Source organism: Xenorhabdus siamensis (genome assembly GCF_037996745.1).
GTDB lineage: Bacteria > Pseudomonadota > Gammaproteobacteria > Enterobacterales > Enterobacteriaceae > Xenorhabdus > Xenorhabdus indica.
The window spans coordinates 57672-115342 of record NZ_JBBMXE010000003.1 but is presented as its reverse complement, the minus strand read 5'-3'; the positions used below and the strand labels follow the sequence as shown (position 1 = coordinate 115342).

Genomic DNA, 57671 nt, shown 5'->3' with positions numbered 1-57671 from the left:
TTGGCTATCCGTGAAGCTGTCAATGACCTTGTGTCTGGTATTGAAAGTGGCGCATGGAAGCCAATGAACTAATATTCTAATAACTAATAATAAATAGGGAAGACTTTTTAATGTTTTTGATAAAAAAGATGGGGATGCTACTGGGCATACTATTATTAGTCGGGTGTGTGCATGCACCTAAAACCATTTATGAATGGGGTGATTATCCGTCAACTGTTTACCAATATTACCAACAGGATAAGACCGGGCCACAAGAGCAGATCCAGGCATTGCAAAAAGTCATTGAACAAGCCAGAGCCAAAGACAAACCTGTTCCTCCTGGGCTGCACGCTCAAATGGGGTTGCTCTATAGTAAAATAGGCAATATTGAGGAAGCTTTTCAGCAGTTTGAAATAGAAAAGAAATTATTTCCTGAATCCACACAGTATATGGATTTTCTGCTGAATAAAAATAAGGGAGTGAAATGATGAACCGTCTTTGGGGGGCAGTCAGCGCTTTATTATTGCTGGTATTGACAGGATGTGCCAAGCAGGTACCTTATGATTATAGTGCGTTGAAGGAAAGTGATCCTAAATCGATACTGGTTCTGCCTGCTGTGAATAAGTCCGTGGATGTCAAGGCGGCTGGCAGTGTGGTTTCTCAGGTTACTTATCCGTTGGCGGAATCAGGATATTATGTTTTTCCTGTCGCGGTTGTCGAAGAGACATTCCGGCAGAATGGGGCAGCAGATGCGCAGGATATTCATGATATCAGCTATAAAAAGCTACATGATATTTTTGGCGCGGATGCAGCGCTTTATCTGGATGTCACAGAATATGGTACACAATATCAGATCATTAGCAGTGATACCCGCGTGACAGCAAAAGCTCGTCTGGTTGATCTGAGGACGGGTAAACAAGTGTGGAGTGGTGCTGCGACAGCTTCTACCGCAGAAAATCGTAACAATGGCGGTGGTGGAATTATTGGTATGTTAGTGTCTGCGGCTGTTGAGCAAATTGCAAATACTGTGATGGATAGAGGCCACGATATTGCAGGCATTACCAGTAATCGTCTGTTGAGTGCGGGAGGATATCATTATGGCCATCTGCTGTATGGGCCGCGTTCAGAACATTATCGGAAAGAAAAACTAGAATAATGTTAAAAATGCCGCAGTTATTGTCTGCGGCATTTTTTTACTGTCATTTTTATAACTAATTTTTAAACCATGTTTTACAGTTAAACACGATTAAACATCTAATCGTTTGGTTTGCCATTTCTTAGATTTCCAGCGCCAGGCGTTTACCATCCCTCGTATCCATTCATCGCAGAAAAAGCCAATCCAAATCCCCAGGATCCCCATCCCCATGGTAATTCCCAGAAAATAGCCAACAGGGATAGAAATACCCCACATGAAGAGCAGAGCAGTATAAAGCGGGAACCTGGCATCACCGGAAGCACGCAGAGCATTGACCATGACGATATTAAAAGTACGCCCCGGCTCCAGGAAGACAGACAGCAGGAATAAAGGCAGCAGAAGCTCAATGATATTTTGGTCTTCTGTCATCAGGCCAAGGAGCGGTTCCCGGAAAATCCAGAAAAACACTACGACGCCAATTGTGACAATAACGCCGATTTTCAGACTCTTTATCCCACGGATATAAGCATCTTCAAAACGTTTTGCTCCGACAAGATGGCCGACCATAATTTCATTACCAATACTGGTGGCGATACCAAACAACATAATGAACAGAGATAATTGAAAATACAGAGTCTGTGCAGCCAGAGAAGTTTCACCCATCAAACCGATAAAAGCCTGTGCGGTCATATATTGTAATATCCACACCAGGTTTTCACCGGCTGCCGGTAAACCGATATGCAGGATTTTGCCAAGCATATTCTTTGACCAGCATATCAGCAACTTCGGGATCAGTTTGATTCTTAAACCATAAAATAACAATCCGCAGAGAAGAATAACGGCAACCGTACGACCAAATACTGTAGACCATGCCACGCCTTCCAGCCCATATTTAGGTAGGCCAAAGAATCCGTACAGGACAATTATATTACCGATAATTGTCAACAGATTGGCAATCAGGGTGACATACATGGCAGATTTTGACTTGCCATAAACTCGCAAACAGGCAGCCAGAATAATTGAAATTGCTTCCGGTATCAGGCAGATACCTAAAATGTGCAGATAAGCAAACCCATCCTCCATCAGGTTTTCTGGCAGATTCATGATGCGCAGGATTTTATAGCCGAAGAAAATCGTCACCAAAGCACAACTAAAACCCAACACAAAATTAAAAGCGATGGAAATATGGATCGCCTGACTGGCTTTATCTCTTTTTCCTGATCCGAGATATTGTGCAATTACAACGCTGCAACCAACACTAATGAAATTAAAGATCGTAATGAACAGATCAAAAACATGATTACCAACTCCCATAGCAGCTAAGTAAGCCGAAGAAATATGGCTGACCATATATGTATTGATTAGCAACGTCGCCATATGAAGAAAAATATCGATGAAAATCGGCCAGCTCAGTGAAAAAAGCGAACGATCTGCAACATCAGATTGATGCATTATAAAACCTATTAATTGAATTGAATGGTCTTTTGTGGTGTGACATTCCCAGAAAGTATATATGATTTTACTTGGTTTACTGGTTGGTTGGTAGACAAAATGCGTTATTCCCCCATAAAGTGAAGCAAAAACTTTTATTATAAATATTCACTGATTTCCTGTTTCTCCTTAAGGCTGCCAATGGAGGGATTGGCAACAAAATTCATGATTATGACTTGATTCTCATCCCCGATTCACCGGATAATCTTCGGCCTCAAATTATCTCACCGTTTTTTTAACTCAAAAGCCAAACGATTGCGTGTAGGAAGGGCTGAACTAATAAGTGCAGCGTTTTTCAGATTATCAAATGACGTAATCGTTTTCGTCGGGTAAGAGGGGGAAAGAAATGGTGAGGAAAATCGGATAGATGTTTAACATACTGGCAGGGGATAAACATGTCTGGCACGCAGGCACCAACTCAATGCAAACTTGATAAGTATTTTAAGATAACTGAACGCGGAAGCTCGGTACGTCAGGAAATTCTCGCTGGGTTAACAACATTTTTGGCGATGGTTTATTCCGTTATTGTTGTGCCAGGTATGCTTGGACAGGCTGGATTTCCCCATACCGCCGTATTTATTGCTGTATGTCTGGTTACAGGGGTTGGCTCATTATTGATGGGATTATGGGTTAATTTACCGATGGCAATTGGCTGCGCAATCTCACTGACGACCTTTACTGCTTTCAGTCTAGTATTGGGGCAGCAGGTTAGTATTCCTGTCGCATTGGGTGCTGTTTTCCTGATGGGATGTTTGTTCACAGTTATTTCCGTTACTGGTATTCGCGCCTGGATATTACGCAATATGCCAATGGGGATAGCGCATGGAACAGGTATCGGTATCGGATTGTTTTTGCTACTTATTGCAGCAAATGGCGTTGGACTGGTGATTAAAAATTCCCAGCCGGGGTTGCCAGTTGCTTTTGGATCGTTGACAGCCTTCCCTGTAATAATGACTTTGTTAGGGTTAGCGGGAATTATTGGACTGGAAAGGAAAAAAGTCCCTGGTGGTATTTTGCTGGTTATTATCGCTATTTCAATTATTGGATTGATTTTTGATCCCGCAGTGAAATATCAAGGATTTTTTAAGTTACCAACGTTGGGGGAAGATGGGCTTTCTCTGATGTTTAGCATGGATATTATGGGAGCTTTACAGCCTGTTGTATTACCCAGTGTTCTTGCGCTGGTGATGACAGCGATATTTGATGCTACAGGTACTATCAGAGCTGTAGCAGGGCAGGCCAATCTGCTGGATAAAAGGGGACAGATTATTAATGGTGGTAAGGCGTTAACGGCTGATTCTGTCAGTAGTATTTTCGCTGGAGCAATAGGCTCTTCTCCTGCTGCTGTTTATATTGAATCCGCAGCAGGAACCGCAGCAGGAGGAAAAACAGGGTTAACCGCAGCGGTCGTTGGTATCTTATTTCTGCTGATATTATTCCTTTCTCCATTATCATATCTGGTTCCTTCATATGCGACAGCGCCTGCTTTGATGTATGTCGGGTTGCTGATGTTGAGTAACGTACGCAAGCTGAATTTTGATGATTTTGTCGATGCAATGTCAGGGTTACTGTGCGCTGTATTTATCGTTCTGACTTGTAATATTGTTACAGGTATTATGCTAGGGTTTGGTGCTTTGGTTGTTGGGCGTGTTTTCTCTGGTGAATGGCGTAAGCTGAATATCGGTATGGTAATTATTGCTATTGCATTGGTGGCATTTTATGCTGGCAACTGGGCTATTTAATTAAAAGGACGCTCAAAAAATTATGCGCAAATGATTAAAGTTTGCGCGTGTATTTCCAGATTGGATAATTTTTAAAACCTGCCAAATTTTCGACAAAATTCCGTAGATAAGTATAAAATAGACAAATGACTTGCTGTTCATTGATTCACAATGTGATTGTTTTTTGAATTTCCAGAATAACTTCAATTTTTGCAGTTATTAACGCTGTTATTACAAGAAAAAAACAGTCACAATCTCTTCACCGACGGATTTTTGGCAATTTGTAAGGGTAACATGGAAATATTCTTTACTATCTTGATCTTGATTTTGGTGGTGTCAGTTTCTGGTGTTCTTACTAAAGTGATCCCATTCCGTGTCCCTTTGCCGATAGTGCAAATAGCAATAGGGGCATTGTTGGCCTGGCCTCATTTTGGTTTACACGTTACTTTCGATCCTGAATTATTCCTCGTTTTACTTATCCCTCCTCTATTATTTGTTGATGGTTGGAAAACACCGACCAGAGAATTTTTTCAACATGGGCGTGAAATAGTTATTCTGGTTTTAGTATTGGTTCTGGTGACAGTTGTTGGTATTGGTTATTTGATTTACTGGTTATTGCCGAGTATTCCACTTATTGCTGCTTTTGCTCTGGCAGCCGTGTTGTCACCAACTGATGCAGTTGCATTATCTTCGATTGTTGGGAGAGGGGGAATTCCTAAAAATATGATGAGCGTATTGGAAGGTGAAGCATTGATGAATGATGCTTCCGGTCTGGTTGCTCTGAAATTTGCTGTGGCAATTGCTATGGGGACCATGGCATTTACTGTCACGGGCGCAACATTCGAATTTTTTAAAGTGGCTATTGGCGGCTTGGCATCAGGTATTGCTATCACCTGGTTGTACAGTAAATCACTGCGATTGATGAGTCGCTGGAGTGGTGATGATCCTGCCACTCAAATCATGTTTATGATGTTGTTACCATTTGCTTCTTACATGATTGCTGAACATATTGGTTTCTCCGGTATTCTGGCCGCAGTTGCTGCCGGTATGACTATCAGTACGGCGGGGGTGATCCGCAATGCGCCTTTGGATATGCGTTTGCGTGCTGATAACGTATGGGGAATGTTGGCGTTTGTGTTCAACGGCCTGGTATTTATCATGTTGGGCTTACAGTTGCCGGGGATTTGGGAGACGTCTGTTGCTCAGGCAGAACTTGATCCGCATGTTGAAACCTGGATGCTGTTCGCTGCAGTAGGTATCATTTATGCTGCGTTGGTACTGCTGCGATTCTGCTGGCTATGGTTAATGAAAAGTACCAGCAAGATATTGATGAAGAAAAAACCGCTGGAATTTTCAACTTATACTACCCGTGAATTGTGGCTGGCTTCGTTTGCGGGTGTCCGTGGGGCAATTACTCTGGCTGGTGCTTTATCCGTACCTCTTTTCCTGCCGGATGGCGACCCATTCCCTGCTCGTTATCAGTTGATCTTTATTGCCGCAGGTGTGATTCTGTTCTCTCTGTTTGTTGGCGTTATTGCTCTTCCATTATTGCTAAGAGGCATGAAAGTGGGAGACAAACAGTCTGATCTCAATGAAATCAGAATGGCGAAAGCAGCGATGGCTGAAGTTGCGATTGTCAGTATGAATAAAATGGAAGAACGTCTGTCTGCCAGCACTGAAGAAAAACTGGATGCTGAAGTGATTAGTGAAGTCGCTTCCAGAGTCACTGGTTATTTGCGACGCCGTACTACTGGGACTGATGAAGGTGAACACAGCTTGTTGGTTGAAGATTTGGAACGGCGTTTCCGCTTGACAGCGTTGCGGGCTGAGAGAGGGGAGCTATATCACTTGCGTGCAACTCGTAAGATTAGTAATGAAACGCTACAGTCGCTCCTGCATGACCTTGATTTGCTTGAAGCGCTGTTGGTAGGTAAATCTCAATAAAATATGTGGTTATTAACAATTACAACACTTTTGTGGGCCGCGTCATTCAGCCTGATTGGTGCTTATCTCGCTGGTCAGGTTGATAGCTGGTTTTCTGTTCTTGTCAGGGTCGTGTTAGCTGCTCTGGTATTTTTACCCTTTCTGCGTTGGCGTGGGTTATCACTGAAAGTCATTGCGCTGTATATGGCAGTGGGAGCTTGTCAGTTAGGTGTGATGTATTTGTTTGTATTTCATGCTTACCACTATCTGACAGTAGCGGAATTTTTGCTGTTCACGGTCATGACTCCGCTGTATGTCACATTGATATACGATTTGATGGGGCGTCAACGGCTGCGTTGGGGCTATGCGCTCAGTTCGTTACTGGCTGTGGCGGGAGCTGCGATTATTCGTTATGACCGGTTAAGTGAATCCTTCTGGATTGGTTTAATACTGGTGCAGTTGGCAAATATTTTCTTTGCTATTGGTCAGGTTGGTTATAAGCGTTTGATGGAAGTGCATCCGATACCACAGAGAATCGCATTTTCGTGGTTCTATTTAGGTGCTTGTGTCATTGCAATTATCGGTTGGTTAATGTTTGGTGATCCTCAGAAACTGCCGACAACCCAATTACAATGGGGAGTTCTGATCTGGTTAGGAGCGGGGGCTTCTGGTATTGGCTACTTTATGTGGAATTATGGTGCAACCCAAGTGGATGCCGGAACACTCGCGATTATGAATAATATGCTGGTTCCGGCAGGGTTATTGGTCAATTTTGTTATTTGGCAGCAGCATCCAAATTGGTTGGGCTTTACCATTGGAGGCAGCCTGATTGTTGCGTCACTTTGGGTGCATCACCGTTGGATACTGAGACCCGCTTCACAAACGGTAAATTATCCACCGCGTGCTGACGCGCAGAACGAATAAATGTATCAATAGCCGGTTGGCGTTGCTCCCCATTACGGCAGGCTGCGTACAATCGGCTCCATAGCCCTTCCCCTAACGTCTGAGTAATAACTAATCCTTGCCTTTCGAATGTTTCTACCGCCCAGTGAGGCAATGCTGCAATACCTAAACGGGCAGCCACCATTTGAATGAGTAATAGCGTGTTATCGACGGTTTTCAAGGTCGGGGTGACATCTGCGGGCTCAAGAAAACGTCTCCAGATATCAAAACGTTGCCGTTGAACTGGATAAATCAGCAAGGTTTCGGTGGAGAGATCCTGTGGCTGGATGTCCCGCTGATTAGCCAATGGATGATCTGGTGCAACCACCAGTTTCACTTCATAGTCAAACAACGGTGTATAGTGCAGTTTACTGTCTGGAATAATGTCAGATGTCAGTACAATATCCAGCTCTCTCTGTTGCAGCGCCGGCTGTGGATCAAAGGTTACCCCGGATTTAAAATCCACATTGACCTGCGGCCAGCTTTCTCTAAAACGCTTAAGTGCAGGAGTGAGCCACTGAATACAGCTATGACATTCAATAGCAATGCGCAAGTTAGTCTCTTGCGGCTCATTACACTCGTGCAGGGAGGCTGTGATCATAGGCAAAATTTGTTCTGCCAATCTTAATAGTACTTCACCTTGATGAGTCAGTTTCAGGGGCTGACTTTTACGAATGAAAAGCTTATATCCCAGACGATGCTCCAGTTCACTGAATTGGTGTGAAAGAGCCGATTGTGTTTGATGCAGATGATTTGCTGCTGCTGCCAACGAACCACAGTGATTTAATGCTTGCAGTGTTTTTAAGTGTTTTATCTCGATCATGAAAAACCTTCAAGTTGATTATGAATAATTTGCGCTTGTGGTTTATACATTACCTGTTGATTATAGATGTGTAAACATCTAGACGGCTAAAATTTGCGGGTGACGACATGACAGTTTTGAATCATACATTAGGTTTTCCACGTATCGGCTTGAAAAGAGAGCTAAAAAAAGCACAAGAGAACTATTGGGCAGGTAAAATTTCTCAACAAGAATTGCTGGAAACAGGAAGTGAATTACGTGCACGTCACTGGCAACAGCAAAAAGAGGCAGGGGTGGATTTAGTTCCTGTTGGTGATTTTGCTTGGTATGACCAAGTGTTGACGACCAGTTTGCTGCTAGGGAACGTACCTCCTCGCCATCAAAATAAAGATGGGAACATTGACTTAGATACACTATTCCGTATTGCTCGTGGTCGGGCTCCAACAGGTACTCCGGCTGCTGCATCAGAAATGACCAAATGGTTTAATACCAATTATCATTATATTGTGCCCGAATTTCAGCAGGGACAGGAGTTCAGGCTCGGATGGCCTCAATTACTGGATGAAGTTGATGAAGCCTTAGCGTTGGGGCATAAAGTGAAACCTGTTTTGTTAGGGCCGGTGACTTACTTATGGCTTGGAAAGGTGAAAGGAAAAGCTTTTGATCGCCTCTCTCTGCTGGAGGATATTCTGCCGGTATATCAGCAAATTCTGGCTGAACTCGCAAAACGTGGTATCGAATGGGTACAGATCGATGAACCTGCGTTGGTGCTAGAACTACCCGAAGATTGGCTGGCAGCCTTCCCGACAGCTTATCAAGCACTTCAGGGACAGGTTAAGTTATTGCTGACAACGTATTTCGATAGCATCAGCCATAATCTGGAAACCATTAAGGCACTGCCAGTACAAGGTTTGCACGTTGATTTGGTAGCAGGGCAGGACCCTCTCAATGAATTGGAGAAATCTTTGCCAGAATCATGGCTGCTTTCGTTAGGGGTTATTAATGGACGCAATGTCTGGCGAGCAGATCTGAGTGCGAAATATGAACTTATTGCACCGTTGGTGGGCAAACGAGATATTTGGGTCGGTACTTCTTGTTCATTGTTGCACAGTCCGATTGATCTGAATGATGAAACCGGATTGGATGAAGAAGTTAAGAGCTGGTTTGCTTTTGCACTACAGAAATGTACAGAGTTATCTCTGTTGTCTCAGGCACTGAATGCACCTGAAGCCAGTAAACAGGCTGAATTGAATAAATTGGATAGTTACAGTGCTCCAATTCGTGCCCGTCGCAGTTCCACAAGAGTGAACAACCCGGCTGTGGCTGAACGTCTTGCTAAGATCCAGCCACAAGACAGTGAGCGCAATCAGGTTTATTCGGAGCGTGCTAAACTTCAGCGCCAACGGTACAAATTACCTTTATGGCCGACAACAACCATCGGTTCTTTCCCACAAACAACAGAGATCCGTGGCTTACGTTTAGATTTCAAGAAAGGCCGTGTTGATGGTAATCATTATCGTATCAACATTAGTGAGCACATTAAACAGGCGATCAATGAACAGGAACGATTGGGACTAGATGTACTGGTGCATGGTGAAGCTGAACGTAATGACATGGTGGAATATTTCGGTGAGCATTTTGATGGTTATGTCTTTACTCAAAATGGTTGGGTACAAAGCTATGGCTCCCGTTGTGTAAAACCACCAGTAATTATCGGAGATATCAGCCGTCCAGAAGCGATTACGGTCGATTGGGCAACGTATGCACAATCTCTGACTGACAAACCAGTAAAAGGCATGTTAACAGGGCCGGTAACTATTCTTTGTTGGTCATTCCCAAGGGAAGATATCAGCCGGGAAGCTATTGCTAAACAGATTGCACTGGCCTTGCGTGATGAAGTGGATGATTTGCAGAAAGCAGGTATCGGCATTATTCAAATTGATGAACCTGCATTACGTGAAGGCTTACCGCTGCGTAGAGAAGAGTGGCAGGAATATCTGGATTGGGCGGTGGATGCCTTTAAACTGAGTGCAGCAGTGGCGAAAGATGATACACAGATCCATACGCATATGTGTTATTGCGAGTTTAATGACATTATGCCTTCCATTGCAGCGTTGGATGCAGATGTCATTACTATTGAAACCTCGCGCTCAGATATGGAATTGTTGGATTCATTTGAAGATTTCTCATATCCGAATGAGATTGGGCCTGGCGTGTATGATATTCACTCACCTAATGTGCCGAGTGTTGAATGGATTGAAGCTTTATTGCGCAAAGCTGCCGAGCGCATTCCTGTTGAACGTTTATGGGTTAACCCAGATTGTGGTTTAAAAACCAGGGGCTGGACAGAAACCCGCCAGTCACTGGCAAACATGGTTGAAGCGGCAAAACGTCTGCGTGATTCAGTAAGCAACTAAATTAATTTGAGCAATAAGTTGCCCACCACACTAAATAAGCGTGGTGGGCGAGTTGCTTTACTTACTTAGAAACTTATTTTTTAACAAATCCATTCTTACGGATTTTAGCTCCAAATTTTCTGGAACTTGTCCATTTGGGGTAACCTTATCAACCAGATTAGGCAAATGTTGTGAAATTAATGACGAAGCTTCATCGGGATCGATACCCATTTTTTCTGCCAATTTCTGACCCTCCCCGACTTTCAACCCAGTCCATCATATGCTGAATTTGTTGGTTTTTTCCCCGACTCAGCATCATTGCAATTTGATCAAAGAAGCTCATCATAATTTCCCTCCTTTGTTGGGGCTTTACTGGATTAAGCGAAATAAAACACTAAATTGGATGCTTTTACAGGAATTAATAATTATAAGTGTTATAAAAAAGGGTAATTTAATATTTAATTATTAAAGTAGTACATTATTTAAAATTCAATTTATTTGGGGTGGTTGGAGTATTAGGTGATTAAGAATTTTTGTTTATGTTAGTCACATGAATGTGTGAAGATTATTTTTCTATTGGTTTGAAATTAATTCAATTAATTCAACTAATTAATTGTTTTTTTCTTGTTTAGTGATAAACCTTGACTGTGATATCTGTCGTTTTTTTGTGAAGTTATCTATGTGAATATAAAAGAGCAACAAATAGCCATAACACCAGGGAACTCCATAAATAACTCAATAAAAAATAGAGATTATAGAACTAGAGCGATGGCAAGACGGATCGCACAGTCATTATAAATATACGAATATTTTGTTTTGATTTATATTTAAAATTTGTTTTCAACTCAAGGAAATAGAAATAAAAAGAAACATTGGAAGTGTACTAGGGAAAGGGAGATTAATAGTTAACTATAAAAAAATAGAGGTAGAGCCATGATGAACATATCCAAGGAAATAATTTTGTCAGAGAGAAACCATGACCATTAAATTGGGAGTGATTGCTGATGATTTCACTGGAGCGACTGATATTGCTGGCTTTATGGTGCAAAATGGCTGGCAAGTTAGTCAATTATTAAAAGTACCGGATGAGAATACTCTTATTCCTCATGGTGTAGATGCGATTGTGATTAGTTTGAAAAGCCGTTCTTGCCCTGTTGAGGAAGCAATTGAAAATTCTTTGAAATGCTGTCGATGGTTACGATATAGAGTAGGTTGCCAACAGTTGTTTTTCAAATATTGTTCAACTTTTGATTCTACACCAGAAGGAAACATTGGTCCGGTTATAGACGCTTTGATGAATGAACTTGAGATCGACTTAAGCTTGATTTGTCCGGCTCTCCCTATTAATGGGAGAACAGTAGTACATGGGCATTTATTCGTTAATGGGCAATTATTAAATGAAAGTGGTATGCAGTACCACCCTGTTACTCCGATGAAAGATGCGAATCTGTTGCGGTTGGTAGAGCAACAATCAAAAGGGCAGGCAGGATTAGTAGATCTTAATTGTGTACGTCAAGGAGGGGAATCTATTCGGAACCGCTTAGATACATTACGTTGTAATGGTATTCGATATGCTGTGGTGGATGCAATGATGATGGAGGATTTGATATCAATTGCACAAGCTGCGTCGGAGATGATCTTTGTAACTGGTGGCTCAGGGTTAGGTGCAGCTCTTGCCTGTTATCATACTGGGCTTAGCTTCCATGCTGAGTATGGTATATCAGTATCGTCAATAGGGAAAACTCCATCAATTAGAGGCAGGAAAGTCGTTGTCCTTTCAGGAAGTTGCTCTGCCATGACATATCAGCAAGTCATGGAATATAAAAAGTTTGCACCAGCCATTGCATTGGATGTAGGAGAATGTATTAACAACCCTGAATATTCTAGCTACTTAGTTGATTGGGTTATCCGGCAGCCGAGACAAGTTTTGGCCCCAATGTTATATGCTACACAATCACCTGAAGTCTACATGCTCAGGAGATATTTCATGGATGAGTGTGTTTTGTTTATATCTATCTTCATTGAAGATGCTTGATTTCTCATCCAAATCAGATGTATTAGCTCAAACTTGATCTGATGAGATGGGACGTCCCATATGGCGTCAATTGTACCAAAATGAAATAAGCATATTCATTTTAATAACAGTAGGCAAATGGCCGCTTGGCTAGGATTAGTTCCCCCGACAGGCAAGCAGTGGCGGGAAAACACAATTAAGCAAAATCACTAAAAATGGCAATCGGTACTTGCGCGGTATTTTAATCCATAGAACCAGAGTAGCCATACAACGCAGAGCATACGACAGATGCACTTGGTGATTGGATGCAGTCTTTGGTTAACTGGCGTGGATTTAATAAAGTCTGTGTCATCTATGCCAATAAGTGTGCCAGAAATATGTTAGTTAATCATGGTGAGTAAAGCTTTTGCCTGAATACTCCTGTTTCATTTTCAATAAAGTTGACTGTAGTTGATGATCTAAATGCTTATCAGGCCTTGCAATAATCTGAAATTATCGAGAATTTTTAATCCGTTGATCTGATGAGGTGGCAAGGTTCGGATTTTATTATGGTGCAGCCAATTTGAATGATTGTCAGACGCCGGATATATGACCGTGAATCGAAATTAGCAATGCACTGGGTCACTGAAAAAAGTTGAATATTATGGGACGTCCATATATGAAATCTACATCTTCAAGTTAGATCGCTATAGTATTAATTGTCTCATTCTTATTGTTTAAATATATAAGCCAGAATGCTTTCATTACATCCCCCCACACATATTCACTTTAGAGTCTAAGAGTCTTTTTGCCTATCTTTTTGTAATATATCATTTACATTTTATAATACATTATTTGTTTGAAATGTTTATCTATACTGGTAAACACTCTTCATTTGGAAATGATAGTTCTGGTTAGGAAATTGAGAGGTTATCCACAAAACGTAATATCATTTTGTTTGAAAATTATAATCCAGTTGTTGAAGATGAAATATTACGGCAATCTTATTTGCGATAAAAAAATAGAAGGATACCGGATAAATCTATCTGATGTTGTTGCAACACACCTTTATTATTTATTTCAGATAATTCTTAGTACGGTAGTTGGAAATACTTTACATCAGATAATAATAGGGATTAATGATGGCAAAATTTGCAGCAAACCTGAGCATGATGTTTAACGAGGTTCCTTTTACTGAGCGTTTTGCGCAAGCGGCAAATGTTGGTTTCAAAGGAGTGGAATATTTGTTTCCTTATCATGAACCAGCTGAAAAACTCTCTGAATTATTGAGTAAACATAAACTTGTACAGGTGTTATTTAATATGCCAGCGGGAGTTTGGGAAACTGGTGATAGGGGAATAGCTTGTTTGCCTGGGCGTGAAAAAGAGTTTGCTGATGGGGTGCATAAGGCGTTGAAGTATGCTTTGGCCTTGGATTGTAAACAGGTTCATGCAATGGCTGGTAAATTGGATAGGCGATTTACACTGAAACAACAGCGTGAGTGCTATATTACAAATATTCAGTATGCTGCGGACGTGATGGCTGAATATGATATCAATTTATTAATCGAACCGATAAATATTCGTGATATTCCAGGATATTTTTTGACAACACAGAGTCAAGCTGAAGATCTGATGAAATTTGTTGATCGTAAAAATGTTTTTATCCAGTTGGATCTCTATCATTGCCAAATTATGGAAGGTGATTTGTTAAAGACAATAGAGCGGTTATGGGGAAAATTCAAACATATTCAAGTTGCTTCAGTGCCAGAGCGTAATGAACCAGATAGGGGTGAAGTTAATTATTTCTGGTTATTTAAGAAGTTGGATGAGATGGGATATCAAGGTTGGTTTGGATGTGAATATCATCCGGCAGGTCATACGAAAAAAGGGCTTGGATGGTTGGTAAAAGCTCAATCATGATCATGAAATAAAGCAGGAGAGGTAATGAACCCCTCAGAACGTAGAGATTTTATTTACCGTAAATTACATGAATGTCGGACTATTTCCATTAGTACGTTAGTTGAATTGCTGAATGTTTCACACATGACTGTGAGGCGAGATATTCGTATTTTGGAGGAAGAAGGGAAAGTTATTAGTATTGTAGGAGGAGTCCAATTAAATGATGCTTTACGGCAAGAATTGCCATGGAGTGAGAAAGCTCTCATCCATCATCACCATAAACGAGCGATTGGAAAATATGCTGCTTCATTAGTAGAAGACGGACAGGTAGTTTATCTTGATGCAGGAACTACGACATTTGAAATTGCTCAAATATTGGCAGAGCGTTTCAATTTGACGATTGTTACAAACGATTTTTCGATTGCACAATATTTGATGAATAAACCCCAATTGAATTTATTTCATACTGGAGGGCAGGTAGATAAACGCAATTATTCCAGTGTTGGAAAGAGTGCAGCTATGGTATTGCGTACCTTGAATGTAGATATTTCATTTATTAGTACCAGCTCATGGGATTTTGAACATGGAATTTCCACTCCTCATGAAGAAAAGGTTTTGGTTAAACAGGCGCTTTTGGAAATTTCTCGTAGGAAAATATTAGTTTCCGATAGTAGCAAATATGGAAAATACGGTATGTTTCGTGTTTGTCCAATATCAAATATGAATGATATTGTATGTGATGGACAATTGCCAATATTAATACAGCAACAATTGCAGGAGTTAAGTTTGAAATTACATATTGTCAATATATAAGAAAATAGAGTCTTACTACAAAATAGTCCTAAGAGTCTATAAAGGAGAATTTTACATGAAAGTAATTATTACTGGTGGTGCAGGTTTTTTGGGCCAGCAGCTGGCTTCTGTTTTACTCAAAAACGATTACGGATTGAATTTTAAGCAATTAGTTTTGGTAGACATTAAGTATCCAATTTCTCCTATCAGAGATCCTCGGGTGCAATATATTGTATTAGATTTAGCCAAGGAAGGTGTGGCTGAAAGATTAATTGATACAAATAGTGATATATTGTTTCATTTGGCCGCTATTGTTAGTAGTCATGCTGAACAAGATTTTGATTTAGGTATGAAAATTAATTTTGATGTAACACGCTGTTTGTTGGAGGCTGCTCGTACACATAATCCATCACTAAAGTTTATTTTTACCAGTTCACTGGCTGTATTTGGGGGAAAATTACCGGAATTGGTAACGGATGATCATGCTGTTAATCCTTTATCTTCATATGGTACGCAAAAAGCTATGTGTGAATTGATGATTAATGATTATTCGCGTAAAGGATATGTTGATGGGCGAGTTCTTCGTTTGCCGACTGTTAGTGTCCGTTCAGGTAAACCTAATAAGGCTGCTTCATCATTTGCTAGTGGTATTATCCGTGAATCGTTGCATGGAGAAAGCAATATTTGTCCTGTTTCTCGCAATCTCGTATTGTGGCTTTCTAGCCCTGAAACCGTAATTAGAAACCTTATTTATGCAGCACAAATACCAGCAGAGAAGTTTACTATTTCACGAATAGTGAATTTACCAGGCATTAGTATCACAGTTGAAGAAATGATTGATGCATTGGAGAAAGTAGCTGGACGAGAGACGATAGATCTTATTCGTTTTGAGCCAGATGAAAATATTAATAGAATAGTAGCAAGTTGGCCGGGAAATTTTGATATTAGTCGTAGCATTGCATTAGGTTTTAGTGTCGACCATTCATTTAGTGATGCTATTCGTGCGTTTATCCGTAGCGAGATACATTAAAAAGGATTTTTATATGACATTATATATTCCAATCACTGGACTAGTAATAGCTGTATTTACTCTACTTTTTTTAGTCTTATACACTCGGGTTCATACTATTCTTGCTATGCTGGTTGCAACTATAATCGCTGGAATTACTGGTGGATTGGGCATAACTAATACTGTAGAAGTAATTACCAAAGGATTCGGTTCGACATTGGGTAATATTGGTATTGTGATTGGATTAGGACTCATGATGGGGCGGATACTGGAGGTTTCAGGTGCAACTGAACAAATCGCTTATAGTTTAATTAAATGGTTGGGAAAAAAGCGTGAAGAATGGGCTATGGCGATAACTGGTTATATTATTAGTATTCCCATTTTTGTCGACACAGCTTTTGTCATCATATACCCGATAATTAAGACATTGGCGAAAAAAAGCAAACGAAACTTATTAACCTTAGGAGTTGCGCTGGCTGGAGGGTTAGTCATAACCCACCATTTAGTTCCTCCAACACCAGGGCCGCTTGGTGTGGCAGGGATATTTGGAGTGGATATTGGGGCAATGATGTTAGTGGGTATGATATTAGCTATTCCATGTGTTATTGGTGTTACTTTTTATGCAAAATGGTTAGCGATTAAATATCCTGAATATTATTTTACTAATGAAGATCCAGAGTATCTTAGAAAAAATCATCAGAATTACATGGAGGAAAAGGCTAATAAATCCTTGCCGAATTTGTTTTTTTCACTGTTACCTATTATTGTCCCAATAACATTAATTCTAATAAAAGCAATTAATAATATTCTACTGGGAACTGAGGTAATTACGAGAAAAGAAAAAAATATTTATTTTCAGTTTATTGATTTCGTTGGTTCTCCTATTATTGCATTATCAATTAGTGTACTGTTGGCTATTTACATTTTAATGCCAAAAATCCGAAAAGAGGATATTATAGGGCATTTGGAAACAGGATTACAAACAGCGGGTATTATTCTATTGGTTACTGGTGCTGGGGGAGCGTTAGGAACTGTATTGCGTGAAAGTGGGACAGGGGAGCTTTTAGCACAGAATATCGCTAAATTGCCAATTACACCAATTTTGATTCCATTCATTATTGCAACGCTAGTACGTTTAATCCAAGGTTCTGGTACTGTTGCAATGGTTACAGCGGCTTCTATTTCCGTTCCTATCATCAGCGAGATACCAGGTATAAATATGTTGTTGGCAGCCCAAGCAGCTACCATAGGAGCTTTTTTCTTTGGTTATTTTAATGATAGTTTATTCTGGATGGTTAACCGGATGATGGGTATTAAAGATGCAAAACAACAGATGATTGTCTGGTCAATTCCGACAACAATTGCGTGGGGAATTGGGCTGTGTGGTGTATTGTTACTTAATCTCGTCATGTAAGTCATCGTAGCGCTCTGTAAAGGGCGCTTTTCTTTATTCTGTATATTCCAAATAAATCCTCATTACTTTAATTAAGACTTCAGGTTTCGTTACAGCTTGTAACAAGAACTTTGGCTGACATACCATGCACATTTATCGCCAATAATACAGATATTGAAACGGGGTTTTATGGTGGAGTTTTACATTCCAATTATTGGATTGGGAGTGGCGGTATTTACGCTGATTTTTCTGGTCTTACGTACTCGTATTCATGTACTTCTTGCCATGTTAATTGCTGCGGTTATCGCAGGAATATCCGGCGGTTTAACCATGAGCAATGTTGTTGAAGTTATCGCTAAAGGGTTTGGCTCGACATTGGGTAGTATTGGTATTGTGATCGGATTGGGAAGCATGATGGGGAGGATATTGGAAGCCTCTGGTGCAACTGAACAAATTGCCTATAGCTTGATCAAATGGTTAGGTAAAAAGCGCGAAGAATGGGCGCTGGCAATCACGGGTTATATCGTCAGTATTCCTATATTTGTTAATTCGGCTTTTGTGATCCTCTATCCTCTGGTGAAAGCATTGGCGAAGAAAGGTAAACGAAATGTACTGACGTTAGGAGTAGCATTAGCCGGAGGGCTGGTGGTGACTCACCATATTGTTCCACCAACACCGGGGCCGCTTGGTGTGGCCGGAATATTTGGAGTAAGCGTAGGTAAAGTGATGCTGGTGGGAATGATACTGGCTATCCCATGCGTTATCGGTATTACCTGCTATGCCAAATGGTTAGAGACTAAATATCCTGAATATCAGCTTGTTGAAACGGAAGAAAATCTGCGACAAATTCATCAAAGCTATATGGAAGAGAAATCGAACACGCCATTACCTGGCTTATTTATTTCTCTTCTGCCTATTGTTGTGCCTATCGTGCTGATTTTCACTAATGTTGTGAATGGATTATTGTTGAAAACAGCTCTGTTTATCGGTAAGGAAAACCATTTTTATTTTCAGATTCTTAATTTTCTTGGATCACCTATTATCGCTCTGGCAATCAGTGTATTGCTGGCGGTTTATAAGCTGATGCCAAATGTCAGTAAACAAGAGGTGATTGAACATTTGGAAACCGGATTACAAACCGTGGGTATTATTTTATTAGTGTCAGGTGCAGGAGGGGCGCTGGGAGCTGTATTAAATGAAGGTTCAACCGGCACAATACTGGCACAATATATAGCCAGTCTGACAATAACTCCTGTCTTGATCCCATTTATCATTGCGACGTTAATACGCATCATTCAAGGTTCTGGTACTGTGGCAATGATTACAGCAGCGTCTATTTCAGCACCTGTTATTAAACAGATACCGGATATTAATATGTTAGTGGCTGCTCAGGCCGCAATGATGGGAACACTGTTCCTCAGCTATTTTAATGACTGTTTTTTCTGGGTGGTTAACCGGATGATGGGCATTAAGGATGTGAGGCATCAAGTGATCGTCTGGTCGATTCCGACAACCATTGCATGGGGAATTGGACTGTGTGGCATATTGCTTCTTAATTTAATCTTGTAAATGATCCAACGGCGCTCTGTGAAGAGCGCTTTTTGTGATTGTTCTTCGAATATTATTTCCATTTCGGCTCTATACTCACCGTATTATTTATCACACATAAATGTGATTTAAATCACGATTTAATGTATGCGTTTCTTTTGGTTATTAACTAAAAGTGACTTTTATCACCAAAAAATGTCAGAGTATTCACTAAATTTAGGTATCTGTATTTTGATTTTGAATATTCCTGTTGAGGAGCCAATATGTCTGATGTATTCCATTTAGGTATTACCAAAAACGACTTACAGGGCGCAACTCTGGCTATTGTTCCAGGCGATCCTAACCGTGTTGAGAAGATAGCAAGATTGATGAATAACCCAGTCCATCTGGCTTCTCATCGTGAATTTACAACTTGGCGTGCCGAAATTGATGGTAAACCAGTTGTTGTATGCTCTACTGGTATTGGTGGTCCATCAACGTCAATTGTTGTGGAAGAATTGGCACAATTAGGTGTCCGCACTTTCTTACGTATTGGTACAACTGGAGCGATCCAGAAGAATATTAATGTAGGTGATGTGTTAGTGACCACTGCCGCAGTTCGTCTGGATGGAGCCAGCCTGCACTTTGCTCCGATGGAGTTCCCGGCTGTGGCTGATTTTGAATGTACCAACGCACTGTATGCAGCAGCAAAAGCATCAGGTTCCACAACGCACGTCGGTGTGACCGCTTCTTCTGATACTTTTTATCCAGGACAGGAACGTTACGATACCTATTCTGGTCGTGTTGTCCGCCGCTTTCAGGGCTCTATGAAAGAGTGGCAGGAAATGGGAGTGATGAACTTTGAAATGGAATCAGCGACTTTGTTGACAATGTGTGCAAGTCAGGGGTTGCGTGCTGGTATGGTTGCGGGTGTGATTGTTAACCGTACTCAGCAGGAAATTCCAGATGTTGAATTGTTGAAAAAAACAGAAAGTAATGCTTTAGGCATTGTTGTCGACGCGGCTCGTCGTCTGTTGTAATCACTCTATTCAAGGGCCGGAATATTCTGGCCCGATCATTTAATCTTTCTGTTTTCTCCACTTTATTTCATTCTGAAATCTGATAATGTCATAACATTTTGCGTTTATAACGACTGATTTCAATTACAGTTTGTTGCGATAATAGTCTGTTCCAATAACGTGTACTTCAATAAGAAAGAGTGATTATGACCACAACATTTCTATCTCATCCCTCATTACTTCCTTTGAATGGCGGGATCAATTTCCGTGATTTAGGTAATAAGACACTGAACAATGGTTCTAAGATTAAGTCAGGCCTGTTATTTCGTTCAGGCTCTCTGGACATGTTGACTGATAGTGATCAGGCTTTTTTGATGGAACAAAATCTTTTCCAGATCATTGATTATCGTGATAGCAGTGAAATTGAAGACAGGCCAGATCAAGTGTGGCGTGGAGCGAATTACCATCATGCTCCGGCTAACCCGCTTTCCAAAGAAGTTGATGCTAATCTGGATAGGTTGAGTCATGAAGCGCTGGAACAGTTTGATGCGCAAGATTTTATGCTGCGCCTGTATCAATTGTTACCAATTAATAATCCTGCTTATAAGACATTAGCTAAGTTATTGTTACAGCCAGAGAAAGGTGGAATTGTACAACATTGTGCTGTGGGTAAAGACAGAACAGGTGTTGGCTCTGCTCTGGTATTGTTTGCTCTGGGGGCAGATCTGAATACAGTGCTAGAAGATTATTTGGTGACAGATATCACTCTGGCACCGCATCGCGAATATCTATTGGATGAACATGCGAAAGTGATGAGTGATAGTGTGGTTGAAAAACTGGCTTATGTGTATTCAGTCAAGGAAGAATTTTTGATGACTGCACTAAACAGCATCAATGAACACTATGGTAGTGTAGATATCTGGCTGGAAAAAGACATTGGGCTCAATATTGCAGCTCGTGAAAAATTGCAACGTTATTTCCTCGAATAAATCTTTTTTAGGAGTAAATATTTTTTGAATAAGAATAGCAGGTTAGCATTGGTTAATTCATTTACTGCTAACCTGAAATCCGGTAAAGATTAACACAGGAAAGATTAATGTGAGTTTGCATGAAATCATCGAAGTCATCACCAATTTTGTAAGAGATCATGAAGCCTGGGCAATCCCCATTATTTTCTTACTCGCTTTTGGGGAATCTCTGGCATTCATTTCTCTGTTATTGCCAGCCACAATCATCTTATTAGGGCTGGGAGCTCTGATTGGTGAAAGTGGATTAAATTTTTGGCCGATATGGATAGCGGCTGCCGCAGGAGCCTTCTTCGGTGATTGGGTTTCTTATCTGTTTGGTTACCATTTCAAGGAAAATGTCGGCAAAATGTGGCCACTTTCACGCCATCCGCAAACATTAGTTCGTGGTCATCAATTTTTTGAACGCTGGGGGGTGTGGGGCGTTTTCATTGGCCGTTTTTTTGGCCCTTTAAGAGCGGCAATCCCATTGGTGGCAGGTATTTGTGCGATGCCAAAACGTCATTTCCAGCTTGCTAATTTTGCTTCTGCGCTGATTTGGGCATTTGGTATTTTAGCTCCGGGAGCTTTTGGAATGCGTTGGCTAGCAGAGTGGATGGGGTAAAGTTAGCGGGGGGGGTATAGGTGGATATCCATTGGTTATACATGTTAATTGGTGGCTTAAGTGGATTATTAGGCGGAGGGGGCTTTGTCTGGTTTTCTGTTCACCAACGTATTCAATACAAAGAAAATGAATTGCGTGAATTACATAGCCAGCTTGCGGTTAGCCATGAAAAATTAGAGCAATCCCATTATTGGCGTACTGAATGTGAACAATTAAATCAGGAATTGCTTACTCAGCGTGAAATCAATAGCGTACAAGAAGCCGAGTTGCGTGAATTGAGTACTCGGCTTGAAGAAAGCAGACTGGCTGCGGAAGAGAAACAACGTCTCTTGATTAATAGTGAACAGCGCCTGAATACCCAGTTTGAAAATCTGGCCAATCGTATTTTTGAACAAAATCGACGTCGTACTGATGAGTACAGTCGCCAAAGTCTCAATGACCTGTTGATGCCTTTCCGTGAACAATTAGAAGGGTTCCGTCGTCAGGTGCAAGACAGTTTCGGACAGGAAGCTCGTGAACGGCATACACTAACCCATGAAATCCGTAACCTTCAGCAGCTTAATGCCCAGATGGCAAAAGAGGCGATTAATCTGACAAGAGCCCTGAAAGGGGATAACAAAATGCAGGGTAATTGGGGGGAAATGGTCTTGGCACGGGTTTTGGAGGCATCCGGTTTACGTGAAGGACATGAGTTTCATACACAGGTTAACATTAAAACAGAAAATAGTGATCGTTTTCAGCCTGATGTGATTGTGCACTTACCACAAGGAAAAGATGTCATTATTGATGCCAAAATGTCATTGATTGCTTATGAACGTTATTTCAATAGCAATGATGAAACAGAGCAAATACAGGCATTACAGGAGCATATAAACTCCATAAGAGGTCATATCCGGGCACTTAGCCGTAAAAATTATCAACAGTTACCGGGAGTGCGTTCACTGGATTATGTTTTGATGTTTATCCCTGTAAAGCCCGCTTATCTGGTGGCACTTAACCAGACTCCTGAAATACTCGACGAGGCACTGAAGCATAATATTATGTTGGTTAGCCCCTCGACACTTCTTGTGGCTGTCCGCACTATCAATAACCTTTGGCGCTATGAATATCAAAGCCAGAATGCACGCTTGATTGCGGAAAAAGCGGCCAGAATGTATGACAAAATGCGATTGTTTGTGGATGATATGCAGGGCTTAGGACAAAGCCTCAGTAAAGCACAGGCAAGTTACCATTTGGCAATGAAAAAGCTGACAGAAGGAAGGGGAAACCTGATTAAGCAGGCTGAAGGATTTCGTGATTTAGGTGTGGATATTAAACGTCCTATCGACTCACAGGTTATTGATAAATCTTTCCAATCTTTATTGGTTAATGAGTAAAGTCTGAATAGGGTTTTACCGGAAAGGCTGGTACACTTGCTATAATTTTTTGAATGAAAAGCGGACAAATAACATGGCAGATCAATCGAAAGAAACCACTCATTTTGGTTTCCGTACTGTAGCCAAAGAAGAGAAAAAAGATATGGTGGCGGAGGTATTTCACTCTGTCGCATCAAAATACGATTTGATGAATGATTTAATGTCGTTTGGCATTCATCGTATCTGGAAGCGTTTCACTATTGATGCAAGTGGTGTACGTCGTGGTCATAGGGTCCTTGATCTGGCAGGGGGAACAGGGGATCTGACTGCGAAATTTTCCCGCCTTGTAGGAGAGAAGGGAGAAGTCGTTCTGGCAGATATCAACGATTCTATGCTGAAAGTCGGGCGGGAAAAACTGCGTGATAACGGCATCGTTGGCAATGTCAGCTATGTTCAGGCTAATGCTGAAGAATTACCATTTGCGGATAACTATTTTGACTGCATTACTATTTCATTCGGCCTGCGTAATGTTACGGATAAAGACAAAGCCCTGCGTTCTATGTACCGTGTCCTGAAACCTGGCGGACGTTTATTAGTACTGGAATTTTCCAAACCTGTGTTGGCACCGTTGAGCAAAGTTTATGATGTCTATTCGTTCCACATTCTGCCACGTATTGGTCAGGCGGTTGTTAAGGATGCGGATAGTTACCGTTATCTGACAGAATCCATTCGTATGCATCCCGATCAGGAAACATTAAAAGCGATGATGGAAGCGGCTGGCTTTGATCAAGTTTCTTATAACAATATGACGGGGGGAATTGTTGCATTGCATAAAGGGTTTAAGTTCTGAAATGGAAACTCCCTCATTAAGTCACAGTGTGAATTCTACGGTGTTGTTTCCGGTTCTGACTGCTTTTCTGGAAACAACGCTGAATCATCTGTTGTACCGCGAAACCATATTGAAATCAGCCCGTATGCGACTAGCGGGCAAAATTCTTTCTATCGAACTGAAAGAAATTGAGACGCCATTGGTATTGGTTTTTCATGAAAGACAGTTAGATGTTTTAAGCCAATGGTCAGGAACTGTGGATTGTTCGATGAAAACGACATTACCAGCATTGCTTAAGCTGCGGGATCGTCAATATCTTTCATCTCTGATTAATAGTGGTGCAATTGTCATTGAAGGGGATATGCAGGTTATTCAACAGTGGTCGGCCTTGCTGGATATGCAGGAATGGGATCCTGCCCATTACCTTTCACCTTATGTCGGTGATATTGTGGCAGAAGGTATTAATCGGGTAATGAAAAACAGCATCAGTTTTGTCCGTAATACCATCACAAAGCAAAAAACTTACCTGACAGAATCATTGACGGAAGAGTGGAGAATGGCACCAGGTGCTTTGGAATTGGCTTATTTCAGTGAAGAAGTTAATGCTGTTGCCAATAAACTGTCTGACATGGAAAAGCGTCTGGCAGCAATGGAGGAGAAATATGACTCCCAGTGAAATAAAACGCCTCTATTTTATCATTAAGGTTTTTCTTACCTATGGATTGGATGAGTTAATCCCGAAGATCCGACTGACATGGCCGTTGCGTTTTGGGCGTTATTTCCTGTTTTGGCTGCCTAATCGACATAAGGATAAACCGCTCGGCGAACGCTTACGCTTAGCACTGCAAGAGCTTGGTCCGGTATGGATTAAGCTTGGTCAAATGCTTTCTACCCGACGGGATCTGTTTCCTTCCGCTATCGCCGATCAGCTCTCTTTACTGCAAGATCGTGTCATTTCTTTTGATGGAACCATTGCCCGCAAATCTATTGAGACGGCATTGGGGGGAAGCCTGGAAACGTGGTTTGAAGATTTTGATCTGCATCCTCTGGCTTCTGCTTCCATTGCTCAGGTGCATACTGCACGGCTTAAAGAGAATGGAAAAGAGATCGTCATTAAAGTAATCCGCCCTGATATTTTGCCCGTGATAAAGGCGGATGTACGGTTAATGTATCGTTTGGCAAATTTAGTTCCTTTGTTGCCTGATGGCCGTCGTCTTCGTCCACTTGAAGTGGTTCGTGAGTATGAAAAAACGTTGCTTGATGAATTGAATCTATTGCGTGAAGCTGCAAATGCGATTCAACTACGGCGCAATTTTGAAGATAGCCCTATGCTTTATGTACCGGAAGTTTATCCTGATTATTGTCGGGAGAATGTTCTGGTCATGGAGCGTATTTATGGTATTCCTGTGTCTGATATCGCGGCTTTGGAAGCGCAAAACACCGATATGAAGTTACTTGCTGAGCGTGGTGTTCAGATATTTTTTACTCAGGTATTTCGTGACAGTTTTTTCCATGCAGATATGCATCCGGGCAACATCTTTGTCAGCTATGAACGACCAGAGGACCCCACTTACATAGGTATTGATTACGGTATTGTTGGTTCTCTGAACAAAGACGATAAACGTTATCTGGCAGAAAACTTTATTGCTTTCTTCAATCGAGATTATCGAAAGGTAGCAGAGCTCCATGTAGATTCAGGCTGGGTTCCGGCAGATACCAATGTGGAAGATTTTGAGTTTGCTATCAGAACAGTATGTGAGCCTATTTTTGAAAAACCACTTGCAGATATCTCATTTGGTCATGTGTTGTTGAACCTCTTCAATACAGCCCGTCGTTTTAATATGACAGTACAACCTCAGTTAGTCCTGCTGCAAAAAACACTGTTGTATGTCGAAGGGTTAGGGCGCCAGCTCTATCCTCAGCTTGATTTATGGAAAACAGCAAAGCCGTTTCTGGAAGATTGGCTACATGATCAAGTTGGTTTTCCGGCTATTATGCGTGCGTTTAAAGAAAAAGCCCCCTATTGGGCGGAAAAATTACCAGAACTTCCTGAACTGGTTTATGGCACATTGCAACAACATAAGCGATTACAAACGAGTATTGACCAAATATCACAACAGTTAAAACAGCAACAGAATAATCATCGAAAATCTCTTTACTTACTGGGGATTGGTGCAACATTGTTTATCTGTGGTAGTTTATTTTTTATTACTAACCTGACTCATTTATCATGGGGATTGATGGGTGCGGGAATAATATCGTGGATATTGGGCTGGTTTAAACTTAAGTAGCCATTTGCAGGAAAGAAAATAAGTCAAAAGAAGTTGCTGTAACTTTTGGCATGGTTGCGGTATTTTCGAACATAAAGTTCGTAGTTTATAATGAAATTATTAATGATATGTACCTGAGACAGATTTCAAGATGGAGTTAACAAAACTGCAATCTGCAATCTGAAAGATGAAGGGTATATTCCCCACGAACATGAGGTAGATCAGTATGGGTGGTATAAGTATTTGGCAATTACTCATTATTGCTGTCATTGTTGTCTTGTTGTTCGGAACTAATAAACTGCGTACATTAGGTTCTGATTTGGGAGAGTCGATAAAAGGTTTCAAAAAAGCGATGAGTGATGATGAAAAGTCAGATCAGGCTGAGAAAAGCAACCATGATGCTGACTTTGAGACTAAAAATCTTACTGAAAAGCCCACCATTGCTCAGTCTGAAAAATCAGAGATCAAAGACAAAAAAGAATAGGTATAAACCGTGTTTGACATTGGTTTTAGTGAACTGCTGTTGGTGCTGGTAATTGGCCTGATTGTCCTGGGGCCTGAGCGTCTGCCTGTTGCTGTCAAAACTATAGCAGGCTGGGTAAGGGTATTACGATCACTGGCAGCCAACGTCCAGAATGAACTTGCAAAGGAATTAAAGTTGCAAGAGCTTCAGGATAGCTTGAAAAAAATGGAAGAAAAAGCAGACTTACAGTCTCTCTCTCCAGAATTAAAAGCCTCAATGGATGAATTAAGAGAAACGGCTGAATCGTTGAAAAAGTCATATCAGCTTTCTCTCGAAGAAGCTAAAGAGCTGGAAGAAGACGAAACGCATTTTCACCCTCTTGAGTCTGATCCAGTACCAGGGCAGAAACTAACCCAAGATAGAGAACAAGTAACAGAAAAAAAGCCAGAAGAAATCTCAACAGAAAGTACTAAACAGAATACAAAGCAGTCCCCTGAAAAATCCAATAGTGAACACTAAAACATGTCTGTGGATGATACTCAACCTCTTATCAGTCACTTGATTGAACTGCGCAAGAGGATTTTGAATAGTTTAATTACTGTGCTGGTGGTTTTTCTGGCATTGGTTTATTTTTCTAACGATATATATCGACTTATTGCTGCGCCTTTAATGGAACAATTGCCTAAAGGTGCGAATATGATCGCAACGGATGTAGCATCACCTTTCTTCACGCCAATCAAACTTACCATTATGGTATCAATTTTTGTTTCGGCACCTATGATCCTGTATCAGGTATGGGCATTTATTGCACCAGCTCTGTATAAACATGAACGGCGTTTGATTGTGCCGCTGCTGTTGTCCAGTAGTATCTTATTCTATCTGGGAATGATTTTTGCTTACTTTGTTGTATTTCCCTTCGTATTCGGTTTTTTTACCAAAACAGTCCCCACTGGCGTGTTGATTGCGACGGATATCAGTAATTATCTGAGTTTCGTTATGGCGCTTTTTATGGCATTTGGTGTCTCGTTTGAAGTGCCAATCGCCATTATTCTGCTGTGTTGGAGTGGAGTAGTAACTCCTGAATCACTGAAAAGAAAACGCCCTTATATTTTGGTCGGGGCGTTTGTAGTAGGGATGTTACTCACTCCCCCGGATGTCTTCTCACAAACTTTGTTGGCTGTCCCCATGTACTTGCTATTTGAACTGGGAGTTCTGTTTTCTCAATTTTATGTGGGAAAACATAAGCCATCTAAAACGGATGATGAGTCGGAATATGATGCCGGTGACAACTCAGGTAGATGATAATTAAGGAAAGTCGTTATTGTCTGCCGGTGATAATTACCGTCAACTGTCTGATAGTGCTAAGATCAGCAGTATTACAAGTAATAAAAGTGATGGCAGAATTAACCCAGTGTATTACCGCTGGGTTTTACATTAGGAGAGCAGTATGAGCTATGTATTTCCAGGTACGTTTCCTGGCCGTCGTATGCGCCGTGTGCGCCGCCATGATTTTTCCCGTCGCCTATTCGCTGAAAATCAATTGACCGTTAATGATTTGATTTATCCGGTGTTCGTGATGGAAGGGACTAATCAGCGTCAAGAAGTGCCTTCCATGCCAGGAGTGTATCGTCTGACAATCGATCTTCTGCTGAAAGAAGCCGAAGAGATTGCCCGACTGGGTATTCCTGTTTTGTCTCTGTTTCCGGTTATTGAAGCAGATAAGAAATCACTGGACGCTAAAGAGGCTTATAATCCTGATGGTTTGATCCAACGCTCTATTCGTGCCTTGAAAGATGCAGTTCCAGAGTTAGGCTTGTTAACTGATGTTGCATTGGATCCATTTACTACTCATGGGCAAGATGGTGTTATTGATCAGGTTGGTTATGTTATCAATGATATCACCAAAGAGATTTTGGTGAAGCAGGCGCTATCTCATGCAGAAGCAGGGGCTGAAATTGTTGCCCCCAGCGATATGATGGACGGCCGTATCGGTGCTATTCGTGAGCAGCTTGAGAATGATGGCCATGTAAGCACGCAGATCATGGCTTATTCGGCCAAATATGCTTCTTGTTACTATGGGCCGTTCAGAGATGCTATTGGCTCCAGTAATAATCTGAAAGGTGGTAACAAGATGACTTATCAGATGGATCCGGCAAACAGTGATGAAGCATTACAAGAGATCGCGCAGGATTTACAGGAAGGCGCAGATAGCGTGATGGTAAAACCTGGTATGCCTTATCTGGATGTGATCCATAGAGTAAAAGATACCTTCGGTGTGCCGACATTCGCTTATCAGGTGTCTGGTGAATATGCGATGCATATGGCAGCCATTCAGAATGGTTGGTTGAAAGAACAACCCGCGATTATGGAATCCTTACTCTGTTTCAAACGTGCAGGAGCAGATGGGGTTCTGACTTATTTTGCCAAGCGTGTAGCGCAATGGCTGCATGAACAAAAATATTAATGAATCCTTTTTACCTTAAGAAATATCGTGGCTTGAGATATTAGGTAAAAAAACAATAACGGATGAATAAATAAAAAGGATATTCATCCGTTATGACAGGTTATTTATTCAGATAGTTTTCGATAGCGCTCAAAATACCAGTTGTATCCAGACCTAAATCAGCGTGAAGCTCTGACTGTGTGCCTTGTGGTATAAAGTAGTCAGGTAAACCGAGATTTAATACCGGAACTGGCTGACTTGCCTGCATCAGCAATTCATTGACACCACTACCGGCGCCTCCCATGATGGCATTCTCTTCTAACGTCACCAGTAAATCATGTTGAGAAGCTATCTTTAATACCAATTCTTCATCCAGTGGTTTGATAAAGCGCATATCAACAACGGTTGCATTTAAGGACTCGGCAGCCTGTAGTGCGTTGGGCAGTAATGTACCGAAGCTCAGGATAGCAATGCGTTCTCCTTGACGACGAACAACACCTTTGCCAATTGGCAATTTCTCCAGTGGCTGGAGTTCTGCTCCTACACCTGTTCCTCGTGGATAGCGAACAGCAGCAGGGCCATCTTGATAGTGATAACCCGTATGTAGCATTTGGCGGCACTCATTTTCATCACTCGGTGCCATGATCACCATATTGGGGATACAGCGCAGAAATGAAAGATCGAATGCTCCCTGATGAGTTTGCCCATCAGCGCCGACGATACCGCCACGGTCGATAGCGAACAAAACAGGTAATTTCTGGATAGCAACGTCATGAATGACCTGATCATAAGCACGTTGCAGGAAGGTAGAATAAATCGCGACAATCGGTTTATATCCCCCGATTGCCAGCCCTGCTGCAAATGTCACAGCATGTTGCTCGGCAATGGCGACATCAAAGTATTGTTCAGGGTACTCACGAGAGAAACGTACCATACCAGAGCCTTCTCTCATAGCTGGAGTGATCGCCATAAGTTTTTTATCAGTGGCTGCTTCTTCACACAACCATTCACCGAAGATTTTGGAAAACGTCGGGCGGGTATCCGTACTTTTTGGCAGAGAGCCAGTCGATGGATCAAATTTAGGTACAGCATGCCAACTGATAGGATCTTTTTCCGCGGGAGCATAACCACGGCCTTTTTTGGTCATAATATGCAGAAATTGAGGCCCTTTTAGTTCACGCATATTTTTCAATGTTTGAGTCAGTGCCAATACGTCATGACCATCAACAGGACCTATGTAGTTAAATCCAAGCTCTTCGAATAGTGTTCCCGGAACAACCATACCTTTGAGATGTTCCTCAGTCTTTTTTAATAACTCTTTGATAGGTGGCAGGCCGGAGAAAACTTTCTTACCACCCTCACGCAAAGTTGTGTATAACTTTCCTGAAAGCAATTGTGCCAAATGGTTGTTCAATGCCCCAACGTTCTCGGAAATTGACATTTCGTTGTCATTGAGGATGACAAGCATATCAGGATCAATATCACCTGCATGGTTCATAGCTTCAAAAGCCATACCCGCGGTAATGGCACCATCACCAATCACACAGACTGTCTTACGACCCTTACCTTCATGTTCTGCTGCAATTGCCATACCCAATCCGGCACTGATTGAGGTCGATGAATGACCGACACATAACGTGTCATATTTGCTTTCATCTCGCCACGGGAAAGGGTGGAGACCATTTTTTTTGCGAATAGTGTCAATACGGTCACGGCGTCCGGTCAGAATCTTATGTGGATAAGCCTGATGACCGACATCCCAGACTAAATTGTCAAAAGGTGTTTTATAAACGTAATGAAGTGCGACCGTTAATTCGACAGTTCCGAGACCGGAAGCAAAGTGGCCACTGGAGCGACTGACACTGTTTAGCAAAAATTGGCGCAGTTCATCGCATAACTTTGGCAAAGTGTCTTTAGGTAGTAGACGTAGTTCTTCAGGGGTTTCCGCCAGTGCCAATGTTGGATATTTCGCTATATCAATGCTCATGCTATGCCTGTTGAAATTCATGCCTGTTAAAACGCTATGCACGTTTAAATTGAAGATTAAGAACCCTGGAATTATCAGTATGTAATTGCTGGGCTCTCCCTAGTCTCCCTAGAAGGCCATGTTCCATTGTATTGATTTTGGATGTATGTAACCGATAACTTACAAAACAGTGATTGTCATGGTCATGACCAGTTTTTTAGCTGTTTCTTTCAATGATGAAACTTGCCAGTTGTTTTAGAATCACAGTATTATAAGATTGATTTTCCAGTTTTGTGAGTGCAGTAATCGCATCTTCATAAAGCTCTTTGGCTTTTTTTTGAGCTTGCTCTAAGCCCAATAATGCAGGGTAGGTGCTTTTTCCAAGTTGCTGATCATTTCCCTGACGCTTACCGATAATTTTTGTATCACCAATGACATCCAGAATATCATCATGCACCTGAAATGCGAGACCGATTGCCTGTGCATACTGATCCAGCCAAGGTAATGCTTCACGGCCACGTGCACCTGCACTGTAAGCACCCAATCTGACCGCACAACGAATTAATGCACCTGTTTTGTGTCGGTGGATTTGTTCCAGTGCAGCAAGATCAATCTGTTTCCCTTCGGCCTCTAAATCCAATGATTGCCCGCCACACATGCCTGCAATACCACTGGATGTTGCTAATTCAGCAATCATTTCAAGACGGTCAGATAATGCCACATTTGGCATCTCTTGCTTTGCCAGAATTTCAAAAGCCAATGATTGCAATGCATCTCCAGCCAAGATCGCGTGATCCTCGCCAAATTTAATGTGGCAGGTAGGTTGGCCTCGACGTAAATCATCGTTGTCCATGGCAGGCAAATCATCGTGGATCAGCGAATAGGCATGGATACACTCTACAGCGATGGCTGGCGCATCAAGGCTCTCTTTGGACAGGCCAAACATTTCACCCACAGAATAGACTAAAAATGGGCGCAGCCGTTTTCCACCTAGCACAGCACCGTGTTGCATAGCTGTTGCTAACGGGCTGCCTAAAAAGGGTAATGAAGAAAATGTTGCCATCAACTTGTCATTGATATGTTGTTGGCAATGGCTTAATTGCTCTTCAAAAGGAGTCTTATATTGTTCAGACATAAAGTTACTCAGCATCAGACGAAAATTCATCAAGTGGAGAATGTGCATCATGATTCAATAAAATTTGCACTCGTTGTTCCGCTTGTTGGAGGGTTTTTTGCCCTTGTCTTGCAAGTTGAATGCCGCGTTCAAATTCATTTAATGCATCTTCTAAAGGGAGTTCCCCTGATTCCAAGCGAATGACAATTTCCTCCAGCTCTTTCAGGGAAGTTTCAAATGCTGGTGCTTGCTCGGTTTCTGATGTTCGATTTGCCTTAGACATAATAATTTTAAAGTATGATTATTTAACGAATTACAGTGAGGTAATTTCGTTACAGACTTGCAGAGTACCCTACTACACTGAAAGAAATAAATCATTCGTTACCACTGTTTTTTTTTACAGATGCCCTGTTTTTTTACAGAAGATGATCTGTTTTTACAGGAGATATAGTGAGATAGTGTTATACTCTACGCCCTATCCAACTGACCACTTAAGAACAATCATTGATACTATTTGTGATAGTTCAATATTGAATGACTACTATATCTTACTATGAAGTTTATCATTAAATTATTCCCAGAGATTACGATCAAGAGCCAAACTGTTCGTTTACGCTTTATTAAAATTCTTACCAGCAATATCCGTAATATGCTGAAAACATTAGGAGAAGAGATTGCTGTTGTTCGCCATTGGGATAATATCGAAATTCGAGCTAAAAATGATAATCTTGGCGCAGAAATTTGTGATGCACTGACACGTATTCCGGGTATTCACCATATCCTGCAAGTTGAAGAGAGAAATTTTCGTGACTTGCATCATATCTTTGAACAAACCTACGAAGCATATGGGCATTTACTGCATGGAAAAACATTTTGTGTCCGTGTAAAGCGTCGTGGTAAACACAGTTTCACCTCCAATGAAGCTGAACGTTATATCGGTGGCGGCCTGAATCAACATATTGAATCTGCCAAAGTGAAACTGACTCACCCAGATGTGACAGTAAATCTGGAAATTGATCAGGATAAACTGATCCTGGTTAAAGCCCGCCATCCGGGGATCGGTGGATTTCCTATTGGAACGCAGGAAGATGTTCTGTCTCTTATCTCTGGCGGGTTTGACTCTGGAGTTTCCAGCTATATGCTGATGCGCCGTGGCTGCCGTGTACATTACTGCTTCTTTAATCTCGGTGGCTCTGCCCATGAAATTGGGGTGAAACAGGTAGCTCACTATTTGTGGAACCGATTTGGCAGTTCCCATAAGGTTCGCTTTGTTGCCGTCGATTTTGAACCAGTTGTTGCTGAAATTCTGGAAAAAGTGGATGACGGTCAAATGGGCGTTGTGCTGAAAAGAATGATGGTCAGAGCTGCTTCCAGGATTGCAGAACGTTATGGTGTGCAAGCTATCGTGACAGGAGAAGCATTGGGGCAAGTCTCCAGTCAGACATTAACTAACTTGAGACTGATCGATAACGCTTCGGATACGTTGATCCTTCGTCCGCTGATTTCTCACGATAAAGAACATATTATTAAACTGGCACGAGAAATTGGAACGGAAGATTTTGCCCGTACTATGCCGGAATTTTGTGGTGTGATCTCTAAGAGTCCAACCGTCAAAGCCGTTAAAGCCAAAATTGAAGAGGAAGAAGGTAAGTTCGATTTTGATATTCTGGAGCGTGTGGTAAGTGAAGCCCAGAATTTGGATATTCGTCAGATTGCTGAACAAGCCAATGAGCAGATTGTGGAAGTGGAAACAGTCACTAAGTTTTCTGCGAATGATGTATTGTTGGATATCCGTTCACCAGATGAACAGGATGATTGTCCACTGAGTATGGAAGGTATCGAAATTCAGTCATTACCTTTCTATAAGTTGAGTACCCAGTTTGGTGATCTATCGAAAGAGAAAAATTATCTGCTTTATTGTGAACGTGGTGTGATGAGCCGCTTGCAGGCGCTTTACTTGCGTGAACAAGGTTTTCAGAATGTGAAGGTTTATCGCCCTTAATCTGAGCCAGTACATTGGAAAGAAACATATAAGCTGCTAGCAGAATAGATTTTCTGTCAGCAGCTTATATTAACAGATTCACTACTAGCGGTTTTGGTAGTTATTGATGCCAGGAGGTAAGACTAATTGAGCTGCAACTTCTGCTGCCTTGTCTTTTCCTTTCAGTAGTTCAATTAGCTTCAGGGCGAAGTCAAAAGCAGTTGCAGGCCCCTGGCTGGTGAGCAAATTAACTCTCTCATCAAAATAAACCCGACGATCGATCCACTTTTCCGGGGCTATTTTATCTTTCATGCTTGGGTAACCTGTCATATTTCCAATCGGGAAAAGCTGATGATATTCCAGTACAACGGTTGGAGATGCGCAGATGGCTGCAATAATTTTACCCTGACTTTGGGCTGTGCGGATTTTCTCTACAACCAATAGACTATCGCGAAAACATTCTGCCCCTTTTATCCCTCCCGGCAGAATAACAGCATCAAAATCTTCATCAACAACATCTACTAAGGGAACATCTGCAACAATTTTGACGCCACGTGAGCAGGTTAATGTCAGAGCTCCATCGGTCGCTGCACTGGCGATGGTGACATTGATCCCGGCTCTGACCAACAAATCAATAGTCGTGATAGCTTCTATTTCTTCACTACCGTGTGCGAGGCAAATGAGAGCTGAAGTGTTCATATTTCTCCTCCTTGCGTTTGATAAAATGATAAATATGGATGTTTTCTGTAAGCACCAGCCCATGTACACGGGCTCGGTATAGTAAAAATCCGGTAATGTAGTCTATTTCTGTAGGCCGTTGTGCCCGAATATCTTGCCGCATAGATGAAGAGTTTTCAGATGTTTGCTCAATAACATCCATCACGTACTTGATAAGTACGGGTTTGGTGATCTGAAGGCCCTCTTTTTGCATCACCTGATAGATCTCATCACATAATGAATGGATTTTTGTGACGTGATGCGATAATTCGCCATTCTTACAATCATAAATTACGGTGAGTGGATTGATAACGCAATTGACGGCAAGTTTTAGCCAGCTAATGGTATAGATATCATCGTGCCATTTTACGTTTGGTAAGGCGTCATGCAAAATTTTTGCTAAAAAACTGAATTTATCAGTATCAGACAACGTAGAACCAATATGGGTTATACCTTGTGATTTGTGATAAACAATACCATTCTCCTGATAGGCCCCATGAGTTGTCACTCCCGATAAGATGGGGTTGGGTAGAGATAAAAGTTCATCTTGTGTTCCCATGCCATTATGCAGTAATAGAATCGGACAATGAGGGGAAAGTTTGGAGGCAAGGTTATTGATAGCATCAGAAACTTGCCAGGCTTTTAGGCAAACAAGTAACAATTCGCTTTCGAAAAGATGTTTTTCATTATTGGCAGGAAGTTGCTGGTCAAATATCTTACCTTTAAAGTTATCAATATGAACATTGACAAAAGGTTGAGGCGCTTTTAACCATGCCTGAATTTCGTGATGCTGTTGGGATAAGGCAGCAAGCCATAGTTTACCCATCGCACCGCAGCCAAGAACAGTGATTTTCATTGTTCTTCCTTGAGAAATGCTTTCATCGGGAGCCTCAAAATTATGCTGATCTGAATTCCAAGTGCACTAAGATAATGTAAATTCCAAAAGATCACGTAGTGTGGGGAGTATAGATCTTTTGCCAATAATGGAAAGCGGTTATCATGCCGGATTATTGATTAGCTGGAGGTGACTGATAATGCCATCATTTGATATTGTTTCAGAAGTTGATATGCAGGAAGTGCGTAATGCGGTAGAGAATGCTCAGAGGGAATTAACCAATCGCTGGGATTTCCGCAATGTCAATGCGAGTTTTGAACTAAACGAAAAGAACGAATCGGTCAAGATTGCGAGTGAGTCTGATTTTCAGGTTAATCAACTGGTCGATATTCTGCGTGAGAAATTTGCTAAGCGAGGAATTGACGGCTCTGTACTGAATATTCCTGAAAATATGGTGCATAGCGGTAAAACTTACAGTGTGGAAGCAACTCTGTTGCAAGGTATTGATACACCGTTAGCGAAGAAAATCGTCAAGCTGATTAAAGACAGCAAGCTGAAAGTTCAGGCACAAATTCAGGGCGAGCAAGTGCGAGTTACCGGTAAAGCTCGTGATGATCTGCAAGGTGTTATTGCATTAGTTCGTGGCGCAGAGTTGGGACAGCCTTTCCAATTCACCAACTTCCGTGACTAACTGTTTTCCGTAACTGACTGCTGATATCAGCAGACTTACTTTTTTCTCTGATCAAAATATTTTAGGGAAGCTGAGTCATTTTAATTGTTACAACTGCTTCCCTAATAAATTCATTATCCTATGACCCTATTATCTCAGAACCTATTGGGTATGAGAAAACACAAGCTGTTCTAGTTGCTCACGATTAGTTTGTTCAGTATCGACTTTGACATAGGCACTCAATTCGTCCGGTACAATAATGACATCTTTCACACCCGCTTGAGACAATATTTTCTTTTCCAGAATTTCAGGAGCATTTAATTGAGCTGGCAAGATGAGCCTGATGCTGCTGACATAAGGTGGTTGACGTAATGTGAGGCTGAGAATAAACCAGAGTATGGTGAGAATAATACTGCCCATAAATACTAATGATGCGCCTTGCAGTTCATATAGCATTCCACCGATACTGCCTCCCAGAGCGATACCCAGGAACTGACTGGTAGAGTAAACGCCCATTGCTGTACCTTTGTAGCCTGCTGGGGCTTCTTTGCTGATCAATGAAGGTAAAATCGCTTCCATGATATTAAAAGCAAGAAAGAAAATCTGAATACCGGCAAATATTCCCCAAAGATGTGACCCTAAAGACCACAAAACAAATTCAGCAATAAACAACGTGCTGATACAAAGCAAGAAAACTTGCTTCATGCGGCGTTTTTTTTCCGCATAAATAATGAATGGTAAGACGGCAATAAAAGAAATAAGTGTAGTAATTAAATAAACTTTCCAGTGTTGTTGAGGAGGAAAACCCGCTTTTTCCATGATCAGAGGCAGAACAACAAAGCTGGACATCAATAAGGTATGTAGGCTGAGAATACCAAAATTGAGTTTGAGTAATTGAGGATCAGAAAGTACACGCCGGAAACTGCCTCGAACAATGCCAGATTCACGATTTAATAAATGATTATGTGTTGATGGGACAGCGAATAGTGTTATTAAGATACCGCAACTGGCAAGAATTGTGATCGTACCAAATAAACCATTTAATCCGATGTGATGGGTGATAACAGGGCCGACAACAATAGCAAAAGCAAATGTGATGCCAAAGCTGATACCAATAAATGCCATTGCTTTTGTACGATTTTGTTCACGGGTAAGATCTGATAATAATGCCATGATTGCAGCAGAGATTGCCCCTGCACCTTGTAAAGCTCTTCCGGCGATAATTCCCCAAATAGAGTCGCTAAAGGTGGCAATGATACTACCTAATACAAAAATGAGTAGTCCACCTATTATCAAAGGCTTTCGGCCAATTTTATCTGAAAGTAACCCGAATGGAATTTGAAATATTGCCTGTGTTAGGCCGTAGATACCGATTGCAATTCCTATCAGGGCCTCGGTGGCATCCCGTAATGCTAAACCGTAGGTCGTCAGGACGGGTAAGACCATGAACATGCCTAACATGCGTAGAGAAAAAACGGAACCTAAGCCCCATGTTGCTCGGAGTTCAAGGGGAGTCATTTGATTATCGTTCATGGATACCTGATACCTCAAAAAATTCGATATGGCATTTAGCTTAGAAAGGAATAAATTGATACAAAATGCTCATTTCATACAGATTACTAACGAATTGGTTACTAAATCTTATTTATCAAGAGTGACCTAAACGAAGTAAATTATTCATGTTTGTAAGAGATAAAGAAAGGAAAAATGGCAAGGGTTTATTGCCCCTGCCATTTTGATATTATCGGACGTAAGTCAGCATTATTTCTGGAGATGCTGAAGAGTCTACAGACATCATGACGCTCAATGACATGATAGCGACAATAGAAAATACAAATAACTTACGAGCCCAGATATGGTCATTAGTGGTTTTATAACCGGATAACGCCATACCTAGCCACCAAATACTTACCGCAGCAGCGACAATCAGGTATTTGTAACCTGCATAGCCACTGATTGCCAACATCAGCGTGGCAACCATAAATGCCAGAATATAGAGGGTAATATGGTTTTTGGCCACAGAGATACCCTTAATTACAGGCAGTACTGGAATATTGGCAGCCTGATAATCTTTGAACCGAAAAATAGCAATGGCGTAAGAGTGAGGCATCTGCCATAAACTGAAAATCAACAACAGAATAAGTGCCCCTGTATCAAATTGCCCGGTTACTGCACAATAACCAATAACAGGGGGCGCAGCGCCTGACAAGCTCCCAACCAGCGTGCCATAAATAGACTTTCTTTTCATATAGAGGCTATAGACCCCTACATAAACGACAAACCCGATGAGAGCTAACTGCATTGCTAAGGCATTGGCGGCTACATAGAGCAGCACAATGCCAGCAATACCTAACACTGAGGCGTAAATCAGGCTGATTTTCGGATCGATAAGCCCTTTCACAAGGACCCTTTCTTTTGTTCTTTCCATGATCCTGTCGATATCGCGGTCGATATAGTTGTTGAATACACAACCTGATGCTACCACCAGCGATACCCCGACCATTGTTGCAAAGAACAAGGGGTAATCTATTACGCCCTTGGAAGCGAGTAGAAAACCACCAATCGCAGAAATTAGATTTCCGAAAATAATTCCTGGTTTGGTCACTTGCAGGTATTGCTTAATCATTCAAATCAACCCTTAATCAACCATCATATTGATATTCAGGTTGTACATAATCCACAGAGAGCCAACAACAACAATAGCGATGACCAATATTGTGAATATTAAGGCAACGAGATTCCAACGCTCTTCAGACGATGTATTCATGTGCAAGAAACAGATGAAATGAACAAAGATCTGAATAACAGCCATAACAACTACTGTTGTCAGGATTGTACTGTGCGAGGCAGTACCATCCATCACCATCCAGAATGGGATCACGGTCAAGATAACTGACAGAACAAAACCAATCATATAGGTTTTGAAACTACCGTGGCTGGCGCCGGAATGAGAAGTATTTGGATGACTCATTACATAGCTCCCATCAGATAAACGACAGTAAATACACAGATCCATACCACGTCAAGGAAGTGCCAGAACAGGCTTAGGCAGTTCAGACGCATACGGTTCACGTCAGTCAAACCGCGGCGTGAAACCTGAATCATCAGAATGACGATCCAAATCAGACCAAAGGTTACGTGCAGACCGTGAGTCGCAACCAGCGCGAAGAAAGCCGACAGGAATGCACTGCGGTCAGGGCCATAACCTTCCATGATCAGTTTATGGAATTCATAAACTTCCATTGAGACGAAGCCCAGGCCGAACAAGAACGTAACGAATAGCCACAGATTAACTTGGCCGACTTTGCCTTTGTTCATGCTCAGCATGGCGAAACCATAAGTGATACTACTGAACAACAGCAGGAAGGTTTCTACCAAAACAAATGGCAGTTCAAAAATCTGTTTACCTGTTGGGCCCCCCGCAGTGCCATTAACTAAGACTGCATAGGTAGCAAACAGACTTGCAAACAGAATCAAGTCACTCATCAGGTAGATCCAGAAACCAAAGATTTTGTTGGCTCCTGTGTCGTGGTGCCCATGAGCGTCATGGGCGGCTGTATTGTTAAGGGTTTGAGTCGACATTATTTTACACCTGCCTTTCTCAGTTCTTCGTAACGCTGATTTTCAATTTTCTCGACTTCAGCCACCGGAACGTAGTAATCAACGTCTTCGTCAAAGCTTTTCACGATGCAACTGATGATAATGCCTGCGAAACTTGCAATAGCCATCCACCAGATATGCCATATCAACGCAAAGCCTAAGACCAGACAGAATGCACTAATGATCACGCCAGCACCTGTGTTTTTAGGCATATGAATTTCTTCATATTTAGCAGAGCGCTTATATCCAGTGCCTTTTTCTTTCATGTCCCACCATGCATCACGAGTCTGGATGTGTGGAACTTCTGCGAAGTTATAGAACGGAGGTGGAGATGAAGTTGACCATTCCAGGGTACGAGCACCCCATGGGTCACCAGTCAGATCGCGGTTTTGTTCACGGTCACGGATACTCACGTAGAACTGGATAACCTGGCACAGAATACCAATTGCGATTAGGACAACACCGCCTGCTGCAACAACCAGCAGAGGATGGAATTCTGGGTTGATATCCTGGCTCAGTCGACGAGTCATTCCCATAAAGCCCAGAGCATACAGAGGCATAAAGGCAACGAAGAAACCAGTGATCCAGAACCAGAAGGCGCGGACACCCCATTTTTCATTCAGTGTGAAACCAAATGCTTTCGGGAACCAGTAAGTTGTACCAGCGAAGCAGCCGAATACAACACCACCAATGATAACGTTATGGAAGTGGGCAATCAGGAACAAACTATTATGCAGTACGAAGTTCGCACCAGGTACAGCCAGCAGAACACCTGTCATACCACCAATGGAGAAAGTGACCAAAAAGCCGACAGTCCACAGCATAGGTGTTTTGAATTCGATACGGCCACGGTACATGGTGAACAGCCAGTTGAAGATCTTAACCCCGGTTGGGATAGAGATAATCATTGTGGCGATACCAAAGAAGGCGTTAACGTTCGCGCCAGAGCCCATGGTAAAGAAGTGGTGCAGCCATACAATGAAGATACCAAAGACAGGCAGAACCAGAATGTAAACTTCAGGATGGCCCCAAGCCCAGATCAGGTTGATGTACATCATCATGTTGCCACCCATATCGTTGGTGAAGAAATGGGTGCCCAGATAACGATCTAGGGTTAACAGTGCAATAGTGACTGTCAGAATAGGGAACGCAGCAATGATAAGTACGTTGGTACACAGTGAAGCCCAGGTAAAAACTGGCAATTTCATCATGGACATGCCTGGTGCACGCATGCGCAGGATGGTCACGAAGAAGTTTACACCAGTCAGTAATGTACCTACACCGGAGAGCTGAAGGCTCCATATCCAGTAATCAACGCCAACGCCTGGATTATATTCCAGTCCGGACAGAGGCGGGTAAGCCAGCCAACCAGTTTGAGCGAATTCACCTACACCCAGAGAGAGGTTGATCAGAGCGACACCTACAACAAATAACCAGAAACTCAGAGAGTTCAGGAATGGGAATGCAACGTCACGTGCCCCGATTTGCAGAGGAACCACAATGTTCATCAGACCAACAACGAAAGGCATAGCCATGAAGAAGATCATGATAACGCCGTGAGCGGTAAAGATCTGATCATAATGGTGCGGGGGCAGGAAACCTGCTTCACCAGCGGAAGCGAGGGCTTGCTGTCCACGCATCATGATGGCATCAGCAAAACCGCGCAACATCATGACCATAGCAACAACAATGTACATGACCCCGATTTTTTTGTGGTCGACGCTTGTTAGCCATTCAGTCCAGAGCCATTTCCATTTACGGAAATAGGTTAGGGCACCAACAACTGCCAGTCCCCCAAGTAGTATCCCAATCAATGTCACCACAATAATGGGTTCATGTAATGGGATCGCATCAAGTGTTAATTTTCCCCACATGTCTTTATTCCTCAACACCTGCATGAGCCGGCTGACTCATATTCATATTATGACCCGCAGATTTACCATGTTCTGTTTTTTCGTGACCGGATACACCAAACATACCGCTATGGCCCATATCACCCATAAATTTGGCGATCGTTTCTTGGAACAGATTTGGTTTCACGCTTGAGAAGTATTCAACTGGGTTGTTTTGGCTAGGTTTAGCTAACGTATTGAATGCTTGCACGGTATCTAGGGTTTTAGATGATGCTTTAACTTTCTGCACCCACTCTTCAAAACCTGCACGATCCTCAGTGGCTGTTGCAGTGAATTTCATGCCGGAGAAGCCATGTCCACTATAACTGGCCGAGAATCCATCGTATTTACCTGCTGAGTTAGCAATTAAATGCAGTTTTGTCTGCATACCTGCCATTGCATAAATCTGACCACCTAACTGAGGGATGAAGAAAGAGTTCATCACAGAGTCTGAGGTGATTTTGAAGTTAATTGGCACATCTTTAGGGAATACAATTTCATTTACAGTTGCAATACCCTGTTCTGGGTAGATGAATAGCCATTTCCAGTCGAGGGAAATAACTTCAATCGTTACCGGTTTCACATCACTGTCTAGTGGCTTATATGGATCGAGTTGATGAGTCGTTTTCCATGTAATCGTTGCCAAGGTGATGATAATCAGGATAGGCACAGTCCAGACGACAAGCTCAATTTTATTTGAGTGTGCCCAGTTTGGACGATAGGTGGCAGATTTATTGGCTTCCCGGTAACGTAAAGCAAAAACGATTGCCATTACGATAGCCGGGATAACAACGATCAGCATTAGGCCAAACGCTGTCAATATCAGCGTTTTTTGTTCAACGCCGATCGCCCCTTTGGGATTCATCAATACCATATCACAACCACTTAGCATTAAAGTGGCTGCGAGTAATGACGATAACCCAATAGTTTTTTTGTATTTCATAAGTCTCATTGAGCGACCCCAGATAACAAAAGCTTTATTGTCGTTTCATCAGTGCGGGCATTCTACGGTAAGGTTACCGGAGTGTAAACAATTGTAATAGAAGCAAGATGGCTTGTAGGCTTTTTATGCTAGAGGGATCACATGTAGTATGAGATTTAACAAAAAGTTAACTTCGGGTCGTTATTGTATCTAAGAAATCAAAATAGGCAATATTTTTAAAGTAACTCTCTATTTTTCAAAACGATTTTTTTGATGAAAATCACAGGATAGTGTTTTTGAATTGACTTCTTGTTGTAATGAAATGATCATTTTTGATATCGATGAGCAGTTCGATACTGCTCATCAGTTAAACTAATTATTAGAAGTTATATTTTACACTGTAAACAATACCATCCTGAAGGAAATCTTCGCCTAGTTTATTATTGGCGTAGCGATATTGGATACCGGTGGTAAAAGAAGAGTGTGGAGTCCACCATAATCCCAGTGCCCCGTTAACGCCATCACGGCCACCGTTGCCGTAACGTTTATTACGATTCAGTTCGATTTCATTCCAGTTTGTGACACTGAATTTTTGCTCCCAAAGGTTGAAATCGTATCCTGCAACCCAGCCTACGACATAACCATTATTTCCTGAGTAGAAAGTTTGGTCAACATAGTGCAGGGCAACAAAAGGTTTGAACCACAGACCTGCAAAGGTCGTGTTATAGCCCAATCCATAGAGTGTATTCACTTCATGGAAGTTGCCACCGTTAGCTTTTCCTGGTTGTGAGTAGGTTCCATAAACGTGTCCATAAAGGTTGAAACCTGTTTCTCCCAGATAAAAACGTCCTGTTGTTTTGAAAGCGTAACGTCGGTTATCACCAGGTTGTGCAGTTTTGCTGTTAAATGGGTTTTCTAAATCAAAGAAGCCATATAGCTCTCCCCAACTGAAACCTGCTCCACCTTCCAGTTCCAGATAAGCAAAGTCGTCTTTGTGAGAAGTTTGTCCTGTTTTGTGTGTAGTATGTTTGCTCCAGTCAAGGTAGTTCATGCTGACATTGGCAAACCCCCACTGATATTCCGCGCTGGCTGAAGCAGAAACCAAGGCAGTAGCAACTGCGGTGAGTGTCAAAATATGTCTTTTCATAAATTCCCTTTATGTGGTTTTTTAGATATACAAAAAATATTTTGGATAGTTCGAAACAAAATGAATGCGAACGTGATATTTATTAGTATAAATATTTCCCCGCAAAAAAAGATGTTTCTTGGGTCACATAATTTCATTTTTTATTTTTATTGTGATAATTATCACTAAATGGAAACAACACAAAACTGAACTTTATCAGTCTTGTGTTGTAATGGGTAAAATTTTAAGCAAGCTTACTTTTCTTCAATGCTACATAATCCAGGGTACCTCCCAGTAGCAATCCTATGACGCCAATGACAACACTCCATGACAGCATGGGGTATATAAAATCACCTATTTCATTAAAAAGTTGGATATATTCCGGGGAAATAAAAAGTATCAAAGTGACGAAATGAGTTATTATAAACAATAGGCTGCTTATAATTAACCAGGCAATAAAAATCAGCGCGGCCAATGTCATGGTCATAAAGGCCAGACGATAATAGCTACTAAATAGTGTCCGCGGAATAAAACTATCGGTTTTTTGAGTATAGGCCAGTGTATTACGACAAACCAACAAGAGAGCAAGACCCGGTAATCCAATCACAACGGAAAACAGATAAAATATTGACCAACCATGAGCCTCGGCAAACCAGCCTGCCACTGGGCCGACGTAAACTCGTCCCACAGCGGATAATGCAGAAAGAAGAGCAAATTGGGTTGCTGAAAATGATTTATTACAAAGTGTCATGAGTAAGGCAACAAATGCTGCCGTGCCCATACCGCCGCAGATATTCTCCAGAAAAATAGCGCCACCCATGACATAAATATCTTTGGGAGTGACGGCAAGTATCCAGTAACCGAAATTTGAAACGGTTTGAAGAAGCCCGAAAATCATCAATGCACGGAACAGGCTCCACTTCTGCATCAAATAACCACCATACAAAGCTCCTATAATGGTGGCAGCCAGGCCAAGGGTTTTATTAATCATACCGACTTCAGCGGGATTAAAACCTACTCCGCGAATGAGAAAAGGGGTACTGAGTGAGAGGGCAAAAGCATCAGCCAGCTTATACATCACTATTAAGAGCAGAATGAGCCAGGCATTGTTTCGACTAAAAAAGTCAATTAAAGGCTCAAATACAGCTTGATGTAATGTTTTTGGTGGCGCTGCGTCAATCTGAGGTTCTTTAGCAATAAGAGTGGCATAAACGCCAATCAGCATCAGACCTGCCATGAGCCAGTACATGCTATTCCAGCCAATGTAAGTGGCTATCCATAGAGCCAGACCGCCGGAGACCAGCATTGCCAGCCGATATCCCAGTACAGAAATTGCCGCTCCGGTTCCCCGTTCTTCCTGTTGAAGTAAATCGGTTTTATAGGCGTCAAAAATAATATCTTGAGAAGCTGAGAAAAAGGCGACAGCAACAGCTAATGCAGCTAACCACCATAAATGTTGCGATGGGTCGAGAAATCCCATTGCCCCAATACTGGCAATGAGTAAAAGTTGGGTAATGAGCATCCATCCGCGCCGACGTCCTAAAAACGAGGGGGAATAGCGATCCATAGTAGGTGCCCAGAGAAATTTAAAAACATAGGATTGACCGACTAAAGTAAAAAAGCCGATCGTTTTGATATCAATGTCTTCGACAGTCATCCATGCCTGTAATGTTCCTGCGGTGAGGGCAAGGGGGAGACCAGAAGCAAAACCCAACAAAAGAAGAATACGGTAGTTGCGTATTGTAGATAAACTCAGTGTGTGATTCGTCATAAACCCTTCCAATACTTTCTGCCCATAATCTATCAAAGGAAAGTTAAATAGAATCAGGCAGAAAGTCTATATCTTGTTACCTGTTATCGAACATTCTGTTTAATGAAGGTGCTGATTGACGAATCTTGAGCCATGTCTGTAATCACATCAGATAATACCGTATTAACGGCATCAGCTATTTTGGCGTTAGTTGCGTTTAATGGACCCTGAGCATTATAGCTGGTGCGGTAGTTTTTGATTTGCTTACTACCATCTTGAGCATAAACAATAATTGAGATTTCCGCTTTCGCTGAAATATCGTGGCGCAGGCTTCCTTCTTTTACTGTCGCATAAAGCTGATTCACTATGACTTGTAAATTGGCATTTGCCGGAGAACCAATCATATAACCACGAGCAACCATTTGTTTTTCCAGTGCTTCTTGCAGTAAGAAGCGTAAATCACGCGAAGGCAGCAGCGTAACTAATTTTGCATCACGGTTAATTTGGGCCAAGGCTTGAGATTGCCGATGGTCGACCCCACTAATACTGATTGTGATCGCTTTCATTGTAGGATCTGCCGATGGCAAGGTAATTTTAGGTTGAATAGCCAATGTATTGCTGGTGTCTGCACAGCCAGATACGTTGACTAGAAAGAGAAGTGCGATAAATGGAGTCAATATTTTCTTTAGCATGTAAGTGTTCTCATTCAGAAGACGGATACCCAATATAGTAATACAGGTAGTATGGATCGTTGCAATCATAGCATTGCCATAGGTAACGGCATATCACTAATGCTTACTAATTGAAAGATATAGAGAAATGCTTAAAGTAAATTCTATAAAAGATATTTGGATGCCCTGATGTTATAAATCACGGGAAATAAACTAGAATCAATATATGGTTAATTAATAACCTTTGGTGACTAAGGAGAATGAGATGGTTCGTCAGGAAATAGAAACAAAGTTACAGGCGGCATTTAAGCCTTCTCATCTGGAAGTGATCGATGAAAGTTATCGTCATAATGTACCAGCAGGTTCTGAAAGCCATTTTAAAATCATTGTAATCAGCAATGCGTTTGTTGAGCAGAGAATGCTCAATCGCCATCGCTCAGTATATAGTGTTTTGGCTAAGGAGATGGAAGAAGGAGTACATGCTTTAGCGCTTCATACTTATACAGAAAAAGAGTGGGCTGAATTAGAAGATACCATTTTAGCCTCACCTGCATGTCGGGGAGGAAGTACAACAACATAATCCTTAATTTTTTATTAATCTGGTTTTCAAGTTAGACTACAGCCTTCGGGCTGTATTTTTGTTTATATTCATACCGAATGGTCAATATCATGATGTAGCCATTGGGCAATGCATATCACATTAAGTCAACGAATAGTGCGTGCTTTTGTCTGCAATTCTCGACTCATACTGTCTGCATCGCTATAATGCTGCGTCTAAATTTTTACAATAGTTTCGTTCGGGGCGCTTCTGATCACAGGGATTCTCGGTTTTTAAATGCGACCGCCCCGGTTCTTGAAGAGTGATGTAATTTGCCTGTTTTAGATGTTGCACCATTCTGAAGTTGACCGAGCACTATGATTTTTTTGAGGTAACAAGATGCAAGTTTCTGTTGAAACAACTCAAGGCCTTGGGCGTCGTGTATCAATCACCGTTCCTGCTGCCGACATTGAAAAAGCAGTTAACAGTGAATTGGTTAATGTAGCGAAGAAAGTTCGTATTGACGGTTTCCGTAAAGGTAAAGTACCTATGAATATCGTCAAACAGCGTTATGGCGCTTCCGTTTTGCAGGATGTTCTCGGTGATCTGATGCAGCGCAACTTTGTCAATGCAATCATTGAGAATAAAATTAATCCAGCTGGCGCACCAAGCTACAAACCAGAACAGTTTAAAAATGGTGAAGACTTCATTTATGCGGTTGAATTTGAAGTTTATCCAGAAATCGAACTGAAAGGTCTGGAAGACATTGAAGTTGAAAAACCAGTTGTTGAAGTAAAAGATGCAGACGTTGACACCATGCTGGAAACTTTGCGCAAACAGCAGGCTGACTGGAAAGAAACTGAAGCAGCAGCGGTTGCAGAAGATCGTGTAACTGTTGATTTCAACGGCTCTGTTGATAGCGAAGAGTTCGAAGGCGGTAAAGCAACTGATTTCGTTCTGGCAATGGGACAGGGCAGAATGATCCCAGGTTTTGAAGAGGGTATCGTTGGCCACAAAGCGGGCGAAGAATTTACAATCGATGTTACTTTCCCAGAAGACTACCATGCAGAAAATTTGAAAGGTAAAGCAGCGAAGTTTGTTATTAACCTGAAGAAAGTTGAACAGCGTGAACTGCCAGAACTGACTGAAGAATTTATCAAGCGTTTTGGTATTGCTGATGGTACTGTTGACGGCCTGCGTGCAGAAGTTCGCAAAAATATGGAACGCGAACTGAAAAATGCAGTACGTAACCGCATTAAAACTCAAGTTTTGGATGGTCTGGTTAAGGCTAACGAAATTGAAGTTCCGGCAGCGGTTGTTGATGGTGAAATCGATGTACTGCGTCGTCAAGCAGCTCAGCGTTTCGGTGGTTCTGAAAAACAAGCTTTGGAACTGCCTCGTGAATTGTTTGAAGAGCAGGCAAAACGCCGTGTTGTTGTTGGCTTACTGTTAGGCGAAGTTATCAGCAGTAATGAGCTGAAAGTTGATGATGAGCGTGTTAATGCACTGATCGAAGAAATGGCTTCTGCTTATGAAGATCCGAAAGAAGTCGTTGAATACTACAGCAAAAATCAAGAAATGATGAACAATATCCGCAACATTGCTCTGGAAGAGCAAGCTGTTGAATTGGTTCTGAGCAAAGCAAAAGTTTCTGAAAAAGAAACTGGCTTCAACGATCTGATGAATCAGAACCAACTGGCATAAGTTTCATTTATTTATTACCTGAGATGATGAATTTCTTTCTCAGTAATGTAAACCCGCAAGCTTGGCCTGCGGGTTTTTTATTGTTCTTGAAAAAAACAGATTTAACCTCATATCCTTTCTTACTATTATGTAAAGGCTTACTACTTTTTATAGAGGGAGAGTCCTCTGTTAGTTAACTTTGGATCATGGTCATCATCGCTTATCTCACGTAGAATCGGTTATGAATGGCACCAGCGTGAGTTCTATTAGGAGACGGAAATGTCATACAGTGGCAAGCAAGATCAATATGCACCTAACATGTCTTTGGTGCCGATGGTGGTTGAACAAACAGCACGTGGAGAACGTGCGTTCGATATTTATTCCCGCTTATTAAAAGATCGAATTATTTTTCTGACTGGCCCAGTTGAAGATCATATGGCGAACTTAATTGTCGCTCAATTGTTATTCCTGGAAGCAGAAAACCCAGAAAAAGATATTCACTTATATATCAACTCGCCGGGTGGGGTTATCACTGCAGGTATGTCTATTTATGACACGATGCAATTTATTAAACCAGATGTGAGTACTATTTGTATGGGGCAAGCCTGTTCAATGGGGGCCTTCCTGCTAACAGCTGGCGCAGAAGGAAAGCGTTTTTGTTTGCCAAATTCCAGAGTTATGATCCACCAACCACTGGGCGGATTCCAGGGACAGGCGACAGATATTGAAATCCATGCGCAGGAAATACTCAAAGTTAAAGCTCGTATGAATGAATTGATGGCAAAACATACGGGACAGCCACTTGAGAAGATCGTCGAAGACACAGAACGTGACCGTTTCTTGTCAGCCGCGGAAGCCGTAGAATACGGATTGGTTGATAGTGTATTTACCCATCGAAACTAATTTATTGATAATTAATTTATTACTCCAACACTATAATTTTAAGGTGACTTTTTGTGCTAACACCTGATTCGGCGGAGTAATGGCAGCGTTTTTTCTGTTATGCCAGAGAGACTGGGATAACAGCTCATAAAGTGAGGTTGACTGATGACAGATAAGCGCAAAGACGGTTCAGGAAAGCTGCTGTATTGCTCTTTCTGCGGGAAAAGCCAACATGAAGTTCGGAAATTAATAGCTGGCCCGTCAGTGTATATCTGCGATGAATGTGTCGATTTATGTAATGATATCATTCGCGAAGAAATTAAAGAGCTAGTACCACATCGTGAGCGTAGTACATTACCTACTCCTCATGAAATTCGTCAACATCTGGATGATTATGTCATCGGTCAGGAAATGGCGAAAAAAGTGCTGGCAGTGGCTGTTTATAACCATTACAAGCGACTGCGTAATGGGGACACTAATAGCGGTGTGGAGTTAGGTAAAAGTAATATTCTGCTAATTGGGCCAACAGGCAGTGGTAAAACTTTGTTAGCAGAAACCCTTGCCCGCTATTTAGATGTGCCTTTTACTATGGCCGATGCAACGACTTTGACTGAAGCGGGCTATGTTGGGGAAGACGTAGAAAATATTATCCAAAAACTTTTACAAAAATGTGACTACGATGTACAGAAAGCACAACGTGGTATCGTTTATATTGATGAAATAGATAAAATTTCTCGTAAATCTGATAACCCTTCAATAACTCGTGACGTATCTGGCGAAGGTGTTCAACAAGCACTTTTGAAACTGATCGAAGGTACAGTGGCAGCTGTTCCTCCTCAAGGTGGTCGTAAACATCCACAGCAGGAGTTCCTTCAGGTTGATACTTCCAAGATTCTGTTTATCTGTGGTGGAGCGTTTGCCGGTTTAGGCAACGTTGTCAGCCAGCGTTTGAATGTCAGCTCTGGAATTGGTTTTAGTGCTACAGTTAAAGGTGAATCAGAGAAGGCGACAGAAGGTGAATTGCTTGCTCAGGTTGAACCGGAAGATTTAATTAAATTTGGACTTATTCCTGAATTCATTGGTCGTCTGCCTGTTGTGGCAACGTTGGGTGAACTCAATGAAGAAGCGTTGCTCCAAATCTTGCAAGAACCAAAAAACGCTTTAACAAAACAGTATCAGGCTTTGTTCAATCTGGAAGGTGTTGAGCTAGAGTTCAGAAAAGAAGCGCTGACAGCGATTGCGAAAAAAGCAATGGCGCGTAAAACAGGTGCACGTGGACTTCGTTCAATTGTGGAAGGTGTTTTGCTGGATACAATGTATGATCTTCCATCAATGGAACATGTAGAAAAAGTTGTTGTTGATGAGACAGTTGTTGAAGATAAATCCGCACCATTATTGATATATAGCAAGCCGGATGCTCAAGTTTCTGGTGAGTGACGAAAATGAGGTAGGAAGTACCAGCTATCAATACGCATTGAAAAAATAAAATGAGGGATTCTCCCTCATTTTGCTTTTTGCAGACATAGCCTATTGAATGTCAGGTTCTTGTCCCCATATATTTTATATTCTTTGAAGTGAAACTCGTGAAAACCGTGTTTCACGAGATTCCTAAAACTGGCGAAAGCTAAACGAAGAGAGAGCTCTATGAACCCTGAGCGTTCCGAACGCATAGAAATCCCTGTATTGCCTTTGCGCGATGTAGTGGTTTACCCACATATGGTGATCCCTCTGTTTGTTGGGCGAGAAAAGTCGATTCATTGTCTGGAAGCAGCAATGGATCATGACAAACAGGTCATGTTGGTAGCGCAGAAAGAAGCATCCACTGATGAACCGGGAGTCAATGATCTGTTCTCCGTAGGTACAGTAGCTTCTGTTTTACAGATGTTGAAATTACCAGACGGTACAGTGAAAGTTCTGGTTGAAGGCTTGCAGCGTGCTCGTATTACAACGTTAACAGATAATGGAGAGTACTTTTATGCGCAGGTTGAATATCTGGATTCCCCGATTGTTGATGAGCGTGAGCAAGAAGTTCTGGTAAGAACCGCCATTAATCAGTTTGAAGGCTATATCAAACTGAATAAAAAAATCCCGCCGGAAGTACTGACATCATTGCACAGCATTGAAGATGCGGCAAAATTGGCAGATACCATTGCTGCCCATATGCCATTGAAAATCAATGACAAGCAGACTGTCTTAGAGATGTCTGATGTTGTTGAACGTATTGAATATCTGATTGCTATGATGGAATCAGAAATCGATCTGCTACAGGTAGAAAAGCGTATTCGTAATCGCGTCAAAAAACAGATGGAAAAAAGTCAGCGCGAATACTACTTGAATGAGCAAATGAAAGCGATTCAGAAAGAATTGGGTGAGATGGATGATGCACCTGATGAATATGAAACTCTGAAACGTAAGATCGAAGACGCCAAAATGCCAAAAGAGGCGAGGGAAAAGGCGGAAGCTGAGCTGCAAAAATTAAAAATGATGTCCCCAATGTCAGCAGAAGCAACAGTTGTTCGCAGCTACATTGATTGGATAGTACAGGTTCCCTGGAACGCACGCAGCAAAGTGAAAAAAGATTTGGTGAAGGCGCAGGAAGTCCTTGATATAGACCATTATGGTTTAGAGCGAGTGAAAGAACGTATCCTTGAATATCTTGCAGTGCAAAGCCGGGTCAGTAAAATCAAAGGTCCAATTCTTTGTCTGGTTGGGCCGCCGGGTGTGGGTAAAACCTCACTGGGACGCTCCATTGCTCGAGCAACAGGTCGTAAGTATATTCGTATGGCTCTGGGCGGTGTACGTGATGAAGCTGAAATACGTGGGCATCGTCGTACCTATATCGGTTCAATGCCGGGTAAATTAATTCAAAAAATGTCCAAAGTAGGAGTTAAAAACCCACTGTTCTTGTTGGATGAAATTGACAAAATGTCATCTGACATGCGTGGTGATCCTGCTGCTGCTTTGCTGGAGGTACTTGATCCTGAACAAAACGTGACATTTAACGATCACTACCTCGAAGTGGACTATGATTTGTCCGATGTAATGTTTGTGGCGACATCCAACTCCATGAACATTTCGGCACCTTTGTTAGATCGTATGGAAGTGATCCGTTTATCAGGTTATACCGAAGACGAGAAGCTAAATATTGCCAAGCGTCATTTGTTGCCGAAACAGATCGAACGCAATGCCTTGAAAAAAGGTGAATTGACCATTGATGATGGGGCGATTATTAGCATAATCCGTTATTACACCCGTGAAGCTGGCGTGCGTAGTTTGGAACGTGAAATTTCCAAGCTGTGTCGTAAGGCGGTCAAGGCTCTGTTGATGGATAAGCAGCTTAAGCATATTGAAATCAATGCAGATAATCTGAAAGATTATCTGGGCGTTCAGAAAGTGGATTATGGTCGTGCAGATACCGAAAACCGTGTTGGTCAAGTTACAGGGCTTGCATGGACAGAAGTCGGTGGTGATTTGTTGACAATTGAAACAGCCAGTGTACCGGGTAAAGGGAAATTAACTTATACCGGTTCGTTGGGTGAAGTGATGCAAGAATCCATTCAGGCCGCACTGACTGTAGTTCGGGCTCGTGCAGATAAGTTGGGTATCAGTTCTGATTTCCACGAAAAGCGTGATATTCACGTTCATGTCCCGGAGGGGGCAACACCGAAAGATGGCCCAAGTGCAGGTATTGCAATGTGTACAGCACTGGTTTCTTGTTTGACAGGTAATCCGGTTCGTGCTGATGTAGCGATGACAGGTGAAATTACTCTGCGTGGTCTTCTCTTGCCTATCGGTGGTTTGAAAGAAAAACTGCTGGCAGCTCATCGTGGGGGAACTAAAACGGTCATTATTCCTTACGAAAATAAACGAGATCTGGAAGAGATCCCTCAAAACGTAATTCAGGATTTGGAAATTCATCCGGTTAAGCGTATAGAAGACGTTTTAGCTATTGCTTTACAAGATCCTGCATTTGGTGCTGAGGTTGTCTCACTAAAGTAGTACAAAAATAGTGAGCTAACTCAAGACTCTTTATAAAAACTAGGTTGGTAAGTCAATTCAGGCTTGCCAGCCTTTTTTTGTCTCATTAAGTTAGTTTAATCTAAAGATCTGATTAAATATTTTGCTGTTCTATAATTTCTTGCTAATACTGGAATTGGTTGATATGACGGCAAGGCTGTCGTGTTATCCGTTCTAAATAGGTGTTTGTTACAATAGTATACCTAATAGATTTCAAGTTGCATTGTGATGGCAAAAGAACGAAGCCTCAGTAGCATAAATAACTATGTGACCGGGAATCGTTGTAAAGGGTAGTGCAGCCAATAAAAGAGGTAACTTGAAAGATTAAAGGTATAAAACTAAATGGGGATGATAAAAGTGAATAAGTCACAACTGATCGACAAAATTGCTGCTGATGTCAATATTTCTAAGGCAGCCGCCGGGCGTGTAGTAGATGCATTCATTTCTTCAGTATCTGGTGCATTGAAAGGCGGTGATGATGTCGTTTTGGTAGGGTTTGGCACATTTACTGTACGTGAGCGTGCTGCTCGTACAGGACGCAACCCTCAGACAGGCAAGGAAATCAAAATAGCAGCAGCAAAAGTACCCGCCTTCCGTGCAGGAAAAGGGCTGAAAGATGCTGTCAACGGGTAATGAACATAAATAATCTGTCCATTTTCTGTAACAGTTATAAACTGACTGGATTAAATTGATAGGTTAGAATATAAGCGCATCAGTTGATTGATGCGCTTTTTTTCTCTTAGCGTTCGAATTAGCGTAAGATGATAGTTTCTTTTTCACTAAAGCGGAGTTTTACGTCTTTATGATGGACAACCTACGTACGGCGGCAAACGGCCCAGTGCTTAAAATCGTGTTGGCTCTAATTATCCTGACCTTTTTGGTGACAGGTGTAACAGGCTACCTGTCAAGTGAAGGCGGTAATTATGCTGCCAAAGTGAATGGTCAAACCATTAGCCGTGCTCAGTTAGAGCAGGTATTTCAACGAGAAAAAATTTCATTACAGGAAAGACTGGGAGATCAATTCTCAACTCTGCTAAGTAATGAACAGCAAGTGAGACTGCTGAAACGCCAGTCATTGGATAGTATTATTAATGCGATTTTACTTGAGCAATATGCAAATAAGCTGGGGCTATCAGCAAGCGATGAGCAAGTAAAAGCAGAGATCCGCAAACAGCCTTATTTCCAGACCGAGGATGGCAAATTTGATAACAATAAATATCTGGAAACATTAACCAGAGTTGGTCTGAATCCAGATGCTTATGCGGAACAAGTTCGGCAAGAATTGATTACCCGTCAACTTCGTACAACGTTACTGGGTTCAGAAATTGCTTTGCCGACAGAAATTAAACAGATGGCAGAGTTGTCTTTGCAAGAAAGAACGGTTCGTTTAGCAACTCTTGAACTGAAATCAGTTGAAGCAAAGCAGACAGCAACAGAGCAAGAACTGAAAAATTACTATGATATGAATAGTAAACGCTTCACAGTGCCTGAAAAAGTTAAAGTTAGCTATATCAAGATGGATGCTGCGGATGAGCTGAAAAATGTTACCGTAACTGATGCTGATATTGAAAAGTATTATAAAAATAACCTGTCAAAATATACACAACCAGAAAGGAAGAAATACAGTCTTATCCAACTTGCGTCTGAAGCCGATACAAAATCGATTCTTGATGAATTGAAAAAAGGGGCTGATTTCAGCAAATTGGCAGCAGAAAAATCGACAGATAAATATTCTGCTCAGCAAGGAGGGGATCTTGGTTGGATGGAAGACAGCTCTTCACCTGATGAGATCAAATCCGCCCATTTAACGGAAAAAGGGCAATTCTCTGATGCCATCAAATTATCTAATGGGTATGCAATCTTCCGTTTGGATGACATTAAACCTCAGGTAGTTAAGTCATTAGCGGATGAACGCACAACAATAGAAAAAACAGTAAAACAAGAAAAAGCAATTGATGCGTTTTATGCATTGCAGAGAAAAGTCAGTGAGGCTGCTGCCAATGATAATGAATCCTTAGCTGCGGCAGAACAGGCCGCTGGTTATAAAGCTGTTACTACTGATTGGTTTGACCGAGATCATATCCCAGCGGATATTAATTTTAGTCAGGTCGTTCAGGCTATTTTCTCTAGTAATTTGATGGATGATAAAGGCGTTTCAGGAACTAACTCTGATGTAATCTCTGTTGATGGTGACAGAGTCTTTATTATTCGGGTGGATGATGTTAAACCTGAATCCATTCTGCCATTTGAAGAGGCTAAAACTCAGGTTACTGAATTGGTAAAACGTCAAAAAGCTGAAAAACAGTTACAGGCTGATGGTGAAAATCTTCTTACAGCATTAAAAGAAGGTAAAGGCGAACAAGCTCTAAAAGCGGCAGGGCTCCAGTTTGGTGAACCAACACCAATGACACGTATGCCACAAGCCAACCCGATTACTGATGTGGTATTTACTTTGCCTCATCCCAAAGATGGTAAACCAGTATATGGATTAGCTCATGATGGGCTTGGCAATACTATTTTGGTTCAATTGGATAAAGTTGTGCCTGGCTCTGTTTCAGAAGAGCAGATTAAACAATATATGATGGTTGAGCAGTATCAGATGGGTAATGCTATGCTGGAATCTTTAATCGCTAATTTACGTGATAATGCTGAAATTAAAATAGGGCAAATTGAGTAAATTGCGAAGTTACTCGCAACTGATTTTGCAAAACAGTAATTGAAAAAGGCCACTTTCGTGGCCTTTCGCATATCTGAATCTTTCTTGTTGTTCTGAATTTTTGTTATGGCACTCTTTCCTCCATCAACAAAACATGGAGACATTTTTATGACGTATTTAAGGATATTATTTAATTCATTTATTCTTACTCTTGGTATTAGTATGCCGTTATCTCATGCTATTGCAGCAGGAGAGGCTGTTAATAAAGTGGTACTGACACAATCATCTGATCTGCATAAGACCACTACTGAGAAAAGCGAATCAAGGGATAAGGGAGAAAAAGCGCTCTCAGGAAAAGGAAGCATTAATATCAATACAGCGAATGCTGAAGAATTAGCGAAAGAACTTAATGGTGTTGGTGCCAAAAAAGCACAGGCAATTATTGAATATCGTGAAAAGTATGGACCATTCACAGCAATTGAGCAGTTACAGGAAGTACAAGGCATTGGTCCAGCTTTTATAGAGAAAAATCGGGATAAATTAACCTACTGATTAAAAGCCCTCTTGATGAATGTGCTGATGATTTTATCAAGAGGGCTGTGATACTGATCAAGAATAATTGATTAAACACTATTGTAATTAAAATGTTTTGCTATTGTTAATTAATTTACTGGTCAGATGAGTTATGAGTTAAAAGGAAAATAGCAATGAGCACGATTATAAAAGTCAGAGGTTATCATATCGATGTTTTTCAGCATGTAAACAATGGACGTTATTTGGAGTTTATGGAGGCGGCTCGCTGGGATTTACTCGCTGAAAGTGACATGTTACGATGGTTAAATAATAATAAAATTGCTTTTATTGTAGCCAATATCAATATTAACTATCGCCATCCTGCTGTATTAGGGGATGAGTTGGAAGTCAAATCGTCCTTGCAGGAATTGCGTAACAAAAGCGGCTCTTTTTTCCAGGAAATTATACGCAAAGGCGATAACCGAATTATCGCCGATTCTATGACTACATTTGTTTGTGTTGATTTAAAAACTCAACAAACGTTGGTGTTGGACGGTGAATTAAGAGAAAGGTTTGATGAGTTTAAGAATAAAGCTGTGAAGTGAGGAGTGAGAGGTATTTTATCCCTCTCACTGATAGCCTGAATTATCTAGTTAAGTTGTGTTTTGGATTTCATTTCTGCCATTGTGGGCTTGGCATTGTTTAAATAAAGATTTAATCCATTGGCTCGAAGATGGCAGGCGGCGCACTCACCACAACCATCACCCTGTATTCCGTTATAACAAGTGAGAGTTTGAGAGCGAACAAAATCCAGTTTCTGGTAATAGTCAGCTAATGCCCAGGTTTCCGCTTTGTTCAGCCACATTAATGGAGTTTCAAAGCGGATATCTCTAGCGATACCGAGACAAACAGCATTATTCAGGGATTTGACAAATTCATTGCGACAATCAGGATAGCCGGAAAAATCAGTTTCACAAACACCGGTGATAACGGCTTCAGCCTCAATCTGATATGCATAAATTGCTGCCAGAGTTAAAAACAAAATATTACGGCCGGGAACAAATGTATTCGGTAGGCCACTTTTTTCGCTTTCACTGAAATCTGGTACGGGAATGTTATCTCTTGT

53 protein-coding genes and 1 pseudogene (2 of these 54 cut by a window edge) are annotated in these 57671 nt (G+C 41.6%); 36 read left to right on the top strand and 18 right to left on the bottom strand.

Going from position 1 to position 57671, the window contains the following annotated elements; all coding sequences use genetic code 11:
- The 3 genes in view from AAC852_RS03040 to AAC852_RS03030 are tightly spaced (at most 38 nt apart) and all read left to right on the top strand, a layout consistent with a single transcriptional unit that may run on beyond the window.
- Positions 1 to 72, top strand: partial view of a CsgG/HfaB family protein gene (locus AAC852_RS03040; protein WP_340619750.1) — the 3' end only. Its footprint begins 600 nt before the window's first position; only the last 72 of its 672 coding nucleotides appear in the window; its start codon lies off the left edge, out of view; its stop codon occupies positions 70 to 72.
- Between the two features lie 38 nt (positions 73 to 110).
- Entirely contained in the window at positions 111 to 467 is a 357-nt protein-coding gene (locus AAC852_RS03035) for a DUF4810 domain-containing protein (RefSeq protein ID WP_340619749.1), read from the top strand.
- Positions 467 to 1135: a DUF799 domain-containing protein gene (locus AAC852_RS03030; RefSeq protein WP_340619782.1), complete on the top strand. Its 669-nt coding sequence runs from the start codon at positions 467 to 469 to the stop codon at positions 1133 to 1135. The genes AAC852_RS03035 and AAC852_RS03030 overlap by 1 nt, the downstream gene beginning before the upstream one ends.
- A 90-nt stretch (positions 1136 to 1225) precedes the next feature.
- Here AAC852_RS03030 and AAC852_RS03025 read toward each other — a convergent pair whose 3' ends face one another.
- Positions 1226 to 2566 carry an MATE family efflux transporter gene (locus tag AAC852_RS03025; protein WP_340619748.1) on the bottom strand — a complete coding sequence of 447 codons (1341 nt, stop codon included), beginning with the start codon at positions 2564 to 2566 and terminating at the stop codon, positions 1226 to 1228.
- Between the two features lie 434 nt (positions 2567 to 3000).
- Here AAC852_RS03025 and AAC852_RS03020 point away from each other — a divergent pair, with 434 nt between their 5' ends.
- The 3 genes from AAC852_RS03020 to AAC852_RS03010 all read left to right on the top strand — a co-directional run bounded on the left by AAC852_RS03020 (position 3001) and on the right by AAC852_RS03010 (position 7173).
- Positions 3001 to 4347: an NCS2 family permease gene (locus tag AAC852_RS03020; RefSeq protein WP_340619747.1), complete on the top strand. Its 1347-nt coding sequence runs from the start codon at positions 3001 to 3003 to the stop codon at positions 4345 to 4347.
- A gap of 273 nt (positions 4348 to 4620) precedes the next feature.
- Positions 4621 to 6270, top strand: coding sequence for a Na+/H+ antiporter (locus tag AAC852_RS03015; protein ID WP_340619746.1), 1650 nt, complete (start codon positions 4621 to 4623; stop codon positions 6268 to 6270).
- A 3-nt stretch (positions 6271 to 6273) separates the two neighbouring features.
- Positions 6274 to 7173 (top strand): carboxylate/amino acid/amine transporter, encoded by a 900-nt coding sequence (locus tag AAC852_RS03010; protein WP_340619745.1) that lies wholly within the window; start codon positions 6274 to 6276, stop codon positions 7171 to 7173.
- On the opposite strand, the gene metR is transcribed toward AAC852_RS03010, so the two are convergent.
- Positions 7058 to 8014 (bottom strand): HTH-type transcriptional regulator MetR, encoded by a 957-nt coding sequence (gene metR / locus AAC852_RS03005; RefSeq protein ID WP_340619744.1) that lies wholly within the window; start codon positions 8012 to 8014, stop codon positions 7058 to 7060. The two genes, AAC852_RS03010 and metR, sit on opposite strands and share 116 nt — an antisense overlap.
- Before the next feature lie 107 nt (positions 8015 to 8121).
- Between metR and metE the strand changes: the two genes are divergently transcribed.
- Positions 8122 to 10410 (top strand): 5-methyltetrahydropteroyltriglutamate--homocysteine S-methyltransferase, encoded by a 2289-nt coding sequence (gene metE / locus AAC852_RS03000; protein WP_340619743.1) that lies wholly within the window; start codon positions 8122 to 8124, stop codon positions 10408 to 10410.
- Between the two features lie 57 nt (positions 10411 to 10467).
- Here the strand turns inward: metE and AAC852_RS02995 are convergent, their stop codons facing one another.
- Positions 10468 to 10632 carry a YidB family protein gene (locus AAC852_RS02995; RefSeq protein WP_340619742.1) on the bottom strand — a complete coding sequence of 55 codons (165 nt, stop codon included), beginning with the start codon at positions 10630 to 10632 and terminating at the stop codon, positions 10468 to 10470.
- 733 nt (positions 10633 to 11365) lie between these two features.
- On the opposite strand from AAC852_RS02995, the gene otnK reads away from it, so the two are divergent.
- From otnK to hemB, 18 genes and pseudogenes are all read left to right on the top strand, one after another.
- The gene (otnK, locus tag AAC852_RS02990; protein WP_340619741.1) at positions 11366 to 12424 is read left to right on the top strand and encodes a 3-oxo-tetronate kinase; all 1059 of its coding nucleotides are present in this window, start codon (positions 11366 to 11368) and stop codon (positions 12422 to 12424) included.
- A 154-nt stretch (positions 12425 to 12578) separates the two neighbouring features.
- Positions 12579 to 12704, top strand: a pseudogene (locus AAC852_RS19910) (transposase); the annotation flags it as partial.
- An 820-nt stretch (positions 12705 to 13524) separates the two neighbouring features.
- Positions 13525 to 14304, top strand: a complete 780-nt coding sequence (gene otnI / locus AAC852_RS02980; RefSeq protein WP_340619740.1) for a 2-oxo-tetronate isomerase — start codon at positions 13525 to 13527, stop codon at positions 14302 to 14304.
- Between the two features lie 24 nt (positions 14305 to 14328).
- On the top strand, positions 14329 to 15096 hold the full coding sequence (locus AAC852_RS02975; protein ID WP_340619739.1) for a DeoR/GlpR family DNA-binding transcription regulator: 768 nt from the start codon (positions 14329 to 14331) through the stop codon (positions 15094 to 15096).
- Positions 15097 to 15151: 55 nt separating this feature from the next.
- Positions 15152 to 16105: a D-erythronate dehydrogenase gene (denD, locus tag AAC852_RS02970; RefSeq protein WP_340619738.1), complete on the top strand. Its 954-nt coding sequence runs from the start codon at positions 15152 to 15154 to the stop codon at positions 16103 to 16105.
- A gap of 13 nt (positions 16106 to 16118) precedes the next feature.
- Positions 16119 to 17498 (top strand): GntP family permease, encoded by a 1380-nt coding sequence (locus AAC852_RS02965; protein ID WP_340619737.1) that lies wholly within the window; start codon positions 16119 to 16121, stop codon positions 17496 to 17498.
- 168 nt (positions 17499 to 17666) lie between these two features.
- Positions 17667 to 19046, top strand: coding sequence for a GntP family permease (locus tag AAC852_RS02960; protein WP_340619736.1), 1380 nt, complete (start codon positions 17667 to 17669; stop codon positions 19044 to 19046).
- Between the two features lie 242 nt (positions 19047 to 19288).
- Positions 19289 to 20044: a uridine phosphorylase gene (udp, locus tag AAC852_RS02955; RefSeq protein WP_340619735.1), complete on the top strand. Its 756-nt coding sequence runs from the start codon at positions 19289 to 19291 to the stop codon at positions 20042 to 20044.
- A gap of 185 nt (positions 20045 to 20229) precedes the next feature.
- On the top strand, positions 20230 to 21012 hold the full coding sequence (locus tag AAC852_RS02950; RefSeq protein WP_340619734.1) for a tyrosine-protein phosphatase: 783 nt from the start codon (positions 20230 to 20232) through the stop codon (positions 21010 to 21012).
- A 109-nt stretch (positions 21013 to 21121) separates the two neighbouring features.
- Positions 21122 to 21652 (top strand): DedA family protein, encoded by a 531-nt coding sequence (locus tag AAC852_RS02945; protein ID WP_340619733.1) that lies wholly within the window; start codon positions 21122 to 21124, stop codon positions 21650 to 21652.
- 20 nt (positions 21653 to 21672) lie between these two features.
- Entirely contained in the window at positions 21673 to 23028 is a 1356-nt protein-coding gene (rmuC, locus tag AAC852_RS02940) for a DNA recombination protein RmuC (RefSeq protein WP_340619732.1), read from the top strand.
- Between the two features lie 73 nt (positions 23029 to 23101).
- Positions 23102 to 23857, top strand: a complete 756-nt coding sequence (ubiE, locus tag AAC852_RS02935; RefSeq protein WP_340619731.1) for a bifunctional demethylmenaquinone methyltransferase/2-methoxy-6-polyprenyl-1,4-benzoquinol methylase UbiE — start codon at positions 23102 to 23104, stop codon at positions 23855 to 23857.
- A gap of 1 nt (position 23858) precedes the next feature.
- The gene (ubiJ, locus tag AAC852_RS02930) at positions 23859 to 24512 is read left to right on the top strand and encodes a ubiquinone biosynthesis protein UbiJ (protein ID WP_340619730.1); all 654 of its coding nucleotides are present in this window, start codon (positions 23859 to 23861) and stop codon (positions 24510 to 24512) included.
- On the top strand, positions 24499 to 26127 hold the full coding sequence (gene ubiB, locus AAC852_RS02925; RefSeq protein ID WP_340619729.1) for a ubiquinone biosynthesis regulatory protein kinase UbiB: 1629 nt from the start codon (positions 24499 to 24501) through the stop codon (positions 26125 to 26127). The genes ubiJ and ubiB overlap by 14 nt, the downstream gene beginning before the upstream one ends.
- 205 nt (positions 26128 to 26332) lie before the next feature.
- Positions 26333 to 26590: a Sec-independent protein translocase subunit TatA gene (tatA, locus tag AAC852_RS02920; protein WP_340619728.1), complete on the top strand. Its 258-nt coding sequence runs from the start codon at positions 26333 to 26335 to the stop codon at positions 26588 to 26590.
- Between the two features lie 9 nt (positions 26591 to 26599).
- Positions 26600 to 27088: a Sec-independent protein translocase protein TatB gene (gene tatB / locus AAC852_RS02915; protein ID WP_340619727.1), complete on the top strand. Its 489-nt coding sequence runs from the start codon at positions 26600 to 26602 to the stop codon at positions 27086 to 27088.
- 3 nt (positions 27089 to 27091) lie between these two features.
- Positions 27092 to 27871, top strand: a complete 780-nt coding sequence (gene tatC / locus AAC852_RS02910) for a Sec-independent protein translocase subunit TatC (RefSeq protein WP_340619726.1) — start codon at positions 27092 to 27094, stop codon at positions 27869 to 27871.
- Between the two features lie 145 nt (positions 27872 to 28016).
- Complete coding sequence (gene hemB, locus AAC852_RS02905) at positions 28017 to 29033, top strand: porphobilinogen synthase (RefSeq protein ID WP_340619725.1); 1017 nt, start codon at positions 28017 to 28019, stop codon at positions 29031 to 29033.
- A 100-nt stretch (positions 29034 to 29133) separates the two neighbouring features.
- Here hemB and dxs read toward each other — a convergent pair whose 3' ends face one another.
- The 3 genes from dxs to xseB all read right to left on the bottom strand — a co-directional run bounded on the left by dxs (position 29134) and on the right by xseB (position 32375).
- Positions 29134 to 30999, bottom strand: coding sequence for a 1-deoxy-D-xylulose-5-phosphate synthase (gene dxs / locus AAC852_RS02900; RefSeq protein WP_340619724.1), 1866 nt, complete (start codon positions 30997 to 30999; stop codon positions 29134 to 29136).
- 196 nt (positions 31000 to 31195) lie between these two features.
- Positions 31196 to 32113, bottom strand: coding sequence for a (2E,6E)-farnesyl diphosphate synthase (ispA, locus tag AAC852_RS02895; RefSeq protein ID WP_340619723.1), 918 nt, complete (start codon positions 32111 to 32113; stop codon positions 31196 to 31198).
- A gap of 4 nt (positions 32114 to 32117) precedes the next feature.
- Complete coding sequence (xseB, locus tag AAC852_RS02890) at positions 32118 to 32375, bottom strand: exodeoxyribonuclease VII small subunit (protein ID WP_038262154.1); 258 nt, start codon at positions 32373 to 32375, stop codon at positions 32118 to 32120.
- A 270-nt stretch (positions 32376 to 32645) separates the two neighbouring features.
- On the opposite strand from xseB, the gene thiI reads away from it, so the two are divergent.
- Positions 32646 to 34094 carry a tRNA uracil 4-sulfurtransferase ThiI gene (gene thiI / locus AAC852_RS02885; RefSeq protein WP_340619722.1) on the top strand — a complete coding sequence of 483 codons (1449 nt, stop codon included), beginning with the start codon at positions 32646 to 32648 and terminating at the stop codon, positions 34092 to 34094.
- Between the two features lie 84 nt (positions 34095 to 34178).
- Here the strand turns inward: thiI and yajL are convergent, their stop codons facing one another.
- Both yajL and panE read right to left on the bottom strand, forming a co-directional pair.
- Positions 34179 to 34772, bottom strand: a complete 594-nt coding sequence (gene yajL, locus AAC852_RS02880; protein WP_340619721.1) for a protein deglycase YajL — start codon at positions 34770 to 34772, stop codon at positions 34179 to 34181.
- Positions 34735 to 35646: a 2-dehydropantoate 2-reductase gene (panE, locus tag AAC852_RS02875; protein ID WP_340619720.1), complete on the bottom strand. Its 912-nt coding sequence runs from the start codon at positions 35644 to 35646 to the stop codon at positions 34735 to 34737. Before panE ends, yajL begins: the two co-directional genes overlap by 38 nt.
- 178 nt (positions 35647 to 35824) lie before the next feature.
- On the opposite strand from panE, the gene AAC852_RS02870 reads away from it, so the two are divergent.
- Positions 35825 to 36316, top strand: a complete 492-nt coding sequence (locus AAC852_RS02870; protein ID WP_047680544.1) for a YajQ family cyclic di-GMP-binding protein — start codon at positions 35825 to 35827, stop codon at positions 36314 to 36316.
- A gap of 141 nt (positions 36317 to 36457) precedes the next feature.
- On the opposite strand, the gene AAC852_RS02865 is transcribed toward AAC852_RS02870, so the two are convergent.
- The 9 genes from AAC852_RS02865 to AAC852_RS02825 form a co-directional block, all read right to left on the bottom strand.
- The gene (locus tag AAC852_RS02865) at positions 36458 to 37828 is read right to left on the bottom strand and encodes an MFS transporter (RefSeq protein ID WP_340619719.1); all 1371 of its coding nucleotides are present in this window, start codon (positions 37826 to 37828) and stop codon (positions 36458 to 36460) included.
- A gap of 208 nt (positions 37829 to 38036) precedes the next feature.
- Entirely contained in the window at positions 38037 to 38921 is an 885-nt protein-coding gene (gene cyoE, locus AAC852_RS02860; protein ID WP_340619718.1) for a heme o synthase, read from the bottom strand.
- 12 nt (positions 38922 to 38933) lie between these two features.
- Positions 38934 to 39266 carry a cytochrome o ubiquinol oxidase subunit IV gene (locus tag AAC852_RS02855; RefSeq protein ID WP_038262173.1) on the bottom strand — a complete coding sequence of 111 codons (333 nt, stop codon included), beginning with the start codon at positions 39264 to 39266 and terminating at the stop codon, positions 38934 to 38936.
- Positions 39266 to 39877, bottom strand: coding sequence for a cytochrome o ubiquinol oxidase subunit III (locus tag AAC852_RS02850; RefSeq protein ID WP_047680537.1), 612 nt, complete (start codon positions 39875 to 39877; stop codon positions 39266 to 39268). The genes AAC852_RS02855 and AAC852_RS02850 overlap by 1 nt, the downstream gene beginning before the upstream one ends.
- Positions 39877 to 41769 (bottom strand): cytochrome ubiquinol oxidase subunit I, encoded by a 1893-nt coding sequence (locus AAC852_RS02845; RefSeq protein ID WP_340619717.1) that lies wholly within the window; start codon positions 41767 to 41769, stop codon positions 39877 to 39879. The genes AAC852_RS02850 and AAC852_RS02845 overlap by 1 nt, the downstream gene beginning before the upstream one ends.
- A gap of 4 nt (positions 41770 to 41773) precedes the next feature.
- Entirely contained in the window at positions 41774 to 42739 is a 966-nt protein-coding gene (gene cyoA, locus AAC852_RS02840) for a cytochrome o ubiquinol oxidase subunit II (RefSeq protein WP_340619716.1), read from the bottom strand.
- A gap of 349 nt (positions 42740 to 43088) precedes the next feature.
- Entirely contained in the window at positions 43089 to 43856 is a 768-nt protein-coding gene (locus AAC852_RS02835; RefSeq protein ID WP_340619715.1) for a nucleoside-specific channel-forming Tsx family protein, read from the bottom strand.
- Positions 43857 to 44079: 223 nt separating this feature from the next.
- Complete coding sequence (ampG, locus tag AAC852_RS02830) at positions 44080 to 45606, bottom strand: muropeptide MFS transporter AmpG (protein WP_340619714.1); 1527 nt, start codon at positions 45604 to 45606, stop codon at positions 44080 to 44082.
- Between the two features lie 83 nt (positions 45607 to 45689).
- Positions 45690 to 46277 (bottom strand): lipoprotein, encoded by a 588-nt coding sequence (locus AAC852_RS02825; protein WP_340619781.1) that lies wholly within the window; start codon positions 46275 to 46277, stop codon positions 45690 to 45692.
- A 244-nt stretch (positions 46278 to 46521) separates the two neighbouring features.
- On the opposite strand from AAC852_RS02825, the gene bolA reads away from it, so the two are divergent.
- From bolA to AAC852_RS02780, 9 genes are all read left to right on the top strand, one after another.
- Entirely contained in the window at positions 46522 to 46836 is a 315-nt protein-coding gene (bolA, locus tag AAC852_RS02820) for a transcriptional regulator BolA (RefSeq protein WP_340619713.1), read from the top strand.
- Positions 46837 to 47193: 357 nt separating this feature from the next.
- Positions 47194 to 48498, top strand: coding sequence for a trigger factor (gene tig, locus AAC852_RS02815; protein ID WP_340619712.1), 1305 nt, complete (start codon positions 47194 to 47196; stop codon positions 48496 to 48498).
- A gap of 258 nt (positions 48499 to 48756) precedes the next feature.
- Positions 48757 to 49380, top strand: a complete 624-nt coding sequence (clpP, locus tag AAC852_RS02810; protein WP_340619711.1) for an ATP-dependent Clp endopeptidase proteolytic subunit ClpP — start codon at positions 48757 to 48759, stop codon at positions 49378 to 49380.
- A gap of 144 nt (positions 49381 to 49524) precedes the next feature.
- A complete protein-coding gene (gene clpX, locus AAC852_RS02805) occupies positions 49525 to 50796 on the top strand; it encodes an ATP-dependent protease ATP-binding subunit ClpX (RefSeq protein WP_047680520.1) in 1272 nt (423 codons plus the stop codon).
- A 207-nt stretch (positions 50797 to 51003) separates the two neighbouring features.
- The gene (gene lon, locus AAC852_RS02800) at positions 51004 to 53358 is read left to right on the top strand and encodes an endopeptidase La (protein WP_340619710.1); all 2355 of its coding nucleotides are present in this window, start codon (positions 51004 to 51006) and stop codon (positions 53356 to 53358) included.
- 375 nt (positions 53359 to 53733) lie between these two features.
- On the top strand, positions 53734 to 54009 hold the full coding sequence (hupB, locus tag AAC852_RS02795) for a nucleoid-associated protein HU-beta (RefSeq protein WP_340619709.1): 276 nt from the start codon (positions 53734 to 53736) through the stop codon (positions 54007 to 54009).
- A gap of 169 nt (positions 54010 to 54178) precedes the next feature.
- Positions 54179 to 56053: a peptidylprolyl isomerase gene (gene ppiD / locus AAC852_RS02790; RefSeq protein WP_340619708.1), complete on the top strand. Its 1875-nt coding sequence runs from the start codon at positions 54179 to 54181 to the stop codon at positions 56051 to 56053.
- 147 nt (positions 56054 to 56200) lie between these two features.
- Positions 56201 to 56584 carry a ComEA family DNA-binding protein gene (locus tag AAC852_RS02785; protein WP_340619707.1) on the top strand — a complete coding sequence of 128 codons (384 nt, stop codon included), beginning with the start codon at positions 56201 to 56203 and terminating at the stop codon, positions 56582 to 56584.
- Positions 56585 to 56739: 155 nt separating this feature from the next.
- Entirely contained in the window at positions 56740 to 57150 is a 411-nt protein-coding gene (locus AAC852_RS02780) for an acyl-CoA thioesterase (RefSeq protein ID WP_340619706.1), read from the top strand.
- A gap of 44 nt (positions 57151 to 57194) precedes the next feature.
- Here the strand turns inward: AAC852_RS02780 and queC are convergent, their stop codons facing one another.
- Positions 57195 to 57671 carry the 3' portion of a 7-cyano-7-deazaguanine synthase QueC gene (gene queC / locus AAC852_RS02775; protein ID WP_340619705.1) on the bottom strand. 222 nt of this gene lie beyond the right edge of the window, so the window shows 477 of its 699 coding nt (coding positions 223–699); its start codon lies off the right edge, out of view — the gene reads right to left on this strand; it ends in the stop codon at positions 57195 to 57197.

Excerpts from the sequence above, each read along its gene's own strand:
- cyoE (WP_340619718.1), bottom strand. The coding sequence starts at position 38,921 with ATGATTAAGCAATACCTGCAAGTGACCAAACCAGGAATTATTTTCGGA.
- bolA (WP_340619713.1), top strand. The coding sequence starts at position 46,522 with ATGGTTCGTCAGGAAATAGAAACAAAGTTACAGGCGGCATTTAAGCCT.
- clpX (WP_047680520.1), top strand. The coding sequence starts at position 49,525 with ATGACAGATAAGCGCAAAGACGGTTCAGGAAAGCTGCTGTATTGCTCT.
- ubiB (WP_340619729.1), top strand. The coding sequence starts at position 24,499 with ATGACTCCCAGTGAAATAAAACGCCTCTATTTTATCATTAAGGTTTTT.
- AAC852_RS03035 (WP_340619749.1), top strand. The coding sequence starts at position 111 with ATGTTTTTGATAAAAAAGATGGGGATGCTACTGGGCATACTATTATTA.
- metR (WP_340619744.1), bottom strand. The coding sequence starts at position 8,014 with ATGATCGAGATAAAACACTTAAAAACACTGCAAGCATTAAATCACTGT.
- AAC852_RS02855 (WP_038262173.1), bottom strand. The coding sequence starts at position 39,266 with ATGAGTCATCCAAATACTTCTCATTCCGGCGCCAGCCACGGTAGTTTC.
- AAC852_RS02825 (WP_340619781.1), bottom strand. The coding sequence starts at position 46,277 with ATGCTAAAGAAAATATTGACTCCATTTATCGCACTTCTCTTTCTAGTC.
- AAC852_RS03020 (WP_340619747.1), top strand. The coding sequence starts at position 3,001 with ATGTCTGGCACGCAGGCACCAACTCAATGCAAACTTGATAAGTATTTT.
- AAC852_RS02975 (WP_340619739.1), top strand. The coding sequence starts at position 14,329 with ATGAACCCCTCAGAACGTAGAGATTTTATTTACCGTAAATTACATGAA.
- AAC852_RS02865 (WP_340619719.1), bottom strand. The coding sequence starts at position 37,828 with ATGAACGATAATCAAATGACTCCCCTTGAACTCCGAGCAACATGGGGC.
- denD (WP_340619738.1), top strand. The coding sequence starts at position 15,152 with ATGAAAGTAATTATTACTGGTGGTGCAGGTTTTTTGGGCCAGCAGCTG.
- ppiD (WP_340619708.1), top strand. The coding sequence starts at position 54,179 with ATGATGGACAACCTACGTACGGCGGCAAACGGCCCAGTGCTTAAAATC.
- xseB (WP_038262154.1), bottom strand. The coding sequence starts at position 32,375 with ATGTCTAAGGCAAATCGAACATCAGAAACCGAGCAAGCACCAGCATTT.
- otnI (WP_340619740.1), top strand. The coding sequence starts at position 13,525 with ATGGCAAAATTTGCAGCAAACCTGAGCATGATGTTTAACGAGGTTCCT.
- thiI (WP_340619722.1), top strand. The coding sequence starts at position 32,646 with ATGAAGTTTATCATTAAATTATTCCCAGAGATTACGATCAAGAGCCAA.
- otnK (WP_340619741.1), top strand. The coding sequence starts at position 11,366 with ATGACCATTAAATTGGGAGTGATTGCTGATGATTTCACTGGAGCGACT.
- AAC852_RS02835 (WP_340619715.1), bottom strand. The coding sequence starts at position 43,856 with ATGAAAAGACATATTTTGACACTCACCGCAGTTGCTACTGCCTTGGTT.
- clpP (WP_340619711.1), top strand. The coding sequence starts at position 48,757 with ATGTCATACAGTGGCAAGCAAGATCAATATGCACCTAACATGTCTTTG.
- AAC852_RS03015 (WP_340619746.1), top strand. The coding sequence starts at position 4,621 with ATGGAAATATTCTTTACTATCTTGATCTTGATTTTGGTGGTGTCAGTT.
- AAC852_RS02780 (WP_340619706.1), top strand. The coding sequence starts at position 56,740 with ATGAGCACGATTATAAAAGTCAGAGGTTATCATATCGATGTTTTTCAG.
- AAC852_RS03030 (WP_340619782.1), top strand. The coding sequence starts at position 467 with ATGAACCGTCTTTGGGGGGCAGTCAGCGCTTTATTATTGCTGGTATTG.
- AAC852_RS02850 (WP_047680537.1), bottom strand. The coding sequence starts at position 39,877 with ATGTCGACTCAAACCCTTAACAATACAGCCGCCCATGACGCTCATGGG.
- ubiJ (WP_340619730.1), top strand. The coding sequence starts at position 23,859 with ATGGAAACTCCCTCATTAAGTCACAGTGTGAATTCTACGGTGTTGTTT.
- AAC852_RS02950 (WP_340619734.1), top strand. The coding sequence starts at position 20,230 with ATGACCACAACATTTCTATCTCATCCCTCATTACTTCCTTTGAATGGC.
- ubiE (WP_340619731.1), top strand. The coding sequence starts at position 23,102 with ATGGCAGATCAATCGAAAGAAACCACTCATTTTGGTTTCCGTACTGTA.
- tatC (WP_340619726.1), top strand. The coding sequence starts at position 27,092 with ATGTCTGTGGATGATACTCAACCTCTTATCAGTCACTTGATTGAACTG.
- panE (WP_340619720.1), bottom strand. The coding sequence starts at position 35,646 with ATGAAAATCACTGTTCTTGGCTGCGGTGCGATGGGTAAACTATGGCTT.
- AAC852_RS02845 (WP_340619717.1), bottom strand. The coding sequence starts at position 41,769 with ATGTGGGGAAAATTAACACTTGATGCGATCCCATTACATGAACCCATT.
- udp (WP_340619735.1), top strand. The coding sequence starts at position 19,289 with ATGTCTGATGTATTCCATTTAGGTATTACCAAAAACGACTTACAGGGC.
- dxs (WP_340619724.1), bottom strand. The coding sequence starts at position 30,999 with ATGAGCATTGATATAGCGAAATATCCAACATTGGCACTGGCGGAAACC.
- AAC852_RS02870 (WP_047680544.1), top strand. The coding sequence starts at position 35,825 with ATGCCATCATTTGATATTGTTTCAGAAGTTGATATGCAGGAAGTGCGT.
- lon (WP_340619710.1), top strand. The coding sequence starts at position 51,004 with ATGAACCCTGAGCGTTCCGAACGCATAGAAATCCCTGTATTGCCTTTG.
- AAC852_RS02965 (WP_340619737.1), top strand. The coding sequence starts at position 16,119 with ATGACATTATATATTCCAATCACTGGACTAGTAATAGCTGTATTTACT.
- AAC852_RS03025 (WP_340619748.1), bottom strand. The coding sequence starts at position 2,566 with ATGCATCAATCTGATGTTGCAGATCGTTCGCTTTTTTCACTGAGCTGG.
- ampG (WP_340619714.1), bottom strand. The coding sequence starts at position 45,606 with ATGACGAATCACACACTGAGTTTATCTACAATACGCAACTACCGTATT.
- cyoA (WP_340619716.1), bottom strand. The coding sequence starts at position 42,739 with ATGAGACTTATGAAATACAAAAAAACTATTGGGTTATCGTCATTACTC.
- ispA (WP_340619723.1), bottom strand. The coding sequence starts at position 32,113 with ATGTCTGAACAATATAAGACTCCTTTTGAAGAGCAATTAAGCCATTGC.
- AAC852_RS02960 (WP_340619736.1), top strand. The coding sequence starts at position 17,667 with ATGGTGGAGTTTTACATTCCAATTATTGGATTGGGAGTGGCGGTATTT.
- AAC852_RS02785 (WP_340619707.1), top strand. The coding sequence starts at position 56,201 with ATGACGTATTTAAGGATATTATTTAATTCATTTATTCTTACTCTTGGT.
- metE (WP_340619743.1), top strand. The coding sequence starts at position 8,122 with ATGACAGTTTTGAATCATACATTAGGTTTTCCACGTATCGGCTTGAAA.
- hemB (WP_340619725.1), top strand. The coding sequence starts at position 28,017 with ATGAGCTATGTATTTCCAGGTACGTTTCCTGGCCGTCGTATGCGCCGT.
- yajL (WP_340619721.1), bottom strand. The coding sequence starts at position 34,772 with ATGAACACTTCAGCTCTCATTTGCCTCGCACACGGTAGTGAAGAAATA.
- tatA (WP_340619728.1), top strand. The coding sequence starts at position 26,333 with ATGGGTGGTATAAGTATTTGGCAATTACTCATTATTGCTGTCATTGTT.
- tig (WP_340619712.1), top strand. The coding sequence starts at position 47,194 with ATGCAAGTTTCTGTTGAAACAACTCAAGGCCTTGGGCGTCGTGTATCA.
- AAC852_RS03010 (WP_340619745.1), top strand. The coding sequence starts at position 6,274 with ATGTGGTTATTAACAATTACAACACTTTTGTGGGCCGCGTCATTCAGC.